Origin of the sequence: Streptomyces ficellus (assembly GCF_030406405.1) — a bacterium.
GTDB classification, from domain to species: Bacteria; Actinomycetota; Actinomycetes; order Streptomycetales; family Streptomycetaceae; genus Streptomyces; species Streptomyces ficellus_B.
Map to the genome: position 1 here is coordinate 1 of NZ_JAUEPL010000033.1, position 57,167 is coordinate 57,167.

Consider the following 57,167-nt stretch of genomic DNA (forward strand, 5'->3'; position numbering starts at 1 on the left):
TCAACACCCCGCTCGTCGGGTACCTGAACAACGCCATCAAGGCGAAGGAACTGTTCAAGAAGGACAAGGACTACGTCGTCATCGACGGCGAAGTCATGATCGTGGACGAGCACACCGGCCGTATCCTATGGCACAGGGCGCCGCCCAGGTGCGGAACATGTGGCCGGAAATCCTGGAAGCGGTCAAGAACCGCCGCCGCTTCACCTGGATCCTGCTCAGCCAGAACGCCCAGGTCGCCGGTTTCGACGGCACCACCCTCCAGCTCGGCTTCCTCAACGCCGGCGCCCGTGACAACTTCGCGAGCAGCGGCAGCGAGGACGTGCTGAAGCAGGCGCTCGCCGAGCAGTTCAACGTCCAGTGGAAGATCGAGGCGATCGTCGACCCGTCGGGCGGCTCCGGGCCCCCGCCGTCCTCCGGAGGCGGCGGTGGCTACGGCGGACGCCCGCCCCAGACGCCGGCGCCCGCGCCGCAGCCCGCCCCCCGCCCCGTACAGCAGGCGCCGCAGGCCCCGGCGCACCAGCCGGCCCAGGCCCCGGCCCAGGCCCCCGCGCCGGCTCCCGGGGGGCCCGCGCCCGCGCCGCCGCGCGCCGCCGCACCCCAGCAGGTCAGACCCGAGGACGACGTACCGGAGGAGGACGACCCCGATCTCGTCGACTCGGCGCTCTCCGGCCACGAGCTGATCGTGCGCGAGCTGGGGGCGACCGTGGTGGAGGAATATACGAACGAGTAGGAGAAGCCGGTTCGGCGGCCCGCACAAAGGGCGTCCGCCGCAGCGGGCTACCCTGGCTGGCGTGAAGGTCCTCGTCATCGGCGGCGGCGCCCGCGAACACGCCCTGTGCCGCTCTTTCTCCCTCGATCCCGACGTCACCGCTCTGCACTGCGCGCCCGGCAACGCCGGAATCGCGGAGGTCGCCGAGCTGCACCAGGTGGATGCCCTCGACGGCGCCGCCGTGGCCGCCCTGGCCGGTGAGCTGGCGGCCGACCTGGTCGTCGTCGGCCCGGAGGCACCGCTCGTCGTGGGCGTGGCCGACGCCGTACGGGCGGCCGGCATTCCCTGCTTCGGCCCCTCCAAGGAGGCCGCCCAGCTGGAGGGCTCCAAGGCGTTCGCCAAGGACGTGATGGCCGCCGCGGGCGTCCCCACGGCGCGTTCGTACGTCTGCACCACGCCTGAGGAGATCGACACGGCGCTCGACGCCTTCGGTGCTCCGTACGTCGTCAAGGACGACGGCCTCGCGGCCGGCAAGGGCGTCGTCGTCACCGGCGACCTGGAGGAGGCCCGCGCGCACGCGCTCTCCTGCGACCGCGTGGTCATCGAGGAGTACCTGGACGGCCCCGAGGTCTCGCTCTTCGCGATCACCGACGGTACGACCGTGCTGCCGCTGACGCCCGCCCAGGACTTCAAGCGCGCGCTGGACGGCGACGAGGGCCCCAACACCGGCGGCATGGGCGCGTACTCCCCGCTCCCCTGGGCGGACCCCAAGCTGGTCGACGAGGTCATGGCGACCGTCCTCCAGCCCACGGTCGACGAGCTGCGCCGCCGTGGCACGCCGTTCTCGGGACTGCTGTACGCGGGGCTGGCGATCACATCGCGCGGTGTACGGGTCATCGAGTTCAACGCCCGCTTCGGCGATCCGGAGACCCAGGTCGTACTGGCCCGCCTCAAGACCCCGCTCGCGCGGGTCCTGCTGCACGCCGCCAACGGCACCCTCGACAGCGAGCCGCCGCTGAACTGGCGGGACGACGCCGCCGTCACCGTGGTCGTCGCCGCCCACAACTACCCCGGCGCCCCCCGGACCGGCGACCCGATCGAGGGCCTGGACGAGGTCGCGGCGGAGGATGCCCCCCATGCGTACGTCCTGCACGCCGGCACCAGGCGGGACGGCGACGCGATCGTGAGCGCCGGCGGCCGTGTCCTGTCCGTCACCGCGACGGGCAAGGACCTCGCGGAGGCCCGGGAGCGGGCGTACGCGGCGGTGGCGCGGATCCGGCTGGACGGCTCACAGCACCGTACGGACATCGCCCTCAAGGCCGCCGGGGAGTGAACCCCGAACTCGGCTGAACCGTCCACACCTTTGCCCAAAGCCATTCCATCGAGTGACGGCTGCCCCATCCGGATGACGCCTGCCGGTGCCCCAACTAGGGTGCCGCGCAAGCGTTCCGGCACTTGGCCCACCGGCATTGCGATGTCAGTGGTGGGTGCCACAGTGGGGGAGTGAGCAACACCACCACGAGGCAGTCCGCCGCAGGGCAGAAGGGGGTGAGGTACGGCCGTGTCCGATTCCGGTGCTCGTTTCGGGCTGGGTGAGGAGCGGGGTGCGCGGTCCGCGCGCGCTCGGGCCCTGGCCGTGCTGCGGGTGCGCAGCAGGGCGCTTGCCGTGGCGCTGCTGCCCGCCGCCCTCGCCGTCGTGCTGCTGGCCGGTGGCGCCACGGGCCATCTGGTCGGCGCGGGCTGGGACGCCGCGCGCTGGGCGGTGTCGGGGCTCGCGGTGGTCGTGCTGCTGGCCGCGGCGGTGGTCGCGGCCGTGATCGCGCGGGCCAGGCCGGCGCTCTCCCCGACGGTGGAGATCCCCCCTGAGTCGGCCCCTGATCTGTACCGGATGGTGCAGGACCTGGCGGGGCGGCTGGATGTGCCGGTGCCCTCCGGGATAGCGCTGACGCCCGACTGCGACAGCTGGCTGGAGGACCGTACGCACCCGGCGCACGGGATACCCGGCATACCGGGCGTGCACCGCTCGGACACCCCGCCCGTCCTGGTGATCGGCTCACCGTTCCTGTGGTGGATGCGGGTCGGCGAGCTGCGGGCGGTGCTGGCGCCGGTCGTCGCCGGTACGGGACCGTCTGCGCACCCCGACATAGCGGCGGCCCGCCGCTTCCTCCGGGGGCTGGACGCGGCGGTCGCGGGGACGGCCCGGCCGGGGCTCGATCCGGTACGGCGCCTGGGGGCGCGTTTCGTCGGCGCGGTGGTACGGATCCTGTTGCGCGGCTGCCGGGTGCACGCCACCGAGATGGAGCGCGGCGTCGCGGCGGCCGCGTCGGAGCGTGCACAGGCTGTGGATTACGGGCTGCGGATCGTCGCCCAGGAACAGGTGGGGCTGGCGTACGCGGGCTGGGACCGGCTCCTGACGCGGGTGGCCCTGCCGGCCTGGCGCATGGGCCGCTGGCCGTCCCGGCTCGACGCGGGCGTCGTCTCGGCGCTGACGGAGCTGTCGCGCCGCGACCGGCTGGCGGAGGGTTTCGCTTCCCGGCTCGGTGAGCGGCCCGCCTGTGACCTGCTCGAAGAGCCCGGGCTCGTCGACGAGGCGGCCTCGCTGCTCGCCGCCCGCCTGTTCCACGGCGGGCCTGCGGAGGCGGGCCCCGACTGGGCGCCGGTGGACTGGCAGCAGTACCCGGAGGAGGTGGTCGACCGCAAGTGGCGTGCGGAGGCCGCGCGGCTCCACCGGGTCCTCGACCGGCTCGGCGTCCAGCGCGACGCGGAGGCGACGCTGGCCCGGGTGATGGACCACCTGACAAGCGAGCAGAGCGGCGAAACGCTCGCGGCGGCGATCACGGCGGAGCTCTCCCGCGAGGAGACGGCACCGCCCCCGCCCCCGCCCGCCGCGACGGTGACCGGCGAGATGGCCGGCGCCACCACGTACGGCACCGGGACGGCGACCACGGGCGGATCCCCCGGCCCGGTCCCGCCTCCGCCCACCTCCGCCGCCGGTACCTCGGCGCCGGCCGCGCCCGCCACTCCGGCGCCGAAGGCCGCCGTGGGGGACGCCCCTGCCCCGGAGCGCGCGGTAACGGACGCGCCCGCCCCGGAGCGCGTGGTTACGGACGCGCCCGCCCTGGAGCGCGCGGCGCCCACGCCTGCGCCCGCCTCGTCCGCGCCCGCCTCTCCTGCGGCGCCCGCGCCGGGGAGCCGCCCACCGGACACCCCGGCCGCGCCGGCGACCCACCAGGGTGCACCCGACCCGGCGGCGCCCGCGCCTGGGGAGCCCTGCCCGGCGGCGGCCAGCCCGGAAGCGTCCCACCCGGAAGCGCCCCACACGCCGGCCCCCAGCCCGGAAGCGCCCCGCCCGGAAGCGCCCCACACGGCGGCGCCCAGCCCGGAAGCGTCCCGCCCGGACGCGCCCCACACGGCGGCGGCCAGCCCGGAAGCGTTCGACTCGGAAGCGCCCTACACCGCGGCCCCCAGCCCGGAGGCGCCCGCGCCCGGCGCCGCCCCCGCCCCGGCCCCCAGCCCGGAGGCGTCCGCGCCTGGGGAGCCCTGCCCGGCGGCGCCCAGCCGGGACGCGCCCAGTCCCGGCGCGTCCAACCCGGGGGAACCGAACCCAGACGCGCCCAGCACCGGCGCGCCCAGCCCCGGCGCGCCCAACCCGGGGGCGCCCGTGGCGCCCGTCATATCCGTCCCCGGGGGCCCGGGGCAGCCGTGGGGGCCCGGGGGCGACGCGCTGCCGCTGTTCCCGTTGCAGCCGCCCCGTACCGGGCGGGAGCTGCTCGCCGATCACGTCACGGCCATGGTGTGCTGCGCCGCCGTGGACACCGCCGGGGCGGCGCCCGGGCTCGACTGGCTCGACGGGCCCACCCTCCTCGTCGGGGGGAAGCGTCACCCGGACCTGGCCGCGCGGGTCCTCACGCTCATCGAGGAGGCCGACCCGGAGCCGCTGCGCTCTTGGCTGGCCACCGTGGGCGTACGCCCCGAGAAACCCGTCCGCCTCGTCTGAACGACGCCGGGCCGGCGCGGGACGGGCGCGCCGAAACCGGAATGCCACGTTCCGTTCTCGCCAATTAACGACGAACGGTGACGGACTGCGTGCGTTATGTGATGTGCTGGGGACCGGCACTGACAGTCGCGGGGGAGTCGAGGGAGGGGTGCAGCATGGGGGCGGAACAGATTCGGCGGTGGGAATCGGGAGCCCTCGCCCATGCCGTCACGGACCCGTTCGGCCAGGGTCCGCTGCCCTGGCTGCGCGGCAGCGAGCAGTATTTCGGCGACACCGGCCAGGTCGTCCCCTGGTACGCCGACCCCACCCTGGCGCGCGGCGGCCACGGCGGACCCCGCTCCGCCGACGACGTACACCGCCAGATCAAAGGCTTCGCGTCCACCGGTGCCGTCGCGCCCGGTGAGGCGATCGACTTCCACATCACCGTGGACCCGCCGCAACAGTTCTCGGTCGACATCTATCGGATCGGTCACTACGCGGGCGACGGCGCGTCCAAGATCACCACCAGCCCGCGCCTCCCAGGTATCGTCCAGCCCGCCCCGCTCACCGCCGACCGCACCGTCTCCTGCCACCACTGGTGGCTCTCCTGGCGGCTCCAGGTGCCGTCCTACTGGTCGATCGGCGCGTACGTGGCCGTCCTCACCACCCTCGACGGCTACCGCTCCCACATCCCCTTCACGGTCCGCGACAGCCACCCCGCCGACCTGCTCCTGCTCCTCCCCGACATCACCTGGCAGGCCTACAACCTCTACCCGGAGGACGGCCGGACCGGCGCCAGCCTCTACCACGCCTGGGACGAGGACGGCCGCCTGCTCGGCGAGGAGGACGCCGCCACCACCGTCTCCTTCGACCGCCCGTACGCGGGCGCGGGGCTGCCCCTGCACGTGGGCCACGCCTATGACTTCATCCGCTGGGCGGAGCGGTACGGCTACGACCTCGCGTACGCCGACGCCCGCGACCTGCACGCCGGCCGCGTCGACCCCACCCGCTACCGGGGCCTGGTCTTCCCGGGCCACGACGAGTACTGGTCGGTGCCCATGCGCCGCACGGTGGAGCTGGCCCGCGACCAGGGCACCTCGCTCGTGTTCCTCTCGGCCAACACCATGTACTGGCAGGTCGAGCTCTCACCCTCCCCGTCCGGCGTCCCCGACCGCCTCCTCACCTGCCGAAAACGCCGGGGCCCGGGAAAGCCCGCCCTGTGGCGCGAGATCGACCGCCCCGAACAGCAACTGCTCGGCATCCAGTACGCGGGCCGCGTCCCCGAGCCGCACCCCATGGTCGTGCGGAACGCCGACCACTGGCTCTGGGACGCCACCGGAGCCGGCGAGGGCGATGAACTGCCCGGCCTCGTCGCCGGCGAGGCCGACCGGTACTTCCCGCGCACCGCCCTCCCCGAGCACCGGCGCCGCATCCTGCTCGCCCACTCCCCCTACCGGGACAGTGAGGACGTCACCCGTCACCAGGAAACCTCCCTCTACCGCGCCCCTTCCGGCGCCCTCGTCTTCGCCTCGGGCACGTTCGCCTGGTCACCCGCCCTGGACCGGCCGGGTCATGTCGACCTCCGTATCCAGCGCGCCACGGCCAACCTCCTGGACCGCATCTGCAAACGGGACTAGAACGCCCCTGAAGATCCACTCCCAGACGCACCCCCAAGACGCTCGCAGCCCCACCCCGAGCCTCCGCCCCGCGCCCCACCCCCGAACCTCAGCCTGAGCCTCACGCCAAGACGGCCCGAGCCCCAGCCCCAAGACGGCCCACACCCTGCCCCACGCCCCCCAACAGAACACCCGCCGAAGATCCGCCTGAAGACCCCGCGAGACCCCTGGCCAACGCCCGGTTTCCGCATGCGGGAGAATCGGAGCCGATTGGACAGAACCACGGGGAGGAACCGTGTCCGGATTCGTCGAAAAGCCCGAGCCGCTTGAGGTGCCGGGCCTGGTACACCTGCACACCGGCAAGGTGCGCGAGCTGTACCAGAACGAGGCGGGCGACCTCGTGATGGTCGCCAGTGACCGCATCTCCGCCTACGACTGGGTGCTGCCCACCGCAATCCCGGACAAGGGCCGCGTCCTGACGCAGCTCTCCCTCTGGTGGTTCGACCGGCTCTCCGACCTCATCCCCCACCACGTCATCTCCACCGAGCCGCCCGCCGGCGCCCCCGCCGACTGGGCCGGCCGCACCCTGGTCTGCAAGTCGCTGCGCATGATCCCCGTCGAGTGCGTGGCCCGGGGCTACCTCACCGGCTCCGGCCTCGCCGAGTACAACGAGTCCCGTACGGTGTGCGGCCTCGCCCTCCCCGAAGGCCTCACCGACGGGTCCGAGCTCCCGGCGCCGATCTTCACCCCCGCCACCAAGGCAGCCGTCGGTGATCACGACGAGAACGTGTCGTACGAGGAGGTCGCCCGCCAGGTCGGCGCGGAGACCGCCGCCCAGCTGCGCCAGTCGACGCTCGCGATCTACTCCCGGGCCCGCGACATCGCCCGCGCCCGGGGGATCATCCTCGCGGACACCAAGTTCGAGTTCGGTCACGACGGCGACGGCGGCCTGGTCCTCGCGGACGAGGTGCTGACCCCGGACTCCTCCCGCTTCTGGCCCGCCGACTCCTGGGAGCCGGGCCGCGCGCAGCCGTCGTTCGACAAGCAGTACGTACGCGACTGGCTGACGTCCGACGCCTCCGGCTGGGACCGCGCGAGCGAGCAGCCGCCGCCTCCCCTCCCTCAGGAGGTCGTGGACGCGACGCGCGGCAAGTACATCGAGGCGTACGAGCGCCTGACCGGCACCACCTGGTCATAGGAACCGCCGGACAGCGCGCGACAACGCGGAAGCCCCCCGGCGACCGGCCGGGGGGCTTCCATCTGAGCGGACGACGAGGCTCGAACTCGCGACCTCAACCTTGGCAAGGTTGCGCTCTACCAACTGAGCTACGTCCGCATGCGCCGTAGCGCGAAACCACTATACCCAACCTCGCTCGCGGGCGAGACGCACCGCCGTGTGACGGTTCTCGGCACCCAGCTTCGAGGCCGCCGACGACAGATAGTTCCGTACGGTCCCGGGGGACAGGGCCGCCCGCTCGGCGATCTCCGCGATCGGCGCACCGTCGGCCGCCAGCTCCAGCACCTCCGCCTCCCGCGCGGTCAGCGGCGAGTCCCCGGCGGCAATCGCGTCGGCGGCCAACTCGGGGTCGACGTAGCGGTTTCCGGCGTGGACGGTACGGATTATCTCGGCGAGCCGCTGGGCGCTGAGCGTCTTCGGTACGAAGCCCCGCACCCCCGCCGCGAGGGCCCGTTTCAGGTGGCCGGGGCGGCCGTGGCCGGTCACGATCATGGTGCGGCACGCGGGCAGCTCGGCCCGCAGCGATGTGGCGACCTTCACACCGTCGGCGCCCGGCATCTGGAGGTCCAGCACTGCCACGTCCGGCTGGTGGGCCCGCGCCATGGCGAGCGCCTCGGGCCCGGACGCCGCCTCCGCGACGACCACGAGATCGTCCTCCAGCCCGAGGAGGGCCGCGAGCGCTCCCCGGATCAGGTGCTCGTCATCGGCGAGCAGTACGCGTACGGGGGTCACCGCGCCCTCGCCGAATCCGCCGCCCTCGCCGTATCCGCCGCACCCACTGCCGCTCCCGCACCCGCACCCGCACCCGCACCCGCCGGCAGCATGTTCACGGGCACCCGCGCCGTCACCCGGAACCGCCCGCCGCTCATCCGGCCTGCCTGCAGGGTCCCGTCCAGCGCGGCGAGCCGCTCCCGCAGCCCGGCCAGCCCCGACCCCGACTCACCCAGCACCCCTGGATCGCCCCCCGCCCCGTCGTTCTCGACCACCAGCACCGCGCACCCCTCCTCCGCGCCCACCGACACCGAGCAGTGCCGCGCGTCCCCGTGCCGCAGCACGTTGGTCGCGGCCTCCCGTACCACCCATGCGAGCGCCGACTGCACGCGCGCCGGCAGGCCCGCCTCCGCCGACTCGACCGTGCAGGTGATCCCAGCAGCGGTCAACACGCCCTGCGCCCCCTCCAGTTCGATGTGCAGGTCCGCCTCCCTGTAGCCGCGCACCACCTCCCGTACCTCCCGCTGGGACTCCTGGGCGATCCGCTGCACCTCGGTCATCTGGTCCACGGCCTGCTCCGCCCGTCCCCGGCGGGCCAGCTGCACCGCGAGCTCGCTCTTCAGCGCGATCACCGACAGGTTGCGGCCCATCACATCGTGCAGGTCCCGTCCGAAGCGCAACCGCTCCTCCGCGACCGCGAGCCGCGCCTGGAGTTCACGGGCCGCGTCCAGCTCCCACACCGCCCGCAGCAGCCAGCCCGAGAACCCGCTGGTGAACGCCAGCGTCACCCCCGCGATCAGGAACCCCACCGAGAATCCGGCCGCCTCTTCCCGGGGCAGCCCGAGCAGCAGACAGACCAGTCCGGTGCCCGCCGCCGTGGCCATGACCAGGTACAGCATGTGCCGCACCTTCTTCTGGCACAGGACCAGCGAGGCGATACCGAAGCCGAGGAACCCGACGACCAGGGCCGCGGAGGTCGCCATGTCGCCCAGCGTGCCGAACCTGTGGAGCACCAGGACCGCGACGGCGGCCATGCCCGACAGCGCGGAGTGCGCGGTGATGAGCCGCGAGGGGTACCCGCGCCGCCCCAGGTTCCAGTCGAGCGCCCGCGACGCCAGCACCCCGCCCAGCGCGGTGTGCGCGCACACCAGCATCAGGAGCCAGCCGCTGACCGGCGGCGGCGCCTCCACCACGGAGCGGACCCCGATCGCGCCGATCTCGATCAACCCGAACGTGTAGTACGACCAACGGGTGTAGAGCTCGACCTTCTCCGGGTTGCTCCGCCCGCTCCACCACCCCCTCAGCTTCACGTCGACATCCCCCTCAGCGAACTCGGCGAACTCAGCGAACTCGGCGAACTCGGCGAACTCGGCGACTTGGCTAACTCGGCTAACTCGGCGGGCTCAGTGAACTCGCCAGCTCGGCGCCCTCAGCGCTCTCAGCGCTCTCAGCGCACTGAGCGCCCTGCGCGCCCTCAGCGCCGCGGCTCCCAGCGGAACCACCGCTGCACAGCAAACACCGAGATCACCGTCCAGGCCAGCGCCGTCAGCGCAGCACCTATCAGCTCCTTCGCGTCCCCGCCGCCGAGCCACCCGGCCCGTATGAGCGTCATCACGCCCGTCAGCGGCAGCAGCTCGCACACGGACGCGACACTCTCCGGAAGCGTCTCCAGGGGAATGAACAGCCCGGAGCCCACCGCCGAGATGAGGAACACGGGCATGGTGGTGATCTGGGCGCTCTCCACGGTCCGCGTGACGGCCGCCGTCGCTCCGGCGAGCGCGATCAGCAGCAGCATCCCGATCAGCACGCCGCCGACGAAAAGTTCGGGCCGCTGAGGCGCGCGCACGTCCAGGAAGGCCACGCCCGCCGCCACCATCAGCGCGCTCTGGGCCACCGCGAGGACGACTGCCGGCAGCGCGGTGCCGGCGAGTATCTCCGGGTCCGAGGCCTCGCCCGTACGCAGCCGCTTCAGCACCAGTTCCTCGCGCCGGGCCACGTACGCCGAGACGAGGTTGAGGTAGACGACGAGGATCAGCATCATCACGACCCCGCCGCTCAACGCCGCCTCGACGGCGCTCATCCCCGCCCCGTCGAGATCGACCCGGTCGAGCGAGGACCGCAGCACGCCCACCATCAGCACGGGCATGAGCAGCGCTGTGAACAGCGCATACCGGTTCCGTACGAGGAGGGTCAGCTCGGCCCGCCCCAGCGCGCCCATGCGCCTCGCCGTCGTCGTCATGTCACACACCCACCGTTTCCGTACCCGACGCGATGTCGAGGAAGGCCTCTTCGAGGGAGGCGGACCGGGCGTCGAGCCCTTCCAGCCGTACGCCCGTCTCCCGTGCCCACAGCAGCAGTTCGCCGAGCGCCTCTTGCAGCTCCCGCGTGCGGATCTCGACGCGGCGCCCGTCGTACTCGGCGGCCCGCAGCGACAGCGGCAGCTGCCCGGCGGTCACCCCGTGCGGCAGGGCGAAGCGGATACGGGCGGGCCGTGCGGCCGTCACCTCGGCCGGTGTCCCGGCCGTCACGATCCGCCCCTGGTACATGATCGCCAGCCGGTCGGCGAGCGTCTCGGCCTCCTCCAGATAGTGCGTGGTGAGCAGCACTGTCGTACCGCCGTCCCGCAGCTGCCGCACCAACTCCCAGGTGTCGCGCCGCCCTTCCGCGTCCAGGCCGGTGGACGGCTCGTCCAGGAACAGCACTTCGGGCCGCCCGAGCAGGGCGAGCGCCAGATCGAGGCGCCGCTTCTCGCCGCCGGAGAGCTGCTTGACGCGCACGCCTGCCCGGGCGCCGAGGCCCACCAGCTCCAGCGCCTCGCCGACCGGGCGTGCCCCGGTGGTGCAGCCGGCCCACATGCGTACGGTCTCGGTGACCGTCAGGTCGGAGGGGAAGCCGCCCTCCTGGAGCATCACGCCGATCCGGGGCCGGACGGCGGCGCGTTCGCGGTGCGGGTCGTGGCCGAGGACCCGTACGGTGCCGTCACTGGGGCGGGCGAGGCCCTCCAGTAGCTCCACGGTGGAGGTCTTGCCCGCGCCGTTCGTGCCGAGCAGGGCGAAGATCTCGCCGCGCGCCACGGAGAAGGTGACACCCGTCACAGCCTCGAAGCCGCCCGCGTAACACCGCCGGGCCCCGTCGGCTTCGATCACGTACTCATCGCTGGTCATGCGTCCAGGCTTCCGCCGGACCGTGGCGGGCGGCAGTGCGTGCTGTCACCGCCCCCGATGACAAATGTCATCCGGGGCCGTTCACGCACCTTGTGCATGCGCCTCGTTCACGCACCTCGTGGACATACGAAGAAGCCCCCGGTCGTCTCGACCGGGGGCTTTCTCTCTGAGCGGACGACGAGATTCGAACTCGCGACCCTCACCTTGGCAAGGTGATGCTCTACCAACTGAGCCACGTCCGCATTGCTGCCGCTCAGCTCTCACTGGGCGGTGCGAACACCACTGTACCTGATCCATCGCAATGGTCGGTACGTGATGTAGAGCGGGTGACAGGAATTGCACACTGCGCCTTCCCCCTGGAAGGGGGATGTTCTACTACTGAACTACACCCGCACGATCCGTGAGGTGGGGCCTTGTCGGCCTCGCCCCTCGGCGTGATCCAGACTCTAGCGGATCACCTGGGGTGCCGCGCAACTCGGCGGCTCGTCGCCCCGGTTCGCCGTCCCGGTTCGCCCCGGCCGCCCGCCTGGGATGAGGCGGGCGCCTTCCGGGGTCGTCCGGGGCTGTGTCCGGGGTCGTCCCGGGCTGTCCCGGTCGTCCGGGGCCCGGCTCTCAGCACGCCTCGCGGAACGCCTCGTAGACGTGCTTCGGGATGCGGCCGCGGGCCGGCACCGCCAGCTTGTGGGACTGCGCCCAGGCGCGGACCGCCGCCGGGTCGGGTTCGAGCGCGGTGCGCGTGTACGAGGCCCGCGGCCTGCCGTTGGCCGAGCCGCCGCCGCCACTACTGCTACCGGCGCCGTTGCCGGCGCCGGACTGCTTGCGGCCGGCGGCCAGGTAGGGGGCGAGGGCCTTGCGCAGCTTCTTTGCATTGGCAGGGTTGAGGTCGATCTCGTACGACTTACCGTCCAAGCCGAAGGTGACCGTTTCCGCCGCTTCCCCTCCGTCGATGTCGTCGAAGAGCGTGACTACTACGCGCTGTGCCACGGATATTGGTCCTTTCCTGCGGTGTGCCACGCTGACGTGCGGCGATACCGGATTTGCGGCTGCTGAGGGGCAATGCCGCTTTCCGCTGCATTCCTTTGTACAGCGGAACGCGCCGCATCGTGTAGCCCAGCCAATTGCATCAGCGTGTCCGACGGCAATGGGTGGGGGCATTATTTTCCGGGATTTTCCCTGTCTCTTCTCGCCTCGTTCGCGGGTGCTTTTGTAGGGTCCTCCAGATGTCTACTCGCGTAGATTTTGGAGACAGGTACGCTGAGGGAACCGCCCACGCAACACACCACCGGGAGTGCCAGTGGCACGCGTCGTAGTCGACGTCATGCTCAAGCCGGAGATCCTCGACCCGCAGGGACAGGCGGTGCAGCGTGCACTGCCCCGCCTCGGTTTCGACGGGATCGCCGACGTCCGTCAGGGGAAGCGCTTCGAGCTGGATGTGGAGGGGCCGGTCGACGACGCCGCCCTCGCCCGCATCCACGAGATGGCCGAAACCTTCCTCGCCAACACCGTCATCGAAGACTTTGTCGTAAAGGTGGAGTCGTGACCGCTCGTATCGGAGTCGTCACTTTTCCCGGGACCCTGGACGACCGCGACGCGCTGCGCGCGGCGCGGCTCGCGGGCGCCGAGCCGGTTTCCCTCTGGCACCGCGACAAGGACCTCAAGCAGGTCGACGCGGTCGTCCTGCCGGGCGGCTTCTCCTACGGTGACTACCTGCGCGCGGGGGCCATTTCCCGGTTCTCGCCGGTAATGGAGACGATCATCGAGCAGGCCAGGGCCGGTATGCCGGTCCTCGGTATCTGCAACGGTTTCCAGGTCCTCACCGAGACGCACCTGCTGCCGGGCGCAATGCTCCGCAACAACCACCTGCACTTCATCTGCCGTGACCAGAAGCTGCGGGTGGAGAACGCGGAGACCGCCTGGACCGCCGACTACGAAGCCGGCCAGGAGATCTCCGTACCGCTCAAGAACATCGACGGCCAGTTCGTCGCCGATGAGCGCACGCTTGACGAGCTGGAGGCCGAGGGCCGCGTCGCCTTCCGGTACCTGGACGGGAACCCGAACGGCTCACTGCGGGACATCGCCGGCATCACCAACGCCGCGGGGAACGTCGTCGGCCTCATGCCGCACCCCGAGCACGCCGTCGAGCCGCTCGTCGGTACGGGCCGTACGGACGGCCTCGGATTCTTCACCTCGATCCTCAAGAAGTTGGTCAGCGCCTCATGACCCTCGACACCGTCAAGCACGCCGCCGAGACGCCCGACGTCGAGCAGCCGTGGGCAGAGCTCGGCCTGAAGCAGGACGAGTACGAGCGCATCCGGGAGATCCTCGGACGGCGCCCGACCGGTGCCGAGCTCGCGATGTACTCCGTCATGTGGTCCGAGCACTGCTCGTACAAGAGCAGCAAGGTCCACCTGAAGCAGTTCGGCGAGAAGGCCCCCGAGAACGACGCGATGCTCGTCGGAATCGGGGAGAACGCGGGCGTCGTGGACGTCGGCCAGGGGTACGCGGTGACCTTCAAGGTCGAGTCGCACAACCACCCCTCGTACATCGAGCCCTACCAGGGCGCGGCCACCGGCGTCGGCGGCATCGTGCGCGACATCCTCGCCATGGGCGCCCGCCCGGTCGCGGTGGTCGACCCGCTGCGGTTCGGCGCGGCCGACCACCCCGACACCAAGCGCGTCCTGCCGGGCGTCGTCGCGGGGATCGGCGGGTACGGCAACTGCCTGGGGCTGCCGAACATCGGCGGCGAGGTCGTCTTCGACTCCTGCTACCAGGGAAACCCGCTGGTCAACGCCGGGTGCATCGGTGTGATGAAGCACGAGGACATCCACCTCGCCAAGGCGTCCGGTCCCGGCAACAAGGTCATCCTGTACGGCGCCCGCACCGGCGGCGACGGCATCGGCGGCGTCTCCGTTCTCGCGTCCGAGACGTTCGACGACACCAAGCCGACCAAGCGGCCCGCCGTCCAGGTCGGTGACCCGTTCCAGGAGAAGCTCCTCATCGAGTGCACCCTTGAGATCTTCAAGGAGAAGCTGGTCGCGGGCATCCAGGACCTCGGTGGCGCCGGCCTGTCCTGCGCGACGAGCGAGCTGGCGTCCGCCGGTACCGGCGGCATGCGCGTCGAGCTGGACACCGTGCCGCTGCGTGACGCGTCGCTCTCGCCCGAGGAGATCCTCATGAGCGAGTCGCAGGAGCGTATGTGCGCGATCGTGGAGCCCCAGCACGTCGAGCGCTTCATGGAGATCTGCGACAAGTGGGACGTCACCGCCACCGTCATCGGTGAGGTCACCGACGGCGACCGCCTGGAGATCTTCTGGCACGGCGAGCAGATCGTGGACGTGCCGCCCGGCACCGTCGCCCACGAGGGCCCGACGTACCACCGCCCCTACGAGCGCCCCGAGTGGCAGGACGCGCTCCAGGCGGACGACGCGAACAAGCTGCCCCGGCCGTCGTCGGGGGGGGAGCTGCGCGAGCAGGTCCTCGCCCTCGTCTCGTCGCCGAACCAGGCCTCCAAGGCGTGGATCACCGACCAGTACGACCGTTTCGTGCAGGGCAACACCGTCCTCGCCCAGCCCGAGGACGCGGGCATGATCCGCATCGACGAGGAGACCAACCTCGGCGTGGCCATGGCGACGGACGGCAACGGCCGGTACGCCAAGCTCGACCCGTACGCGGGTGCGCAGCTCGCGCTGGCGGAGGCGTACCGCAATGTCGCCGCCTCGGGTGCCAAGCCGCTGGCCATCTCCGACTGCCTGAACTTCGGCTCGCCGGAGGACCCGGCGGTCATGTGGCAGTTCGCCGAGGCCACGCGCGGTCTGGCGGACGGCTGCCAGCAGCTGGGTACGCCGGTCACGGGCGGCAATGTGTCGCTGTACAACCAGACCGGTGAGGTCGCCATCCATCCGACGCCGGTCGTGGCCGTGCTCGGCGTGATCGATGATGTGAACCGCCGTACGCCGATCGCGTTCGCCGAAGAGGGCCAGCTGCTCTACCTGCTGGGCGACACCCGCGAGGAGTTCGGCGGCTCGGCGTGGTCCGAGGTCGTGCACGGGCACCTGGGCGGCCTGCCGCCGGCCGTGGACCTGGACCGGGAGAAGCTGCTCGGCGAGATCCTGATCGCCGCCTCCCGCGACGGCATGATCGACGCTGCGCACGACCTGTCCGACGGCGGGCTCATCCAGGCGGTGGTCGAGTCCTGCCTGCGCGGCGGGAAGGGCGCGCGGCTGATCGTCCCGGACGGTCTGGACGCGTTCACGTTCCTGTTCAGTGAGTCGGCCGGCCGCGCGGTCGTGTCCGTCCCGCGCAGCGAGGAGCTCCGCTTCACCGACATGTGCGGTGCGCGCGGGCTGCCCGCGACGCGGATCGGTGTCGTGGACGGCGACGAGGTCGACGTACAGGGCGAGTTCAGCATCGCGCTGAGCGAGCTGCGTACGGCGCACGAGGGCACGATCCCCGCGCTGCTCGCCTGACGCACCCGGCTGCTGGAGCCCCTGTCCGACCCCCGCGGTCCGGGCGGGGGCTCCGCCGTCCTCACCGCCGCCCGCGCCGACCGACCGGCGCGGGACGGCTCCCCGCCCATAAGCTCAGCCGCATGCCCACTGCCCGCAAGCGCACCCGCAGTTACGACTCCGCCAAGACCCGGGCCGCCGTGCTCACGCAGTTCGGCCATGTGCGGGCGGGGGTGCTCGCCCTCACGCCCGAGCAGCTCGTGCGGCCCACCCGGCTCGGGGGGTGGACCGTGCGCGAGCTGGCGGCGCACATCGCCATGGCGGTCGGGAGCGTCATCCGGTATCTCGGCGAGCCCGAGCCGGCCACGCAGGAACTGCGCCTGCTCGACTGGCCGCTGGCCACGGCGTCCGCCGCCGGACAGGTCGACGAGGACACCCGGGCGCTCGCCGCGAGCTCGGACCTCGCCGAGCTGTACGCGCGCACCGAGGCGGGTATCGCCGCCGCCCTGCCCGGCGCAGCGGACGAGCGGCTGGTGCCGACCCGGTTCGGCGCCATGCGGCTGGGTGACTTCCTGGTGACCCGTACCGTCGAGCTGGTCGTCCACACCGACGACCTGAACGACGCCACCGGGCTCGCCGTCCCGTACGACCGCCAGGCGCTGGCCGCCTGCACCCGGCTGCTCGCCGACGCCCTGGCGGTGAAGGCCCCGGGCGGGTCGGTCGAAATGCGCGTGCCGCCGTACGCGGTGGTGCAGTGCGTCGAGGGCCCGAGGCACACCCGCGGTACGCCGCCGAACGTCATCGAGACGGACCCGCTGACCTGGATCCGGCTCGCCACGGGCCGTACGGCGTGGGCGGAGGCCCTGGACACGGCCCAGGTCCACGCGAGCGGCGAACGGGCGGACCTGTCGGCGCTGCTGCCGGTCCTGGGCTGAGTGCCCCCGCCGCCGCCCCCGCCGGAATCAGCCGCGCCCCCAGCCCCCCGGCACCCGCCGCCCCCCCCCGCCCCCTCCGGCCGAACGCGCGGAACCAGCGGGCCGGGCGGCTCGTCCCATGGGCATGCCGACCACGTACAAGCACCACCTCACCGCGTCCGCCGCCCTCGTCGCGCTCGTCGCCCTCGCCGCCTGTGGCACCGAACCGGGGTCCGGGGCGGGCGACGGCAGCACCTCCGTACGGCCTGACGTGCCGCTCACCGGGGTGCACTGGAGCGTCGACAGCGTCACCGCCGACGGCAGGAAGACCGCCGCTCCGGCCGGGGCCCATGTCATGATCGACGCCAAGGGCCGGGCCACGGGCAGCTACGGCTGCAACCACTTCACCGCCAAGGCGTCCATCGAGGGCGACACGGTCACCCTGGGCGATGCCACGGCGACCGAGATGGCCTGCGGGGAACCGGCCCAGTCGTTCGAGAACACCCTGAAGTCCGCCCTCACCGGCAAGCTGAAGGCCACGCTCGCGGACGACAGGCTCACCCTCACCACCCCCGGCGGCGACACGGTCCAGCTCAGCGAGCAGCCCCCGGCCCAGCTGACCGGCACCAAGTGGACCGTCCAGTCGCGCACCTCCGGGGAGACGGTGTCGTCCCTGCCCGCCGGCACCGAAGGCAAGGCGCACTTCGTCTTCGGCGAGGACGGCTCCGTACGCGGCAACCTCGGCTGCAACAGCTTCTCCGCCTCCGCCACCACCGAGGGCTCGACGATCACTTTCGGCCGCGTCTCCGCGACCCGGAAGCTGTGCCCCGGCCCCGAGATGGAGGTGGAGCGGGCCCTGCTGAAGGTGATGAGCGGCAAGGCCACGTACACGATCGAGCACCGCACCCTGACCCTCACGGCCCCGGACGGCACGGGCGTCGCGGCCAACGCGAGCGGCGGCGCGACCGGCGCGACCGGCGGCGCGACCCCTCGCAGCAGCACCGGCACCGCCTCATAGCACGTCTCCCACTGCGAGGTCCGTCACACCCCGTACGCCCCGTCACCCGGCAAAGCCCCCTGGTCAGCGGGGCGCCGGGGGGAGGGCGGGGCGTGGGGCGGGTCCGCGGGCCCGTCCCCAATTCGGACCAGTGGTCGATCTCGCCTACACTCGGTGGCGTGCCACGTGGTGACGGTCGACTCAATCACGATCTGCTTCCCGGCGAAAAAGGCCCCCAGGACGCTTGTGGCGTCTTCGGTGTCTGGGCTCCGGGTGAAGAGGTCGCAAAGCTCACGTACTTCGGGCTCTACGCCCTCCAGCATCGGGGCCAGGAATCCGCGGGAATCGCGGTCAGCAATGGCTCCCAGATCCTCGTCTTCAAGGACATGGGCCTCGTTTCCCAGGTTTTCGACGAGACTTCCCTCGGTTCCCTCCAGGGTCATATCGCGGTCGGTCACGCCCGCTACTCGACCACCGGCGCCTCCGTCTGGGAGAACGCGCAGCCGACCTTCCGGGCCACGGCCCACGGCTCCATCGCGCTCGGCCACAACGGCAACCTGGTCAACACGGCGCAGCTCGCCGAGATGGTCGCCGACCTGCCCAAGGAGAACGGCCGGGCCACCCAGGTGGCGGCCACCAATGACACCGACCTCGTCACCGCGCTCCTCGCGGGCCAGGTCGATGGCGACGGCAAGCCCCTGACCATCGAAGAGGCGGCCGCCAAGGTCCTCCCCGAGGTGCTGGGCGCCTTCTCCCTCGTCTTCATGGACGAGCACACCCTCTACGCCGCCCGTGACCCGCAGGGCATCCGCCCGCTGGTCCTCGGCCGCCTGGAGCGAGGCTGGGTCGTCGCCTCCGAGTCCGCCGCCCTCGACATCTGCGGCGCCGCGTACGTCCGCGAGGTCGAGCCCGGCGAGCTGATCGCGATCGACGAGAACGGCATCCGCACCTCGCGATTCGCGGAAGCGAAGCCCAAGGGCTGTGTCTTCGAGTACGTGTACCTGGCGCGCCCCGACACCGACATCGCCGGCCGGAACGTGTACCTGTCCCGGGTCGAGATGGGCCGGAAACTGGCCAAGGAAGCCCCCGTCGACGCCGACCTGGTCATAGCGACCCCGGAATCCGGCACGCCCGCCGCGATCGGTTACGCGGAGGCCAGCGGCATCCCGTTCGGTGCGGGCCTGGTGAAGAACGCGTACGTCGGCCGGACCTTCATCCAGCCGTCGCAGACCATCCGCCAGCTGGGCATCCGCCTCAAGCTGAACCCGCTGAAGGAAGTCATCAAGGGCAAGCGCCTGGTGGTCGTGGACGACTCGATCGTCCGCGGCAACACCCAGCGCGCGCTGGTCCGGATGCTCCGCGAGGCCGGGGCCGCCGAGGTCCACATCCGGATCTCCTCCCCGCCCGTGAAGTGGCCGTGCTTCTTCGGTATCGACTTCGCCACCCGCGCCGAGCTGATCGCCAACGGCATGACGGTCGAGGAGATCGGCAAGTCGCTCGGCGCCGACTCCCTCTCGTACATCTCCCTCGACGGCATGATCGAGGCCACCACCATCGAGAAGTCGAAGCTGTGCCGTGCCTGCTTCGACGGCGAGTATCCGATGGAGCTGCCCGACCCCGAGCTGCTCGGCAAGCAGCTGCTGGAGACCGAGCTGGCCGCGGGCCCGGCCGCCACGGCCGCGAGCGACGCGCTGCGCCGCCCGTAGCCCCCGTAGACCCCCGTACTCCCGTAGACCCCCGTACCCCGTGGACCGCCGCATCTCCGGCACCCCCCATTTCTCCGCATCCCCGCACTCCCCCGCAGTACGACACGAAAGTTCTTCAGCCATGTCTGAGACCACTGGTGCCTCCTATGCCGCCGCGGGCGTCGACATCGAAGCGGGTGACCGCGCCGTCGAGCTGATGAAGGAGTGGGTGAAGAAGACGCAGCGCCCCGAAGTCGCGGGCCTTGGCGGTCTCGGCGGCTTCGCCGGCCTCTTCGACGCCTCCGCCCTCAAGCGCTACGAGCGCCCCCTGCTCGCCTCCGCCACCGACGGCGTCGGTACGAAGGTCGACATCGCCCGCCAGATGGGCGTGTACGACACGATCGGCCACGACCTGGTCGCCATGGTCATGGACGACATCGTCGTCTGCGGCGCCGAGCCGCTGTTCATGACCGACTACATCTGCGTCGGCAAGGTGCACCCCGAGCGGGTCGCCGCCATCGTCAAGGGCATCGCCGAGGGCTGCGTCCTGGCCGGCTGCGCGCTGGTCGGCGGCGAGACCGCCGAGCACCCGGGCCTGCTCGGCCCGGACGACTTCGACGTCGCGGGCGCCGGTACGGGAGTGGTCGAGGCCGACCGGCTGCTGGGCGCCGATCGCATCCGTACGGGGGACACGGTGATCGCCATGGCGTCCTCCGGTCTTCACTCCAACGGGTACTCGCTGGTCCGCCATGTGCTGTTCGACCGGGCCGGCATGCGCCTGGACCAGCAGGTCGAGGAGTTCGGCCGGACGCTCGGCGAGGAGCTGCTGGAGCCCACCAAGATCTACTCCCTGGACTGCCTCGCCCTCACCCGGACCACCGAGGTGCACGCGTTCAGCCACATCACCGGCGGTGGCCTGGCCGCGAACCTCGCCCGGGTGATCCCGGACGGCCTGCACGCCACGGTCGACCGTTCGAGCTGGGCCCCGGGCGCGGTGTTCGACCTGGTCGGCGAGGCCGGTCGGGTGGAGCGGCTGGAGCTGGAGAAGACCCTGAACATGGGCGTCGGCATGGTGGCCGTCGTGCCCGCCGAGTCGGTCGACGTGGCCCTGACCACACTGGCGGACCGGGGCGTCGACGCCTGGGTCGCGGGTGAGATCACCGAGCGCGGCGACCGCGCCACGGGCGCCGAGCTGGTCTCCGACTACGGGAACTGAGACCTACGGGAACTGAAACCGCGATCCGGACAGCACAGAACCCGGTCCGGGGCGGGGCCCCGGACCGGGTGGAAAACTGCAGGCGTCAAGCGCCGCGACGCTGTGCCGACGGGCCGGACTCTTCGTCCTCGTCCTCGTCGTCGTTGTACAACTCCGCGTAGCGGGCGTACGGGTCGTCTTCCTCGTCGTCATCCTCGAACGGCTCGCCGTTCGGTGGCTGACTCGAAGTCGATGCGCCCAGCTCGCTGGCCAGGCGTGAGAGGTCCGTCCCACCGCTGTTGTACTTCAGCTGGCGGGCGACCTTCGTCTGCTTGGCCTTGGCCCGGCCGCGCCCCATGGCTCGACCCCCTCGGTGACGGGGCTCGACGGCCCCAGAGTCTTGACACGCGTTCATGATTCGGAACGGACTCTCCGCGGAGAGACCGGCCCGTAGGGCTTCAACGGTACCTGCTTCCGTGGCCATACGGTACGCCGCCCGCATGACGCGCCCCGGAGCAAGACCGACGAGGCGCCCCGTCCTCGCTGGTCAGCTGCGATTTTAACCTCATCTGGCGGCCGACCCGCCGACCGGCGTGAGTCTTCTCTCCCGGTTACCGCGAACACACGGACGGCGTTCGGCGGGCGGCCTTCCACCCCAGCTCCCGCGCGGCTACCCGCGACGGGCCTCCGCCATGCGCTGTTCGGCGATCCGGTCGGCCGCCGCGGCCGGCGGGATGCCGTCCTCCTTCGCACGTGCGAATATTGCCAGCGTGGTGTCGAAGATCTTCGCGGCCTTCGCCTTGCACCGGTCGAAGTCGAACCCGCGCAGCTCGTCGGCCACCTGGATGACCCCGCCGGCGTTGACGACGTAGTCGGGCGCGTAGAGGATGCCGCGGTCCGCGATGTCCTTCTCGACGCCCGGGTGCGCGAGCTGGTTGTTGGCCGCGCCGCACACCACCTTCGCCGTCAGTACGGGCACGGTGTCGTCGTTCAGAGCCCCGCCGAGCGCGCACGGGGCGTAGATGTCCAGGCCCTCGGTGCGGATCAGCGCGTCGGTGTCCGGGACCACGGTGACCTGCCGGAACTTGTCGGTGACACGGCGCACCGACTCTTCCCGTACGTCCGTGATGACGACCTCGGCGCCGTCCTCCAGCAGGTGCTCGACCAGGTAGTGGCCGACCTTGCCGACGCCCGCGACGCCGACCTTGCGGCCGCGCAGCGTGGGGTCGCCCCAGGCGTGCTGGGCGGAGGCCCGCATGCCCTGGAAGACACCGAAGGCGGTGAGGACCGAGGAGTCGCCGGCGCCGCCGTTCTCGGGGGAGCGGCCGGTGGTCCAGCGGTTCACGCGGGCGATGACGTCCATGTCCGCCACGTACGTGCCGACGTCGCAGGCCGTGACGTAACGGCCGCCGAGGGAGGCCACGAACCGGCCGTACGCCAGCAGCAGCTCCTCCGTCTTGATCAGCTCCGGGTCACCGATGATCACGGCCTTGCCGCCGCCGTGCTCCAGGCCGGCCATGGCGTTCTTGTACGACATGCCCCGGGACAGGTTCAGCGCGTCGGCGACGGCGTCTTCCTCGGAGGCGTACGGGTAGAAGCGGGTACCACCGAGGGCGGGGCCCAGGGCGGTCGAGTGGATGGCGATGACGGCCTTGAGGCCGGAGGCGCGGTCCTGGCACAGCACGACTTGTTCGTGGCCTCCCTGCTCCGAGCGGAACAGGGTGTGCAGGACGCCGTCGGTCACATCGGTCACGGTGGTGACTCCCAAGTACGAAGCGGCGATTGAGGGCCCCCCTGCGGGTGGGGGAGGGACCTGTTGGGCAAGAGAGTAAGTCCTACCTGGGCGTAGATCCGGCGCAGTGCCGAGGATCACCCCCTGGCGGAGTACGGGCGTGGAAGGATTCGTGACATGCCAGCCGTCTCCTCGGTCATCGTCCCGTACGCGTCCTACCTGCGGGTGTACGAGCCCCTGGCGGCCTTCCCGGAACCCGAGCGCGGTCACTGGGCCCGCTACGCGCGGCGTGGCACCGCCCCGACCGCCCAGGACGAGCTGCGCCGCTCGCTGGCCGACCTGCTGCCGACCCCACCAGTACCGGTACCCGTCCACGAGAGCGCGGACGCGTTCGTGGCGGAGGTGGACGGCGTGGTGTGCGTGTGCCCCTGGCGGACCCGGCTGCGCGGCTGGCTGGCCCTGGAGGAGCTGCCCGGGCTGCTGCCGGCGTCCGTGCTGGACGTGGTGCTGCCGCCGGTGGTGCGGGGCCAGGCGGCGGCGGACTACGAGCGGTGGCGGGAGCGGAACCCGGACGCGCGGCCGTGGATCCGCACGGCGGTGTGGCAGGTGCCGGTGCGGTGGTTCGCGCTGTTCGCGGACGAGGAGCGGGAGTACGTGGCGGGCGGTGGCTCCGGCAAGGCGCCGGTGCTGCGGTACCGGACGCCGATGGTGCAGGCCAGGCGGCGGGTGGCGCGGGCGCTGAAGACGCTGCGGGACGCGCGGGAGGAGGGGCCGCTGATCGAGGGCCTGGTGGACGTGGGGCGGTGGCTGGAGGAGTTCCATCCGCGCTCGCTGGTCGAGCTGGACTACGGCGGCCTGGTCCACGTCCTGCCGGAGGACGCCTTGGCCGAGGACCGGTCGGCGGCGGACGTGGCGGCGGGCATCGCGGCGCTGCGGGCCGGTGACGGCGCGGGGGCGGGCGAGGCGTACGAGCGGCTGACGGAGCGGTGGAGCGCGGTGCGCAACCGGCAGCACGCCAACTGAGATGATGATCTTGGGCTGATCGGGCTCGGACTTGTGTGCGGGTTTCTCGCGTTCCTCGGGTGCGTCCGTCGCGTCCGTCCGGGTATCTTCCGGGGACCTTTCAGGCGAGCTTTTCCCGGCGGCCCTCCGGGTGCCTTCCGATGCCCTCCGGCCGCCTCCGGGGGTCCTTCGGGGGTCCTTCGGGGTCCTTCGGAGGTCCCGCCTCCGGGGTCCTTCGGAGGTCGCCGGGCCCCCTGGTCCCGATCCGGGCGTTTGTGTCAAGGGTGACGGATAGCACTAACGCGGCTCTTGCGCCCATCGCCCGACCTCATGCCAAAATAGGACAAGGAGTCCGGGGAGGGCTCCTTCCGTCCAACTATGGGCGGAAGGCTCAGCATTGCACGCTATGGGGGGTCTGGTGGCTCCTGATCGCTCTGTGACTGATCGTCACTGTGACGTGACTGTCCGCTATGGCATGGTCCATCGGCTTCCGCCGCTGATGAACACCTGAGAGGGCAATTCCATCGGTTTGGCCGAACGTGGCTGGACAGATGGTGTAGTTGTAGTGCCGAGGACAAGCCGTTCGTCCTATAACCGACTCGGCTCGCGTCCGCCATTTCGGGCAACGCGGGTCAAGGTGCAGAATTTAGAGGAAAGAACCGAGAAGGTTCGGTTCTCCCGAGGAGGCCGCTCATGACCGCTCGCACCCCTGATGCCGAGCCGCTGCTGACCCCCGCTGAGGTTGCCACGATGTTCCGCGTGGACCCGAAGACGGTGACCCGTTGGGCGAAGGCGGGCAAGCTCACGTCCATCCGTACGCTGGGTGGACACCGCCGGTACCGCGAGGCAGAGGTCCGCGCACTGCTTGCGGGTATCCCGCAGCAGCGCAGCGAGGCCTGAACACCCCGATGAACCGGGCGATTCCGGGTCCCCCAACCCGGCACGCCCGCCCATAGCTCCACCGACGGGAGCCCGCCCCAACGGGTATTCGTCATCGATCGCGCTGGACTCCGCCGGGTCCAGCGCGATCTTTTTGTGTGCCGGCGGGTGTTCGCCGGAAGGTCCACGGTGAGGGCCGGGGCGACGTCAGCGCAGGCCCGCGAGGGGGGTGCAATTGCACATATTAAATTGGTCGGTTGTAGGGCGGGCATAAGCTGTGAGGTCTGTGAAACTCATTTCGTGACTCGCGTCACACCGGACGGGCGTCGTCGCGGGCGTCGTCATCGGTGGCCGCCGGCTCGTCCGCCGTCGCGCACTCGGTGCCCTCCGGCTCCTCCGGGGACTCCATGGCGAGCCTCAGGAGGCGGTGGCAGACGGGGCAGTGCCGGGTGAGGTGGCGGTAGCCGGACGCGGCCGCCAGATGGGCGCGCAGCAGTGCGCGCGTCTCGTGCCTGACTGTGGATGCCGCCGCCATGTGCGTCACCTCCGCTGAAGGGCCCCCGCTTCCCTGTTGCTTGGGTACCGGTGGCAGATGACCGAGTCAAGACGGGTGCCCACATGCGTCAGGGCCCGTATCCCTGGGGGATACGGGCCCTGACGTTACTGCGATCCTGACGGGACTTGAACCCGCGACCTCCACCTTGACAGGGTGGCGAGCTGACCAACTGCTCCACAGGACCTTGGTTTCGCGACCGGCGACGCGGCCGCGAGGTAACTGTACCGCAGCTCAGGGGGTGCGTCGAACTCACCCAAGGCGACAGGACCGTCACCGCCTCGCTACGGCGCGGCCGCGTCGATCGCCTTCACGATGCGCTTGTCGGAGACCGGGTAGGCGGTGCCCAGGGCGTGGGCGAAGTAGCTGACGCGCAGTTCCTCGATCATCCAGCGGATGTCCAGGACCTCCTGCGGCACCGGCCGGCCCTTGGGCAGCTGCTCCAGCAGCCACGCGTACTCGTCCAGCATCTCGTGGACCTTCTCCATGCGCGTGGTGTCGCGCTGGACGGCCGTCGGCATCTGCTGGAGGCGCCGGTCCACGGCCACCAGATACCGCATCAGGTCCGGCAGCCGGCGCAGGCCGGTCCTGGTGACGAAGCCGGGCGGCATCAGCCACGCGAGCTGCTCGCGGACGTCCTGGACGTTCTTCACCAGGACCAGGCTGTTCGTGGCCTTCAGGCGGCGCTCACAGGCCTGCCAGGCGGCCAGGATCTGCTGCACCTGGTCCACCGTACGGACCGTCAGGTCGACGAGGTCGGCGCGGACCTTGTCGTACAGCTTCCGGAAGGACTCCTCGTCCCACGCGGGGCCGCCGTGGTCGGCGATCAGCTTGTCGGCGGCGGCGGTCGCGCAGTCGTCGAAGAGCGCCTGGACCGAGCCGTGCGGGTTGCGCGACAGGGCGAGCTTCTGCTGGTTCGTCAGCTTGTCCGAGGCGAACTTCGCCGGGTTGACCGGGATGTTCAGCATGATCAGCCTGCGGGTGCCCAGCCACATCGCCTGCGCCTGCTCCGCCTCGGTGTCGAAGAGGCGTACGGAGACGGTCTCGCCGGCGTCCACGAGGGCCGGGTACGCCTTGACCGGCTGGCCCGCGCGGCGCGTCTCGAAGACCTTCGTCAGGGTGCCGATCGTCCAGTCCGTCAGGCCCGTGCGCTCCAGCGACTGGCCGGACGGCCCTGAGGAGGCCGCTGCGGCCTTGGAGAGCGCCTGGCGGGCCTTCGGCCTCAGCTGGAGCTTCAGCGCCTCCAGGTCCTTGTCCTCGGCCAGCTTGCGGCGCCGCTCGTCGACGATCCGGAACGTGACCTTCAGGTGGTCGGGTACCCGGGAGAGGTCGAAGTCCTCGGGGCTCACCGGTACGCCGACCATGCGGTGCAGCTCACGGGCGAGCGTGACGGTCAGCGGCTCCCGGAGGGGTTCGGCGGTCTCCAGGAACCTCTTCGCGAAGTTCGGCGCCGGTACGTAGTGGCGGCGGACCGGCTTCGGCAGGGAGCGGATCAGCTCGGTGACGACCTCTTCGCGCAGGCCCGGGATCTGCCAGTCGAAGCCCTCGTCCGTGACCTGGTTGAGCACCTGGAGCGGGATGTGGACGGTCACGCCGTCCGCGTCCGCACCCGGCTCGAACTGGTACGTCACCCGGAACTTGAGCGCACCCTGCCGCCACGAGTCCGGATAGTCGGCCTTGGTGACCGCGCCCGCCCGCTCGTTGATCAGCATCTCCCGCTCGAAATCGAGCAGTTCGGGCTCGTCGCGCCGCTTGTGCTTCCACCAGGAGTCGAAGTGCGCGCCCGACACGACGTGTTCGGGCACCCGCTGGTCGTAGAAGTCGAACAGCGTCTCGTCGTCCACGAGGATGTCGCGGCGGCGGGCCCGGTGCTCCAGCTCCTCGACCTCGGTGAGCAGCTTGCGGTTGTCCGCGAAGAACTTGTGGTGCGTGCGCCAGTCGCCCTCCACCAGGGCGTGGCGGATGAACAGCTCGCGGCTGGTCTCCGGGTCGATACGGCCGTAGTTCACCTTGCGCTGGGCGACGATCGGCACGCCGTACAGCGTGACCTTCTCGTACGCCATGACCGCCGCCTGGTCCTTCTCCCAGTGCGGCTCGGAGTACGTGCGCTTCAGCAGGTGCTGGGCCAGCGGCTCGATCCACTCCGGCTCGATCTTCGCGTTGACCCGCGCCCACAGGCGTGACGTTTCGACAAGCTCGGCGGACATGATGAAGCGCGGCGGCTTCTTGAAGAGCGCGGAGCCGGGGAAGATCGCGAACTTGGCGCTGCGGGCGCCCAGGTACTCGTTCTTCGTGCCGTCCTTCACGTCCTTCATCCCGATGTGGGACAGGAGCCCGGCGAGCAGCGAGATGTGGATACGGTCCTCCGGCGCGTCCTCGTCGTTGAGGTGGATGTCCATCTGCTTGGCGACCGTACGCAACTGCGTGTAGATGTCCTGCCATTCGCGAATGCGCAGGTAGTTGAGGTACTCCGACTTGCACATCCGGCGGAACGCCGACGACGACAGCGCCTTCTGCTGCTCGCGGATGTAGCGCCAGAGGTTGAGGAGGGCGAGGAAGTCGGAGGTCTCGTCCTTGAAACGGGCGTGCTGCTGGTCGGCCTGCGCCTGCTTCTCGGCCGGCCGCTCGCGCGGGTCCTGGATCGACAGCGCGGCCGCGATGACCATGACCTCGCGTACGCAGCCGTTCTTGTCGGCCTCCAGCACCATCCGGGCCAGGCGCGGGTCCACGGGCAGCTGGGCCAGCTTGCGGCCCGCTTGCGTCAGGCGCTTCTTCGGGTCCTTCTGCGCGGGGTCGATGGCGCCCAGCTCCTGGAGGAGCTGCACACCGTCGCGGATGTTGCGGTGGTCCGGCGGGTCGATGAAGGGGAACTTCTCGATGTCGCCGAGCCCGGCCGCCGTCATCTGCAGGATGACCGACGCCAGGTTCGTACGGAGGATCTCGGCGTCCGTGAACTCGGGGCGGGCGAGGAAGTCGTCCTCGGAGTACAGCCGGATGCAGATGCCGTCCGACGTACGGCCGCAGCGGCCCTTGCGCTGGTTGGCGCTGGCCTGGCTGACGGGCTCGATCGGCAGGCGCTGCACCTTGGTGCGGTGGCTGTAGCGGGAGATGCGGGCGGTGCCGGGGTCGATGACGTACTTGATGCCGGGGACCGTCAGGGACGTCTCGGCGACGTTCGTCGCGAGGACGATACGGCGGCCGGAGTGTGCCTGGAAGACGCGGTGCTGCTCGGCGTGCGAGAGGCGGGCGTAGAGGGGGAGGACCTCGGTGTCGCGCAGCTTCTTCTTGTTGAGCGCGTCGGCGGTGTCGCGGATCTCGCGCTCGCCGGAGAGGAAGACCAGGATGTCGCCGGGGCCCTCCGCCTGGAGTTCGTCCACCGCGTCGCAGATGGCGGTGATCTGGTCGCGGTCGGAGTCCTCGCTGTCCTCTTCGAGGAGCGGGCGGTAGCGGACCTCGACCGGATACGTACGGCCGGAGACCTCGACGATGGGCGCGTCGCCGAAGTGGCGGGAGAAGCGCTCGGGGTCGATGGTCGCGGAGGTGATCACGACCTTGAGATCGGGGCGCTTGGGGAGCAGCTGGGCGAGGTAGCCGAGCAGGAAGTCGATATTGAGGCTGCGCTCGTGGGCCTCGTCGATGATGATCGTGTCGTAGGCGCGCAGCTCGCGGTCCGTCTGGATCTCGGCGAGCAGGATGCCGTCCGTCATCAGCTTGATGAAGGTCGCGTCGGGGTTCACCTGGTCGGTGAAGCGGACCTTCCAGCCGACCGCTTCCCCGAGGGGCGTCTTCAGCTCGTCCGCCACGCGCTCGGCGACCGTGCGGGCGGCGATGCGCCGGGGCTGCGTATGGCCGATCATGCCGCGCACGCCGCGCCCCAGCTCCAGGCAGATCTTCGGGATCTGGGTCGTCTTGCCGGAGCCCGTCTCACCGGCGACGATCACGACCTGGTGGTCGCGTATCGCCTCCAGGATGTCGTTCTTCTTCTGGCTGACGGGCAGCGCTTGCGGGTACGTGACCTCCGGCACGCGGGCCGTCCGCTCGGCCGTGCGGGCGGCGGCCTTGCCGGCCTCGGCGGCGATCTCGTCCAGCACGGCCTGCCGGGCTTCGGGGTTGCGGATGCGGCGGGCGCCTTCGAGACGGCGGCCGAGCCGGTGTGCGTCGCGGAGCGAGACCTCGGCCAGCAGGGTCTGGAGGTCGGCGAAGGAAGTAGACATACCTGACCCAGGATCTCACTCGCGGCTCCGGAGTGGCGAACCGATTTCCCCGTACCATTTCCGGCGAGTCGATGACCATGAAAGGCCCGAACCATGTCCTGTGCCGGCAGCCGGTGGTGCCGCGTGGCTGCCGCCGTCCTGGTGCTGGTGGGGGCGCTGCTGGTGTGCGGGTCGGGGGCCGGGGCCGAGTCCGGGGCCGGTTGGTCCGGTGCCGCGGCCGCCGCCGCGCCCGATGGGGCGGGGCAGGGTCCGGGGTGCGGGGCGCCGGAGGACCCTGGCGGGCTGGGGCCTGCCGTCCCGCCGCGCTCGGGTTCCTTCTGCGAACCGCTGCCCGCGCCGCACGCCGGGCGCGCGGCGGCCGGGGCCTGGGCCGTGGACGCGGCGATCCCGGACGTCCGGCCGGAGCAGGGCCCGCCGCCGCTCGCCGCGCCGTCCCCGGTGGACCTGTCGATCCTGCGCGTATAGGCGGCGCGGTACCTCCGCCGGTCACTTCCCCACGCGTACAGGAGCTTCACCATGCCCAAGTCCAAGCCCTACCTCATCGGCGCGGGCGTCCTCGCCGCGGCCGCGCTGCTCGGCGTCGTCTCGTACACCGCCACCAAGCCCGCCGAGTCCCAGGCCGGGCCCGCGCCCTCCGTCGTCGCCGAGACGTCCGCCGAGCCGCAGGCCGGTGTCTACCCCGAGCTGGAGAAGTACGCCCGGCGCGACGCCAAGGACGCGCTCGCCGCGGGGCGCGCCGACGCGCCCGTCGTACTGATCGAATACGCCGACTTCAGGTGCGGCTACTGTGGGAAGTTCGCCCGCGAGACCGAGCCGGAACTGATGAGGAAGTACGTCGCCGACGGCACCCTGCGCATCGAGTGGCGCAACTTCCCGATCTTCGGCGAGGAGTCCGAGCGCGCGGCCCGCGCCTCCTGGGCGGCGGGGCAGCAGGGCCGGTTCTGGCAGTTCCACCGGGCCGCGTACGCCGAGGGCGCCAAGGAGAAGGGGTTCTCGCGGGAGCGGCTGACCGCGCTGGCCGAGGAGGCGGGCGTGCGGGACCTGGACCGCTTCGGCCGCGACCTCGACAGCGAGGCGGCGCGCAAGGCCGTGGGCGAGGACCAGGAGCAGGCGTACGCGCTGGGCGCCACGTCGACGCCGTCCTTCCTGGTCAACGGCCGGCCCATCGCGGGCGCGCAGCCGATGGAGGCGTTCACCTCCGCGATCGACGCGGCGAAGCGGGCGGCCGCGAAGTGACGGACATCGGGTACCTGGCCGCCTTCCTGGGCGGGCTGCTCGCCCTGCTCAGTCCGTGCAGCGCCCTGCTGCTGCCCGCGTTCTTCGCGTACTCCATCGACGGCCGCGCCCGTCTCCTGGCCCGTACCGGCATCTTCTACGCGGGCCTGGCGACCACGCTGGTCCCGCTCGGCGCCGCCGGGTCCTTCGCGGGGCGGCTCTTCTACGGCCACCGTGACCTGCTGGTCGCCGCCGGCGGCTGGCTGATCATCGCGCTGGGCGTGGCGCAGATCCTGGGCCTGGGCTTCGCCTCCCGCCGGATCGCCGAGGTCAGCGGCCGCATCCGCCCGACGACGGCGCTGTCGGTCTACGCGCTCGGGCTGGTGTACGGCCTGGCGGGATTCTGCGCGGGGCCGATCCTGGGCAGCGTCCTGACGGTGGCGGCGCTCAGCGGCAGCCCGGCGTACGGGGGGCTGCTGCTGGCGGTGTACGCGCTGGGCATGGCGGTACCGCTCTTCCTGCTGGCGCTGCTGTGGGAGCGCTACGACCTGGGGCGGCGCGGGTGGCTGCGGGGGCGGGTGGTGCGTGCGGGCCGGTTCGAGCTGCACAGCACGTCACTGCTGTCGGGCCTGTTCTTCATCGCCCTGGGCGCGCTCTTCCTCGCCTTCGACGGCACGACGGCGCTGCCCGGCCTGCTGTCGGTGGACGCCTCGTACGCGGCGGAGGAGTGGGCCACCGGCCTGGGCCGCGCGGTCCCGGACTGGGCCCTGCTGCCGACCGCCGTCGCGGTGGTGGCCGTGACCCTCGGCGTCCGGGGCTGGCGCGGTCGCGAGCGGACGTAGCCACCGGGGAGGCCGGCGCGCGGGGGCGGGCCGGCCTCCCCCGGGCCGGCCGTGGCCTTGATGTACGACAAAGGCCCCGATCCGGGGATCGGGGCCTTTGGGTGGTGGCTGGGGCCGGGGTCGAACCGGCGACCTTCCGCTTTTCAGGCGGCGTTCCGGCCCCCAGGTGCATGATCGGGTTATTTAGTGTGGGTTCTCATTGGACGTCGGCGGACGTCGTCGTGTGCTGCTGTTGGCGTACGGGTTGGCGTACGCCAAGCGCCAGGCCATAGGCCGCGACGCAAGCTCAGGTGCGGGCGATGGCGCCGGAGGCGAACCACTGCACCAACGTTGCGGCAATGTGAATGGCGGCCCGCGAGGCTTCCAGTGTCTCGGGGACGGTGGCCGTCTGCTTGCCGTGTCGCGAAGTTTGTCCATCCCACAGTGCGCGCATCATGGCCTCAACCGGGAGAATCGGATCCTTGCCGGCCGGGGTTGCCAGCGCCGTGGTGAACTTGACCCGCGCGCCGCCGCTCAGCTCACCGAGCATGGTCCCCAGTGTGGCCTTGGCATGGTTCGGTTGAACGACGGCGTGAGCGGCGCATTCAACTGCCTTAATGGCCTCGCTGTACGCCCGTACTGGATCGGGGTGCATGCCATAGGCGGCCTGCCACGCAAGCGCCAGGTGATCGGACGCTGACCCGGTGGCTGATCTCCCTGCCGCATCTGCCACCGTTCGGCTTACGGCATCGCGAACAGGTCGACTGATACGCACCTCAAGGCCGTTGCCAGCATCGTTGACGCGGTAGGCGGATCCCGCGTAGTCGAGCAACCGGGCCAGATCGCCCCCTTCATCGCCGCCGATCTCGTCGATCTCGTCGTCCCAGCCGAGGATGGCGTCGACTGCATCGAGTAGATCCATGCCGTCCAAGCCCATGAGCATGCTTCTTGCCGTGTCATTGGGGACCCCGGGAGTCAGCCGGAGCCGCACGCATACCGCTGTAGCCGTCTCGTCATACCCCTGGTGGAAGTGGCGACCAACCCAGGTCCGGAGAGGGTCGACAAGATGGCGTGGAACGCCGTCGTACGGGGCCTCGTCGAACGGCTCAGCGAGTCCGATACGGACTGAGAATGGTTGGCGCCAGACATGGGTCATGCTCTGCGATCGTACCGACGCCAGGCTCAACTGGCTGCTACTTAGGAGATGACGAGCGCGGGCTGCAGAGCCGACGATCAGCAGCAATCTAACTGCGGGCAGTAGGCAACCAGGCAGGAAGCTTGCTGGGGATCGGCGTTTCATCCGTGAAGCCAGAATTGGCTGCCGCCGTCCGACGTTGGGCGAGCCATCCTGAAACTCGGGGGCCGCCATTGACAGCATCCCCCTCCGTTACGGTCCGCACATGTTCGAAACCGTGCCGGAGGTAGTACTCCTGGAGGGCTCGGTTCGTAGTCCAGGCGTCGAGCCGCAGCCATGTTGCTGCGGCTCGGTAGGCACGATCGCCTGCCCAATCGAGAAGCCTGCCGCCCAGGTCCTGGCCAGCATGCGTCCGGGCTACCGTCAGCTTGCTGACGAACATGGAGGGCTCGGACAGCTCCGCCTCAGTCCACAGCCCCTCTTCCGCCTCTGGTGTGAGGGTGATCGTGGCCGCCGTGGCGTCTCCATCTCGGACCATGAAAACGGTGCCGGCCTCGATGCTGGCCAAGAGGCGATCGGCCGGGTAGGGGCGGCGCCACTGGTCGCTGCCGAGCTTGCTCAGCCAAGCCGCCGCCTCCTCGCGGAAGGCGAGCAACTTCGGCAGGTCGCTGGGCTCAGCGGGCACGATCCTCACTGGGGCTCCTCGCCACGGGCGGACAGGTTGCCGATCTCATAGTTCATGCGGTTCAGGTCCCCCCTGAACGTGGTCACCGTGCATCGGATGGGCCGATCCTTCGAGTAGCCCGTACGCGTCCATAGGAGCACCGGCACGCCCGCACCGACCTCCAGGAGCCGGGCCTCCTCCGGGGTGGGCATGCGGGTGGCGATCTCGTCGAAGTAGCCGATCTGTTCCACCCCGAGGCTGGCCAGGTACCTGGTGGTGCCCTCTGCGATGTCCCCCGGTTCGGCCAGCCGTGGCCCCTGCTGCAAGAGCCACTCGGGGTAGTGGGTCGCCTGTGTAGACCAGGGGACATCGTCCACGAAGCGATGGCAGAACCGGAGCACGGTGGTGGAGCCAGCGTCGACGCGTAGACGCTCAGCCTGGTACGCCGGGGCGGGCTGCAACTCCACCCTGAACGTCTGGCTGGGCCGACGACCCGCGTTCGTGACGTCGGTGCTGTACGCGTCGCCGTTCTGGGGGAACGTGAGGTTCTCGAACCGGGAGGCGTTCAGCTCGAACACCTCGTGCTTGGCAACCTCGTACCCGAGCCCCTGGCTGGACGAGATGAGCCCCTGGCTGACCAGCAGTCCGAGCCCAGACCGGACGGTGTTCCGCGAAGCGTCGAAGCGGGCAGACAGCTCGCTCTCCGAAGGCAACCGCGACCCCGGCGGGTAGGTGCCGTTGTCGATCTCGCGGCGGAGCGCGTCAGCCACCTGCCGGTACTTCGGTTGCTTGCTCATGCCCTCATCATGACGCACTCGCGCAACTTGTTGGTACATGTGGGCCCCAATCCCTTGACGACTCACTGTCCGTGGGTGCAGCATCACTGCATCAGCTTGTACCAACAAGTTGAGCAAGCGGTGCAACACCGTTAAGTGTGCCCGCGTGCGCAGAAATTCCCGGTTCGGGATAGCTCGCGCTCATTGCGGGCCCCTTGCTGGTCGTTCCTTGAGAACTCAACAGAGTGCCGATTGAACTAACCGCCTCTCCGACGAGGCGGCCGGCGCGGCGACGCCCGCGCCACAACCTCTCCGCAGCCTCAGCGGCTGCGGCCGGTTGCCTCCTCCGCCCGTCCGGCCTAGCGGCTGTACGGGCGGGGCTGAGGGGAGCCGGAGATTCCGACTTCAACGGCGCGCGACCCCGGTGTCCTACCACCGGGGCCGCTGTCGAGCCGTAGGACCTGCTAGGGAGACCACGACTCATGAAGCACATCGGTGCACTTCAGGCGGTTGTTACCGCCCTCGCATCGGACGGTGAGCCGTCGGATGTGGAGCTGGACGCGATCGAGCACGAGATGCCGCTGATCCTGGCGGAGGTCGAGCTGCTGGACGCGCAGATCATGACGCTGGACCGACCGGTGAGCGAGCTGGACGAGCGGCGCATCCGGCGGGCGCGGAACCGGGTTCTGGCCGCCCGCCGGGACCTGACGAACAAGGCCACCACCGTGCTCGTGCCGGAGGTGGGGGCATGAACCAGACCGATGCCGCTCTCAGCTCGGCTCACGCGGAGGTCAAGGCGGAGCTTGCCCGTACGGACACCAAGGCGTCGCTGCTGTTGGCGTTCACCGGTGCCGCGCTCGCTGGCGTCTGGACGATCGCCACCAACACCCGCCTGCCCATGGCCGCCCTTGCGGTTGGTGGTCTGGGCGTCGCCGTCCTGCTGGTCGTGGTGGGCGTTCTGCTGCGGGCGGTCCGGCCCAACCTTGGGGGTGGGGCCGGCTTCCCGCTGTGGGCTACGCTCACCCCGGACGAGATCGAAGCCCACCTGAGCGAGAACGGGAAGGCCGCCGATATCGCGGGGCTGTCCCGGATCGCGGTGGCCAAGTTCACCCGCCTCCAGCGCGCCGTCGATCTCACCTACGCCGCCGGCGCCCTGCTGGTCATCGCCGCCTTGCTCGCAGTGGGCGGTGCTGCGTGAACCGGGGCGGTAAGACGCTGCTCGTCCTTGCCCTGGTCGCCGTGGTCGGCATGGCGTTCCGGGTGTCGTGGAACGCGCTGCGGGACGTGGCACGGGCGGTCGGTGCCGACAGCACCGCCGCCACGCTCTACCCGTTCGTGGTCGACGGCCTGATGGCTCTCGCCCTGGTCGCCACCCTGGTCCTGACCGACCGGGCGGATAAGCGGTTCGCGCTGCGGGTGCTGGCTGCCTACACGGTCGCCTCCCTGGTCCTGAACTACGTTCATGGCCTGGTGCCCGAGCTGCACGGTCGGTCGGTCGACTGGGGTCGACTGGCCGACTGGGATCCGGCGAACTGGATGCTCGTGCTGCTGGCGACGTCGCTTCCGGTCGGGTCGATCTACTTCGGCTCGGACCTGGTGGCCAAGGTCCTCCACCACCGACCGACTCCCCCCGCAGATGCGGAGAAATCGGACCAGATCGATGTGAATCGGTCGATGCCTGACCTGGTGGAGTCGACCCCGGAGCCGCCCGTCCCGTTGGTGGAGCTGCCGGTCATCGAGCCGGTAGCGGTCGACCTGCAGCACCCGATCGGCGAGCCTGCCGAGTCGACCCCGGTCGGGGCGGTGGCTGCCGAGTCGGTCCGTCCGGTCCGGGCGACCGGTCGGGTGCCGGACGCGGCCCGCAACGCCCGACCGACGCGGACCGCTGAGGAGCTGTTGAACGAGGCTCGGTCGGTCACGGCCGACTGGCCCGACACCGACCTGACGGCCGAGCGCATCCGTAAGGCAGTGCGCACGTCGGCGGAGAAAGCCCGGACGCTGCGGGACACGCTGCGAGCGGAGCGGGCCGCCGACCGTGAGGCCGTGGACTCAGCGGCATGACGCCCGCCGACTGCTACGACCCGACCGGCGAACGGTTCGGCATCCCCACGTTTCCCTGGCGCATGGCCCCGGACGGCTATGCCACGCGTCGTCAGCTCCGCGCCCGGGGCCTTCGGCCCGGTGGTCAGGAGGTGGCGGCTCAGGTGCTGCGTCCTCGCCGCCGGCGCGAGCCGCTGGCCGGGTACCTGTACCGGATCGACCAGGCCAAGGCCGTGCGGCCGATGACGGCCCGCAAGTGGGGCGCGCTCGCTCTGGCGATGCTGGCCCGCCGCACCTGCCCGGAATGCCGGCGCGACGCCGGGTACGTCATCCCGCCCTCGCTCGGCATGTGCGCCACCTGCGCCTACCCCGACGCACAAGCAGCCGCTTGACCTTCCCCTTCCCGCACGCCCACTGACCGAGGAGTCACCTGTGTTCGGTGTGCCCAAGCACCAGAAGTTCGGCTTCCGCCACTCCTTCAAGATCTCCCGCCGCATGAACGACCGGCTCTTCCACTGGTCGTGCACCTGCGGCGCCAAGGGCTCCCACAAGCGGTACGAGGACGCCTACCAGGCCGGTGGCAGCCACGTCCGCAACGCCCGCCGCTGACCGAAGGAGCCAGCCATGTCCAACCTGCCCGAACCGGCGCGGGTGGTGCAGCTTCCGGACGGCACCTACGTCTACGCCGACCACCTGCCCGCCATCCACCAGCCCGTACAGCCGCAGATCGTCCATCAGCACATTCACCAGGCCCCGCCGGACCGCACCGTGCAGCGCGTCGCGCTCGGCTCCGGTGTCGGCGCCGGCGCGGTGGCGGCCGGGGTTTACTTCGGCCCGCTGCTGGTCGGCGCTCTGACCGCCATTGCCGCCAACCTCGCCCTGCTCGCGTTTCTCGCCGTGGCTATGGCCTGGGGCGTCGTCACCGTCGTCAAGAGCGTCGGCGGCGCGGAGGGCAAGACCGCCGCGAGGACCCTCAGCCGTTCCCGCCGGAAGGGGAAGTGACATGTTCTGTGCCGGAGACAAGGTGCTGATCATCGCGTGCGAGGACGATCCCCGTGCGGTCGGCAAGACCGGCCGGGTGCTGGATGAGGTCCCGCCCGGCCCGCTCACCGATGGCCGCTGGACCGTCGACCGGATCAGCTTCTGGATCGCCCCGGTTCTGGTCCACACCCACGAGATCCGCAAGATCGGCGGCTGACGCCTGCCTGTCCGCCCCGGCTCGTTCCGGGGCGGGTGGGGAGCCGGACAGACCGGCCCCAGGAAGGCACCTGCCATGGGCAAGCAGCAGCCGGAACCCAAGCTCACCACCGCCGAAAAGGCCAAGGTCACCTACTACGTGGCCCGTATGTGCAAGCGCGGTCTTGCCGGTGAGGACGTCCACCAGGCCGACCTGGAACGCAAGGTCGACCGGATCATCGACGGCGCCCGCAAGCGCGAAGAGCGCGACGCGAAGAACAAGTAGCCACGCCCCGGGGGCGGCCATCCCGGCCAAGGAATCCGGCCGCCCCCGGGCCCACCCCGTCCAGCACCAGGCCAGACAGGAGACCTCCAGCATGACCGACAACGTCGTCCCCCTGTTCAAAGCCCCGCCCACAGCAATCGAATCCACCGAAGAGACGATCCCCGCCCCGACGCCCGAGGGTGCGGCCCCGGTGCGGGTGTGGAAGCGCACCGGCCGCGCGATGGCTGACGCGGTGACCCACGAGCGCACGAAGGCCGCCGGGCGTTTCGCGTTCCGTCACACGTCTTACGTGGTCGGCGGCACGCGGATCGTGGCCCGGCGGGCGTGGGACGGCCGTACCGGGGCCCGCTACGAACGCATGCTCCGGGCGGCCGAAGCGGCCGGGAACTACGAGGCGGCCGGTGACTGGGAGGAGCGGCTGCACCGCTTCCGCGCGGATAGGCACAAGCGCCGCATGGACCTGCTCACCGCCCCCGAACGAATCGTGAAAGGGGCCGCTGTCGGAACCGCGGGCGGGGTAGGGCTGCTGATTGCTATCGGCATCGCCCTGGCGGTGGCGAACGAGGACGTCACCGACGTCGTCACCCCACTCATGGCCCTGGTCGAGCTGATCCGGCTCCTGGTCGTGATCGTGCAAGTGGTGTGGGGGCCGCTGGTCGCCCTCGGCCCCTGGCTCGCCCTCGCTGGTCTGTGGGCGGTCGGCCGGCACCGCAACGCTGCCCCGAACTGGGCGCTCCCCGCCAGCAAGCGCGGCGACGACGCCGGGGCCCCGATCACCCCGTCCATCGTGGTCACCGCGCTGCGGGATCTGGGAATCGCGCCGCTGCGCGCCGCCATCAAGGAAATGGGCGACGCCGGCGCCGCGATGCTCGGCCCGATCCGGATCGCCGGATGCGGTGTGGAAGTAGACGTCACCTTGCCCTCCGGTGTCTCCACCGACCAGGTCCAGGGCCGCCGCCGGAAGCTTGCGGAGAACCTCAACCGGCACGAACACGAAGTGTTCATCACCATCCCCCAGGCAGCCCGCACCGTCCGACTGTGGATCGCCGACTCCGGAGCCCTGGACGAGCCGATCGGCCCCTCCCCGCTCGTCACCGACCCCGACCTGCGGGCCAACTACAAGACCGGCCGCGCCCCGTGGGGTCAGGACCTGCGCGGAGATGCCGCCGCGCTGAGCCTGTATCAGCGGCACATGCTCGTCACTGGCCTGTCCAACCAGGGCAAGACCGCCGCCGTGCGGGCACTGGCTCTGTGGCTCGCGCTCGACCCCACGGTCGAATTCCGCGTAGCGGACCTCAAAGGCGCCGGCGACTGGGCCATGTTCGACGGACTGGCCACCGTGCTGATCCAGGGCCCGACCGACGAGCACGTCATCCAGGCGACCGAGATGGTGGAGTCCGGGGTGAGCGAGATGGAGCGGCGCCTGACCGCCCCGCCGGGTACCACCTTCCCGCCGCTGATCATCCTGGTTGATGAGGCTCAGGTGGCGTTCATGTGCCCGGCCGTCGATGAGGAGAAGCGGCCTTATGGCGGGTCGAAGGCCACGTCCCGGTACTTCATGGCCGCCCGGAAAATCCACAACCAGGGCCGGGCGGTGAACGTCCTGCTGTGGCAGGGCACCCAGGACCCCACCGACCAGAACCTTCCCAAGCTCGTCCGCGAGGGCGCCCACACGCGCGCCTCGCTCGCGCTGGGCACCGACTCCCAGGCGCGCATGGCGCTGGGGGACAAGGCCGTCGACGGCGGCGCCGCCCCGCACCTGCTGCGCCCCGGGCTGGACAAGGGAACCCTGGTCGTCGCCTCCGACGGTATCGAGATCCCCGCTGGACAGGCGTCCATCACGGTGCGGACGCACTACATCGACACCGACCAGGCCACCGAGATCGCCGACCGGGCCAAAGCCCTGCGCGACGGGGTCACCACGGTCCACGTGATCGACACAGGCGAGCCGGTTGATTCTCTGGCCGACATCGCTTCGGTCATCGGTGACGCGCCGCGCCTGCTGACTCAGGACGTGCTGAGGCGGCTGGCCGCGCTGAACGCCGATGCTTACGGCGGCTGGTCGTTCGTCGACCTCAAGCGCGTCCTGGACGGCACCGGAGCGGAGCCGTACAAGTCCGACGGCCGCATGGTCGTCGGCCGCGACCGCATCGCCCGAGCCCTCGCCAACCGGGGCAATGAGGATTCCGCTTCGGCCGCCCAGTAGCAGGGAGGCGCACCCCTCCCGGGTCAGGGAGGCAGGGAGAACTCCCTCACCCCCTCCCTGACCCCCTTCCCTGGGCCTGACCAGCACCAACACCCCTCCAGGGAGGCAGGGAGACGCCTCGAAAGCAGGCCCGAAACGGCCCTGGAACGCCCCTTCGGAAAGCTTCTTGCTGCCTCCCTCCGAACGAACGAGGAGAGCCGTGATCCGCCTCCGCATCCAATACACCCACTGGCCCCGACGAGCCCTCATCCTCACGGACACCCCCCCGCCCCGACTGCCGCGCATGCGACGGCGACGGCGGAATCGCGCGTCACTACGGCCACCCCGGCACCGGCGAGTACGACGGCACCGACTGGGAGCCCTGCCCCTGCTGGCAGGAAGACCGCCGGTGGGTCCTGCTTTCGCTCCCGCGCCTGCCCCGCCTCCGCTGCCGCAGCATCCCCGACCCGTGGGCGCCCGGCGGCTACAGCGACGAACCCCCGTTCTGATAACGCCGAAGGCGGCCCCCCACTCGCCAAAGTCCGGGGCCGCCCTCGAATCCAGCATCCGTTCACAGAACTGGAGACATCCAGCATGACTCATCCCATCCCGATCCGGCGAGACGACCAGAGGCCGCGCCTGCTGGATCTGTTCTCGTGCGCCGGCGGCGCGGCCATGGGCTACCACCGCGCCGGATTCGACGTCACCGGCGTCGACATCGCACCCCGCCCCAACTACCCCTTCCCCATGCAGCAGGCAGACGCCCTGGAGCACCTGGCCGCGCTCATCATCTCCGGGGAGATCGAGCGGTACGCGTTCGTCCACGCCTCCCCGCCCTGCCAGCACGGTTGTGCCCTGACCGTGGGCACCAACCGGTCGCAGGGCTGGGGCCGCACCCACGTCGATCTCGTTGCCCCGACCCGCACCCTGCTGGACGCCACGGGGCTGCCGTACGTCATCGAGCAGCCGAACGGCCGGGCGGAGATCCGCAAAGACCTGACCCTGTGCGGAGAGATGTTCGGGCTCGGAGTCATCCGCCACCGGAACTTCGAACTGGGTCGCTGGACCACCGTCCAGCCGGCGCACGTCGCCCACCGAGGGCGAGTGCGTGGCTACCGGCATGGCCGGTTCTACGACGGCCCGTACGTCGCCGCCTACGGCAACGGCGGCGGCAAGCCCAGCGTCCGGGAGCTCCAGGACGCCATGGACATCACGTGGACTGACATCCGCGAGGAACTGACCGAAGCCATCCCGCCCGCCTACAGCCAGTGGATCGGCTCCGCGTTCCTCGCGTCCGTCCACAGCCTGGGGGCGGCCGCATGAGCACAGACCTGCTGAACGCTGCCCTGGACGCTGCCGAACGCGGCTGGCACGTCTTCCCCCTCCGCCCAGGCACCAAGCGCCCCGCCTTGCATGGGGAGGACCACTGCCCGCGCACCGGCGAGTGCGCCGACGGCCACCGCAAGTGGGAGCAGCGCGCCACCACCGACCCCGACCGCATCCACCAGGCCTGGGGTGCCCGGCCGTTCAACCTCGGGATCGCCACCGGCCCCAGCGGGTTGTTGGTCGTCGACCTCGACATGCCCAAGACGAAGGACAAGAGCAGTACGGACACGCCTAACGGCGTGGCGACCTTCGAGGCGCTCTGCGAGCGCACCGGGCAGGCCGTCCCCACCACCCGCACCGTGCGGACTGCAAGCGGCGGCAGGCACCTGTACTTCACCGTCCCGCCCGAGGTTCGGCTGACGAACACGGCTGGCACGCTCGCGCCGCTCGTCGACACTCGGGCATGGGGCGGGTACGTCGTCGCACCGGGCAGCGCCACCCCCACGGGCGCGTACGAGGTGACTCGCCACGAGCCGGTAGCACAAGCCCCCGAATGGCTGCTGGACGCTCTCAAGCCCGTACAGCGCCCCGCACGGCCCCTCTCCCTGCCCCACCCTGGATGCGCCACACGCCGCGCCCAAGTCGCCCTTGAGCGGGAAGCGGCGGCCGTCGCGGCGGCCCAAGAGGGCCGCCGTGAGGCTGAGTTGTTCCGAGCCGCACGCGCCATGGGGCGGTTCGTCGCATGGGGCGACATCCCCCGCCACGAGGTTGAGCAGGCTTTTCAGGGAGCGGGCGAGGCGGCCGGACTCAAGCCGTACGAGTGCCGCTCCACCCTCCGCAGCGCCCTCAACTGGTCCATCCGCAACTGCCGGCCCCGGGAGGCAGCGTGACTATCCCGGGCCGCCCCCACCTGAAAAGCCTCACCAGGGCTGGCGACCAGCCGCACCCCGCCACCCCGTCCGCATCGCAGACGGCCGTAGGCGGCCGAAAGGACGTCGCCGAAGGCGTCCCTTCAGCTCTTCGCCCTGACCCGCACCAGACCACCGTCAGCGGCATCCGCCCCGGTCTGCACATCAGCACCCACGGCTTGCCGGTCGCCGACTGGCTGTGCGACTGCGGGCACCACGAACGCGCCCGGGGCCGCAGCGCCGTGACCGGGCTGGCCGGACGGGTCCGCGTCGGCCAATGCCCGCATGTCACCGCCACGGAAAGGAGGAACGCCGCATGAGCCATGACCAGCACATCGACGGAGCCGCGCTGCTCGATGAGGTAGAGCGCTTCCACCGCCGGTTCAACGTCTTCCCCACCGAAGCCGCTTACGTGGCGGTGGCCTTGTGGGACGCTCACGCGCACCTGCTGGATTGCTTCGACTCCACCCCCCGCCTGGCGTTCCTGTCACCCGAACCGGGGTCGGGAAAGTCTCGGGCACTGGAGATCGTTGAGACGCTCGTGCCGCATCCGATGGTGGCGGTGAACGCGTCCGCCGCCGCCCTGTTTCGGGCCGTGTCAGGGGCGGACGGACGTCCCACGATCCTGTTCGACGAGATCGACACGATCTTTGGCCCCAAGGCCGGAGACAACGAGGAGCTTCGCGGATTCCTGAACGCCGGCCACCGCCGCTCCGGGGTCACCTACCGGTGCATCGGCGACGGCGGCAACCAGACCGTGCAAGCCTTCCCGTCGTACTGCGCCGTGGCCGTCGCCGGGCTCGGCTCCCTGCCCGACACGATCCTGACCCGCTCCATCGTCATCCGGATGCGCCGCCGGGCCCGCAACGAGCGGGTGGAAGCCTTCCGCGCCCGGATCCACGAGGCCGAGGGGCACAAGCTGCGCGAACGGCTCGCCCAGTGGGCCGAACAGGCCCGTGGGTGGGTGATGGGCGCCTGGCCCGAGATGCCCGAAGGCATCACCGACCGGCCGGCGGACGTGTGGGAGCCACTCCTCGCCATCGCCGACGCGGTAGGCGGTGACTGGCCCCGTCGGGCACGCGAGGCGTGCGTGACCCTCGTACGGGCCGCCCAGTACACCGACAAGCACAGCCTGGGCATTCGGCTGCTCACCGACCTACGTGATCACGTGCTGATCGGTGTCGACCGCCTGCCCACCATCGCGATCCTCGACCGGCTCAACGCCCTGGACGACGCGCCATGGGCCGATCTGGACGGCAAGCCCCTCGACAACCGGCGCCTGTCCCGGATGGTCGGCGAGTACATGACGGCCGACAACGAGCCCATCCGGTCCCGGAACATCCGCACCGCCGGCGGGGTCCTCAAGGGCTTCCACGCCAAGGACCTGGAAGACGCGTGGGCGCGCTACTGCCCCCCTCCCCAGGGCTCCGCTACATCCGCTACGCCGCTACAGCCCAGCTCAGAGGCCCTGGATCTGTAGCGGCACCACGACATGTAGCGGCTACGCCCCAACACCCCGCGAACGGGCGTAGCCGCTACACGCGACCTATCCGCTACACAAAACTCCCCGCTGACCTGCGATGTAGCGGTGTAGCGGATGTAGCGGACTTCCCAGAGGGGGCCGGAGACCCGGCCAAGCCGACGAGGAGGCACCCCGATGAGCGCCCCGCTCCCGACGAGCCACACGGCCGTGACCGTGCCCGAGGTCATGGCGGCTCTCAAGCTCAGCCGGTTCAAGGTCTACGACCTGATCCGTACCAGGCAGCTCCCCAGTTTCACGGTCGGCCGTGCCCGGCGAGTGCCGGCGGACGCCCTCCACACCTTCATGCAGAACCAGCTCAAGGAGGCCGCGTAGTGGCCAAGCGCGCCAATGGCGAGGGAAGCATCACGATCCGGAAGGACGGCACGTATCACGGTCGCGTGTACGTCACGACGACCAGCGGCATCCGTAAGCGGGTGTCCGTCTACGGCAAGACCCGCGACGAGGTACGCGGGAAGATCACGGAACTCCAGGCTCAGGAGAACCAGGGCATCCCCGTCCCGGACACGAACATGAACCTGGAGGACTACCTCACCTACTGGTTGGTCAAGGTGGTCAAGGTCCACCGGCGGCCCAAGACGTACCAGGGGTACGAGAGCGTGGCGCGCGTCCACCTCGTCCCGGGACTGGGCCGGAAGAAGATCCGGACGCTCCGGGCAGCCGAGGTCCGTACGTGGCTCGCGCGCGTCGCCTCCGAGTGCCAGTGCTGCAAGCACGGATGGGACAAGGAGCGGCGGGAACCGGAGTGCTGCGCGGCGGGGGAGTGCTGCAAGACGCTGCTGTCCCGCCGGATGGTGCAGTCGATCCACGCGGTGCTGCGGAACGCGCTGCAGAACGCCGTACGCGAGGAGCTGATCGTGCGGAACGTCGCCCAGCTCGTCCAGGTCCCCACACCCACGTACGGCACCGGGAAGGGGCTCAGCGTCGCAGAAGCCCGTCTCCTTCTCCACGAATCCGAGGAGGACCGGCTCCACGCGCTGTACGTCCTGGCCCTGGTCATGGGGATGCGGCGGGGCGAGCTGCTGGGGCTGCGGTGGGCCGCCGTGGACCTGGACAGGGAGACCTTGATCGTGGAGCGGGCGCTCCAGCGGGTCGACGGGGAGCTGATGCTCGTCCAGCCCAAGACGCTTTCCTCCATCCGGACGGTCCCCCTTCCGCCATTCGTGACCAAGGCACTGGTCGACCACAAGGAGCGGCAGGCTCAGGAGCGAGCCGCCGCCGGCATCGAGTGGAAGGAACATGGGCTGGTGTTCACGTCCCGCATCGGGACGCCACTGGAGCCGGACAATCTCCGGCGGAGCTGGCACCCCCTCCGGAAGCGACTGGGGCTGGATATCCGCTTCCATGATCTCCGGCACTCGGCCGTGTCCCTGCTGCTGGACCTGGGGGCGCCGCCGCACATCGTCCGGCAGATCGTCGGCCATAGCGACATCGGGGTCACGATGAAGGTGTACGCCCACGCGTCGCTGGACGAGCAGCGCAAGGCACTGCGGAAGCTCGGAGACGCCCTCTCCTGACCCCGTTGGGGTACCGGTTGGCGTAACCGACACGAGAACACCCCCACCGAAGATCTTCGATGGGGGTGTTTGCCCTGGTAGGGCGGCGGTGGCTGGGGCCGGGGTCGAACCGGCGACCTTCCGCTTTTCAGGCGGACGCTCGTACCAACTGAGCTACCCAGCCACGCGGCTCTTTCGAGTCGCAGCGGTCCTGACGGGATTTGAACCCGCGGCCTCCACCTTGACAGGGTGGCGAGCACTCCAAACTGCTCCACAGGACCAAGCATTGTGCGAGCACTAGTCTCGCACACGGTGATGCGTGCCCCCAACGGGATTCGAACCCGTGCTACCGCCTTGAAAGGGCGGCGTCCTGGGCCACTAGACGATGAGGGCTGATGGCCCGCCTGGGCGCTTCTCAGCGCGTCGGGGACGTGAGAAGCATATGGGATGGCGGGACCGATCGCCAAAACGGTTTACGGGGAGCGGGCTGCGGAGGGTGTCGGGGGCGGGCTCGGGGAAGGGGCGCCGGGCTGGTTGTCGTCCGGCAGGTGACGGCTGACCTCGGCCGTCGTGAGCCCCAGGCCGCCCAGGGTGATCTCGTCCCAGGCCTGGAGGTGGCGCGTGTCGCGGTCCAGGTAGAGCACCGACGCGCGGACCTTCTCCGGTTTGTCGTTCTGGACCGCGCGAAGGCCACCGCCGCCCGTGGAGCCCTCGATCTTGATGCGGGTCCCGCCGGGGAGCACCTCCGTCTCGCGGCGGTGCACGTGGCCCGCCAGGACCAGCGGGACCTCGCCGTCCGTCTGGCGCGCGGCGACCGGGTTGTGGGCCACCGCGATGTCCACGGGCGTGCCCGCCCGCCGCTGCTCGCGCAGGGAGGCGGCGAGTTCCGCGCCCGCCGCGAGCTCGGCGTCGTCACCGGCCGCCACCACCGAGCGGTCCGGCGTGAACTGCGGGTCACCGGTGCCGGCCACCCGGAGGCCGGCGACCGTGACGGCGCGGCCCTTGTCGAGGACGTGGACGTTCTTGAGCCGCTGGAGGTACCGCTGGGTGACCTGCGAGTCGTGGTTGCCGCGGACCCACACGTACGGCGCGCCGAGGTCGCTGATCGGGTCGAGGAAGCCGTTCTCGGCGGCGGAGCCGTGGTCCATGGTGTCGCCCGAGTCGATGATCACGTCGATCCGGTACTGCTCGACGAGCGAGCGGATGATCTCCCAGGCCGCGGGGTTGAGGTGGATGTCGGAGACGTGCAGCACCCGCATCGTCCCCGGGTCGGGCTGGTAGGTGGGGAGCGTCGAGGTCGCGTCGTACAGCTTGGTCACATTGGTGACCAGGAGGGCGAGTTCCTTCTGGTAGACGTCGAACTCACTGACGATCGAGCGGGCGTTGCCCACGACGGACGGAGCCGAGGTGAGCAGTCCGGAGAACCTCGGCTCCAGGACGGACTTGGGGTTCCACGTGGCGAACGCGGACGCCCCCGACGCGGCCAGCAGCGCGAGGGCCAGGCCGCCGGCGGCCAGGGCGCGGCGCGGGCGGCGGTAGACGGCGAGACCGAGGGCGGTGGCGCCGGCCACGACGGCGACGCAGGAGCGCAGGGCCAGCTCGCGGGTGCCGTCGGCGACGTCCTGGGTGATCTCCTCCTGGAGGCCCGTGATGCGTTCCGGGTGTTCGACCAGGGCATGGGCGCGGACGGGGTCGAGCTGGTCGACGTCCACGTCGAGGCGGATGGGGGCGGTGTGCGAGTCGAGTTCCAGCGCCCCCAGCGGCGACACGTTGATCTTCGTGCCGCCGGAGAGGGAAGGGCGCAGGGTCATGCTGGTGTCCATCGGCCCCACGGGCGCGCGGACGCTGCCGACGATCAGCAGGCCCAGCCAGGCCCCGAGCAGGACGACGGCGACCAGGCCCAGGGCGCGGACGTAGGGGTGCGGGTCATGGACGAGGGTGCTGGTGGGGCCGGTGCGGTGGGAGCGGTAGTGACGCAGTACGCGGTGGTACGCGGCGCGGACGACGGCTCGGGGCATGGCCGCCGTATGCCCATGCGGGTGGGCCGCTATGCCCGGCGATCCGGGAGAATGGCCGCGTGCTGGAGATGACATGCGAGGAGTTCGAGGAACTGGTCGCCGAGGCGCTGGACAGGATCCCGCCGGAGCTGACGCGGCTGATGGACAACGTCGCGGTGTTCGTGGAGGACGAGCCGTCGGCCGACGATCCGGATCTGCTGGGTCTGTACGAGGGGACTCCGCTGACCGACCGGGGTGAGTGGTACGCGGGCGTGCTGCCCGACCGGATCACCATCTACCGGGGGCCGACGCTGCGGATGTGCGAGTCGCGGGAGGACGTGGTCGCCGAGACGGAGGTGACCGTGGTGCACGAGATCGCCCACCACTTCGGCATCGACGACGAGCGGCTGCACGAGCTGGGATACGGCTGACAGGCGCCGGGCGGGCGGGCGTGTCCTTGTGGGGCGTGGGGAGTTGGGCAGGGAAACCCCGTCCCGCACCCATGGAGGTGCCCTCGTGCGCCATTTGCCCGCTCCCGTCCGATGGGCCGTCACCGCACTGGCGGTCGCGGCCTCCGCAGGTTCCGTCAGCGGCTGCATGAGCGTGTCCGACGAGAGCGAGAAGCCCGCACCCGCCAGGTCCGCCGGCCCCACGGGCGCCGCGGCGGCCGAGCGGGACGGCGTCGTCCAGGTGCCGGGCGGCGGGCGGCACGACGTACGCACCGGACAGGACCCGGGGGACGAGGCGGACGCGGCGGACGAGGACGGCGGTGCGTCGCCCGAGCCCAGCGGTTCCTCCGCGAAGCCGTCCGCGAGGCCCTCGGCGGACGGCAAGCCGGGGGCGCGGCCCGCGCGCCCGCCCGCTCCGTCGCCGACCGGTGGGGGCGGCGGCGACGGCGGGGCCTCGCCCAGCCACCAGCCGACGCCTCCGGAGCCCACCCCGCCGCCGGAGCCGACGCCCACGCCGACGCCGCCGGCCGAACCGAGCCCGGACCCCTCGGAGCCGCCGACCGCCTCGCCGGCCGCCGACACCCGTACGCAGGCCATGGGAGCCCCGGACCGGCGGGAGGTCGACGGCCGGGACGGTGAACCGTCGGGCGGGGAGTCGCAACCGGTGGCATCACCGCAGGTCGCGCCGGCATGAGGGTGGGTGTGACGGGGTCGGTTTGCGTTGGGTGGGGGGGAGTGCGTATGGTGGTAGATCGTTTGATCCCATGTTCCCCTTTGCCCGGCGCCATTACCGAGAGCGCCGCGTGTGGCGCGTACTCTCCCTTGCCGTGGCTGACCGCATAGAGGCGGTCGAATTGCGAAACACGGAGTTGACGGGCGCGTGCCGAGACTCCGGAAGGTTTCGCATTTCGCATGTCCATTTTCAGTCCTGACCACGCCGTCATGCCCGAGAACAACGACCTCGACGAGAGCGTTGTCGACCTCGACGAGAGCGTTGTCGCCGACGAGGCTCCCGAGCAGGAGACGGCGGACGAGCCGCAGGTCACCTTCGGCGACCTGGGCCTGCCCGAGGGCGTCGTCCGCAAGCTCGCCCAGAACGGCGTGACCAGCCCCTTCCCGATCCAGGCCGCGACCATCCCGGACGCCCTGGCCGGCAAGGACATCCTCGGCCGCGGCCGCACCGGCTCCGGCAAGACCCTCTCCTTCGGTCTGCCGCTGCTGGCCACCCTGGCCGGCGGCCACACCGACAAGAAGAAGCCCCGCGGCGTCATCCTCACCCCGACCCGTGAGCTCGCGATGCAGGTCGCGGACGCCCTCCAGCCGTACGGCGATGTGCTCGGCCTCAAGATGAAGGTCGTCTGCGGCGGTACGTCGATGAGCAACCAGATCTACGCCCTGGAGCGCGGCGTCGACATCCTCGTCGCCACCCCGGGCCGCCTGCGCGACGTCATCAACCGTGGCGCCTGCTCCCTGGAGGCCGTCCAGGTCGCGGTCCTCGACGAGGCCGACCAGATGGCCGACCTGGGCTTCCTGCCCGAGGTCACCGAGCTGCTCGACCAGGTTCCGGCCGGCGGCCAGCGCCTGCTGTTCTCCGCGACGATGGAGAACGAGATCGCGACGCTGGTCAAGCGCTACCTGACCGACCCGGTCGTCCACGAGGTCGACAGCGCCCAGGGCAACGTCACCACCATGACCCACCACGTCCTGGTCGTGAAGCCGAAGGACAAGGCCCCGGTCACCGCCGCGATCGCCGCCCGCAAGGGCCGCACGATCATCTTCGTCCGCACCCAGCTGGGCGCCGACCGTATCGCCGAGCAGCTCCAGGACACCGGCGTCAAGGCCGACGCGCTGCACGGCGGCATGACGCAGGGCGCCCGTACGCGCGTCCTCGAAGACTTCAAGAAGGGTTACGTCAACGCGCTCGTCGCGACCGACGTCGCCGCCCGCGGTATCCACGTCGACGGCATCGACCTGGTCCTGAACGTGGACCCGGCCGGTGACCACAAGGACTACCTGCACCGTTCGGGCCGTACCGCCCGCGCCGGCAAGTCCGGTGTGGTCGTCTCGCTGGCCCTGCCGCACCAGCGCCGCCAGATCTTCCGCCTCATGGAGGACGCGGGCGTCGACGCCTCGCGTCACATCGTGGGCGGCGCCGGGGCCTTCGACCCGGAGGTCGCCGAGATCACCGGCGCCCGGTCGCTGACCGAGGTCCAGGCCGACTCGGCGAACAACGCCGCCAAGCAGGCCGAGCGCGAGGTCGCCGACCTCACCAAGGAGCTGGAGCGGCTCCAGCGCCGGGCCGTGGAGCTGCGCGAGGAGGCCGACCGCCTGGTCGCCCGTGCCGCCCGTGAGCGGGGCGAGGACCCGCAGGCCGCCGTCGCCGAGGTGACGGAGGCCGCGGTGGCCGAGGTCGAGGCCGCGGTGTCCGTGCCGGCGCAGCCGGTGCGCGAGCGCGAGTCCCGCGAGGACCGCCCGCCGTACGAGCGCAAGGACCGCCGGGACGACCGGGGCAGCTTCGAGCGCCGCGACCGTGACGACCGTGGCGGCTTCCGCCGTGACGACCGTCGTGACAACGACCGTGGCGGGTTCCGCCGGGACAACGACCGTCCCTCGGGTGGTTTCCGCCGCGACAACGACCGCGGTGGGTTCAACCGTGACCGTGACGACCGTGGCGGCTTCCGCCGTGACGACCGCCGGGACAACGACCGCCGGGACAACGACCGTCCCTCCGGTGGCTTCCGTCGGGACAACGACCGTCCGGCCGGCGGTTTCCGCCGGGACAACGACCGTCCGGCCGGTGGCTTCCGCCGCGATGACCGTCCCTCCGGCGGCGGTTTCCGTCGGGACAACGACCGTCCCTCCGGCGGTTTCCGCCGCGATGACCGTCCCTCCGGCGGTGGCTTCCGCCGGGACAACGACCGTCCGGCCGGTGGCTTCCGCCGCGACGAGCGCCGTGACGACCGCCCCACCGGCGGCCACCGTGGCAGCGACCGTCCGTTCAACCGTGACCGTCGCGACGACCGTCCCTCGGGCGGTGGCTTCCGCTCCGGCGGCCACGAGCGCCCCTACGGCCGCCGTGACGACCACCGCGGTGGCTCCAGCTCCGGCTCCGGCTCGTTCGGCGCCGGCCGCCGCGACGACAAGCCGCGCTGGAAGCGCAACGGCTGACGCGTAACCCACTGAGCAGGGCCCGTATCTCGTACAGAGGTACGGGCCCTGTCCTTTTGCTCATGCGGCGACTGTTACGATCCGCCCACTTGCGGTGGGGGCACGGCAAGGGGGGCGTCCCGGGCCGCAGGTCTCAGCGGTGGGCTGCCGACGCCGCTTCCCCCGCGCCTTTCAGGGGGAGGGAACCCATCAACCGTCACGTGTTGACGCGCGCCGCCGCGTCCGCCGCTCTGACCATGTCGCTGACCGCCGGACTGGTCTCCACGCACGCCACCGCCGCGCCGGCCGCGCCCCTCGGGTCCGCCGCGTCTGCCGCGTCCGCCGCGTCCGCCGCGTCCCTGCCGGTCGCGGAGTGGCGCGACTTCTCCGGCCTGCCCGACGGCGCGGGCGACCTGGTGGTCATCAACGAGGACGGCAGCCTGTCGTTCTTCTGGGGCAGCGGTACGGGAAGCCTGCGGGCGCACCCGTCGTACTGGGGCAGTGGCTTCACCCACGTGGTGCCGTTCGGCGATCTGACGGGTGACGGCTGCAACGACCTGCTCACCCGCCGCGCCAACGGCGACCTCTACAAGGAGGAGGTTCACTGCGACCCCGGCAGGGGCGGCCAGCTCGACATGAGTACCCGGCTCGGCACGGGCTGGCACCAATTCAACGTGCTCACCTCACCCGGGGACCTCACCGGGGACGGCCACGCCGACCTCGTCGCGCGGCAGGCGGCGACGGGGGACATGTATCTGTACGCCAACGACGGCGCCGGCAAGCTCAAGGCGCGCGGCCGGATCGGCACCAACTGGAAGCTGTACCGGGCGGTCTTCGGCGCCGGGGACATCAACGGTGACGGCGTGGGCGACGTGCTGGCCGTCGACCGGGCCAACTCGCTGTGGCGGTACGACGGCACCGCGGCCGGCACGCTCAAGCCCCGGGCGCTGGTCTTCGGCGGCAACTGGGCCATGGGCCGCAACGCCTTCGTCGGCGTCGGCGACATCACCAACGACGGCGTACCGGACCTCATCTCCCGCAACGCCGCCGGGCATCTGCTGCGCAACGCCGGTAAGGGCGCCGGTTCCTTCCGGTCGACCGTGAAGATCGCGATCGGCTGGCAGCGCTTCAAGGCGCTCTACTAGCCCGCTCCTGCCCGCTCCTGCCCGCTCCACCAGCCAGCCGGCCAGCCAGCCAGCCAGCCGGCCGGCCGGAGCCGGCGACCACCCGGACCGGCCCGCATTCTTTCCGAGGAAACCTCAGTGACCCACCGATCCGCCATGAGACGCGCGGCCGTCATCGCCGTCGTCGTCTCCGCCTGCGCCGGTGCCGGGCTCGGCCCGCTCACCGCCTCCGCCTCCGCCTCCGCCTCCGCCTCCGCCTCCGCCTCCGCTGTCTATGGCGACGGTGACACCGCGGGGGAAGCCGTCCTGCCGGCGCCCGTCCGTTATCTGCCGAGGCGCGAGACGGTGCTGGAGGCCGGGGCGACCGGGTTCCTGCACCAGCAGGAGGGCAGCACGGGCACGCTGTGGACCGACTACGCCACCGGCGACACGCGCGGCGTCACGCCCGCCGCCGCGTCCGGGCACTCCGGGCTGCGGGCGGTGCTCGGGGAGGCGGCCGCGGACGGCTCCCGGCCGGTGCGCATCACCAGTCCGGCCACCGGCGCGATCACCACCGTGACGCTGCCCGCCGGGCACGTCTGGACCGGCGCGTACACCGCCGACTCCATCACCGCGTACCAGCTGGTGGACGGCTCGGTGAGCGCGATGAGCGTGCTGCGCACCGTCGACGGCGCCACCGAGGCCCGGCCCGTCACCGGGGTGCCGCAGGGAGTGAAGGGCGCCCGGGTGCACAACCGCCAGCAGGACGGCGGGGGAGCCGTGCTGGCTCTCGAGGGACCCGACCGCGCCTCCTCCCTGTACCTGCTCGACCACGAGTCCGGGCACCTGACCGTGCTCCCCAAGCCCTTCGTCGTCGGGGCCCCCATCGTGCTCGGTGAGCGTCACCTGCTCACCCACCCGTACGAGAACGCCACCGTCACCAGCCTGGACCGCCGCCACCCCGAGGCCGCGCCCGTCACCCTCACCATGCCGGAACCGGCCAGCCCCGAGCGGACCTTCGCGCGGTTCGCGGTGGTCGGCGACTGGATCCTCTTCAGCCGGCTCGTCGAGCCGTACGCCCAGCGGTACACGCCGGGTGGGCGGCTGGAGGCCATCCCGGTCGGCGGCGGTGAGCCGCGCGAGCTGCTGCGCCACTCCCAGGAGCACTTCGCGATCGCGCCGGACGGCAGCGTGCTCGTCACCGGCGGCAGCGGCGCGAAGGACTGGGCGGTGCGGCGCGTCACGGCCGCGCCCGGCGGGGAGCCCGTCGTGTCCACGGTCCGCGAGGTGCCGCCCGTGGCGGCGAGGATCGACGCGCTGGCACTGGGCGGCGGCAAGCTGAGTTACGTCGCCGACGCCGACGGCGCCGCCCTCACCGCCCTGTACGACCACGACCTGGCCGTCACCGGCACCCCGGCCATCGGTGAGCGGACGCTGCGCTTCCGGATGACCCACGCCGCGCCCCTGGCGCTGCACGCCCTCGGCACCGGACGTACCGCGTACGCCGCATCCGGCGGCGCCGTGCACGTGCCGATCGACGACACGAGCCTGGAGACGATCGACGTACCGGCCGGCAGCACCATCCTCGACACCACCGGCCGCTACGCGGTCATTAACGGCTCGGACGGCAAGCAGTACGTCGGTGACCTGGAGAAGCACCGCGACGGCAATGTGCTGTTCGCCCGCCCGGTGACCGCCGCCACCGTCTGGGGCACGACCCTGTGGACGCCCGGCAGGACCATGGGCAGCGTCAGCTGGTACGACCTCAAGTCGAGGAAGCGGTCGGCCGATCTGGCCCTCGGCTCGGGCTGTGTGCCCAACCAGCTCCAGGCGGTCGGCCGTTGGCTCCACTGGAGCTGCGGCACCGGCAAGGCGGGCGTCTGGGACCAGAAGACCCGCAAGAACACGCCCGTACCGGCCGTCCCGCCCGGAGACTCGCGCCTCGGCGACGGCTTCCTCGTGCACAAGGACGGCGGCAGCCTGAGGCTCACCGACTTCCACACCGGCAGCGGTACGGCGACGACGTCGCCCTTCGCCGAAGTGCCCGTGGACGCGCGGTGGGCCGTGGACGAGTTCGGCGGGCACGTCGCGTACACGGACGCCGAGCAGCGCGTCCACATCAAGCCGGTGAGCGTGCCGCGCACGCCGGTCGGGCTGGTCGAGTCCGAGCCGGAGACCTGGATACGGATCAACGCGGGCGCGGACCAGGACCACACCTGGGACGCCGCCTGGCAGCTGTCTCGGCCGCCGGTGCGCTGGAGCGTGGCGATCAAGGACAGGGCGGGCCGTACCGTACGGACCGTCGCCTCCCCCGTCGCCTCCACGGAGCGCACGGGCGCGCGGATCTCCGCGTCCTGGGACGGCAAGGGTGACGACGGCCGGGTCGTGCTCGGCGGAACGTACACCTGGACGCTGAGCGCCGACGCGGGTGAGGGTTCGCGCGTGGTGCAGGGCGGGAAGATCGCCGTCTCGGGCGGGGCCACGCCCTTCCGGGACTACGACGGCGACGGCGTCGCCGAGCTGTTCAGCAAGCGCATGACCGTCCTCACGGCACACGAGGGCCTTTCCGCCGCTTCCGACTCCGGCTCGTCGTCGGCCCAGTCCGGCGGCTGGACGGAGACCGGCCACGTTTTGCCTTTCGGGGACATGGACGGCGACCGGTGCAACGACATGGTCGTCCGGACGACCGCCGGTGAGCTGCACCGCTACAGCGGCCGCTGCCACGGCATCCCGGCCACCACCGCGCCCAAGGCGAAGATCGGCGCCGGTTTCAACGCCTTCAACGCGCTCCTGACGCCCGGTGACCTGACGGGCGACGGCCGCGCCGACCTGCTGGCCCGCCAGCGCTCCACGGGCGCCCTGTACCTGTACGCGGACAACGGCGCCGGGGGCCTGAAGGGCGGGGTGAAGCTCGCGGGCTCCTTCGGCGGGCTCACCCTCATCGGCGCCGGGGACCTGAACGGCGACGGACGCGGCGACCTGCTGGCCCGCGACGCGGGCGGCGAACTGTGGCGGTACGACGGCACGGGGACCGGCACGCTGAAGGCCCGGGCGCTCGTCTTCAAGGACTGGGGCGCCGGGCGCAACGCCTTCGTGGGCGCCGGTGACATCGACGGGGACGGGAAGAACGACCTCGTCTCGCGAGACGCCGCCGGCAAACTGCTGCGCAACAGCGGCGACGGCAAGGGCTCGTTCCGCGGCACGGTCCACATCGGAACGGGCTGGCAGCGCTACTCGGCGCTCTACTGAGCTCTACTGACGCGTACGGCCGGCCACGTTTTCGCTCCCCCACGGCGCCCGTTCACCCGATACCCGATCGGATGCCGGGCGCCGTGGGGCTATGCTCAGGGGTGACTCGCCGAGGGCCGTTAGCTCAATTGGCAGAGCAGCGGACTTTTAATCCGTTGGTTGTGGGTTCGAGTCCCACACGGCCTACCAGCGAAAACTGATTAGGGATCGTGCGCCGGATGGCGTAAGGTGGTGTTCACCGACGCGGGGTGGAGCAGCTCGGTAGCTCGCTGGGCTCATAACCCAGAGGTCGCAGGTTCAAATCCTGTCCCCGCTACTGAAGACGAAGGCCCGGTGCATTGCGCACCGGGCCTTCGCCATGTGCGCTGGGCGCATGTGCTGTCGGGTCGGATTCCGTTGGGCCGGCTGGGGTCGGGTCGCCCGGTCGGCGGATGGCGGGTCGCCGCGCGGCGCGGCTCCGGCCAGCCTGGACGGGGCGCGGTACCGTCCGCAGCCGTGGGTGGACCGGGCAGGAGACCAGTGGTGGGGCAGCGAGCACGGGACGGCTACGGCGGCGACCGCGGCAACGGCGGCCGGGGCAACCGCGGCCGGGGCAACGGCGGTCGCGGGAACGGTGGTGGCGGTCGCGGGAACCGTGGCGGCCGGGAGGGGCTCCGGCGGTTCATCCGCGCGGTGCCCGCCCTGATGATCGCCGGGGGAGTGGCGTACGACCTGGCGACCCCGCCCCGCTTCACCGCCATCCCGCTGTTCGCCGCCGCCCCGCTCGTGGCGGCGCCCTTCTTCGCCCCCGGTGCGACCGCGCTGGCGGGTGCCGTCGCCGTGCTGGCCGTGCTGGCCCTGCACCTGGTCAACGGCACGCTCGGCGAGGCCCCCGCCCTGACCGAGGTCCTCACCGTGGTGACGGTCTCGGCGCTCGCGCTGCTCATCAACCGCGTCGTGCGGCGCAGCGGCGAACGGCTCGCCTCCGCCCGGGTGATCGCCGAGACCGCGCAGCGGGCCGTGCTGCCGACGCCCGCCGAACGGATCGGCGGGTTGCAGGTGGCGGCGCGGTACGAGGCGGCGCAGGCGGACGCGTTCATCGGGGGCGACCTGTTCGCCGTACAGGACACGCCGCACGGGGTGCGGCTCGTGGTCGGGGACGTACGGGGGAAGGGGATGGGCGCGGTCGAGGCGGTGGCGGTGGTGATCGGCGCGTTCCGGGAGGCGGCCGAGCACGAGAGCTCGCTGGAGGGGGTGGCGCAGCGGCTGGAGCGGGCGCTGGCGCGGGAGGGGACGCGGCGCGACGGGCTCGACGCGGTCGAGGGGTTCACCACGGCCGTGCTGGCGGAGATCCCGCGCGGGGAGGCCGTGGTGCGGGTGGTCGACCGGGGGCACCCCGAGCCTCTGATGCTGTACGCGGACGGGCGCGTCGAGCTGCTTGAGGCGGCCGAGCCCGCGCTGCCGCTGGGGATGTCCGACCTGGGGACGTGGCCGGACCGGGCGTACCAGGTGCCCTACCCGGCGGGGGCGACGCTGCTGCTCTACACGGACGGGCTGTCCGAGGCGCGCGACGCGAACGGTGTCTTCTACGACCCGGTCGAGCGGCTCGCGGGGCGGATCTTCCCGGGGCCCGACGCGTTGCTGGACGCGTTGGTGGACGACGTACGGCGGCATACGGGCGGTGGGGCGACCGACGACCTGGCGCTGCTGGCGGTCAGCAGGCCCGCGGAGGGGCAGCCGGCGCGGCGGCGCACGATGCCGGTGGTGCCCGGGCACGGAGCGTAGTGGCCAGGTGTCACTGCGCATAACAATTGACGTACCGTCAGAAATCTGATGTTCGGTGAATGTTTCTGACGACTGGTCAATTCGCCCGGATGTGCCTGGATGTGGCCCGGTACGTCCCGGGGCCGTGTGATTAATGATCAGTAGGAACGGCTTGGAATCCGGAGCCCCCGTCTATTAACGTTCGATAACGCAGCGCGGTCGTCCCAGCCGTCGCAAGAGACGGCACCGCGCGCGTGCGCCGAATTCCGCAAGGGAACCGGGGAACCACCACCTTGGGGTGAATCGGGCCGAACCAGGCCCGTAGGAGACCTTCCTGCTCCGAACCCGTCAGCTAACCCGGTAGGCGAGAAGGAAGGAAAGGAGTGCGCCCCCGTGGCGTCCAACAGGCCTGCCCCCGAAGCCCCTTATGCTCCCACCGGTGCAACCGGCTCGTTCAGCTCTTCGGGTATCCCGGACGCCGCGCCCCTAAACGGGCAGTGGGAGGAATGGAACCCCACCGAGGAGACCGTCCGCCCCGTGCGCGGACGGCACCGCGTCGTCAAGCAGCGCGGCGGCCTCGCCCGTAGCTCCACCGTCCTCGGCGTCGGTGTCATCGCGGCGGTCGGCGCGGGCGGCATGGCCACCGCGCAGAACAAGCCGCCGGTCTCGATCTCCCTCCCCGACGCGGACTCCCTGCCCGGCATCGGCGCCCTCATATCCGACGACGCCGACGGCTCCCAGTCCGGCTCCGGCTCCGACTCCGGCTCCGATGGCTCGGGTGACGCCGGCGTCGCGCCGCTGACCGCCGCCGCCCTCACCGGCTCCGACACCGCCGCCGGGCAGCAGAGCGGCAGCGCGGACGCGGGCGAGGCCCTGCGCGCC

At 71.2% G+C, this 57,167-nt stretch carries 50 protein-coding genes, 9 tRNA genes, 2 pseudogenes and 1 riboswitch (1 of these 62 running past the window's edge); of the genes and pseudogenes, 41 read left to right on the top strand and 20 right to left on the bottom strand.

The annotated features are described in order from the left end of the window. The 6 genes and pseudogenes from QWM81_RS29290 to QWM81_RS20630 form a co-directional block, all read left to right on the top strand. Positions 1 to 128: pseudogene (locus QWM81_RS29290) on the top strand (preprotein translocase subunit SecA); the annotation flags it as partial. After that, positions 128 to 730: pseudogene (locus QWM81_RS20610) on the top strand (DNA polymerase III subunit gamma and tau); the annotation flags it as partial. The pseudogenes QWM81_RS29290 and QWM81_RS20610, both read left to right, overlap by 1 nt. A 61-nt stretch (positions 731 to 791) precedes the next feature. Further along, complete coding sequence (gene purD / locus QWM81_RS20615; RefSeq protein WP_290113651.1) at positions 792 to 2,042, top strand: phosphoribosylamine--glycine ligase; 1,251 nt, start codon at positions 792 to 794, stop codon at positions 2,040 to 2,042. A 228-nt stretch (positions 2,043 to 2,270) separates the two neighbouring features. Next, positions 2,271 to 4,706 (top strand): hypothetical protein, encoded by a 2,436-nt coding sequence (locus QWM81_RS20620; protein ID WP_290113652.1) that lies wholly within the window; start codon positions 2,271 to 2,273, stop codon positions 4,704 to 4,706. A gap of 155 nt (positions 4,707 to 4,861) precedes the next feature. Next, entirely contained in the window at positions 4,862 to 6,322 is a 1,461-nt protein-coding gene (locus QWM81_RS20625) for a N,N-dimethylformamidase beta subunit family domain-containing protein (RefSeq protein WP_290113654.1), read from the top strand. A gap of 274 nt (positions 6,323 to 6,596) precedes the next feature. Continuing rightward, the gene (locus QWM81_RS20630; RefSeq protein ID WP_290113656.1) at positions 6,597 to 7,499 is read left to right on the top strand and encodes a phosphoribosylaminoimidazolesuccinocarboxamide synthase; all 903 of its coding nucleotides are present in this window, start codon (positions 6,597 to 6,599) and stop codon (positions 7,497 to 7,499) included. 65 nt (positions 7,500 to 7,564) lie between these two features. Here QWM81_RS20630 and QWM81_RS20635 read toward each other — a convergent pair. The 8 genes from QWM81_RS20635 to QWM81_RS20670 all read right to left on the bottom strand — a co-directional run bounded on the left by QWM81_RS20635 (position 7,565) and on the right by QWM81_RS20670 (position 12,397). After that, positions 7,565 to 7,637 (bottom strand) — tRNA-Gly (locus tag QWM81_RS20635). Positions 7,638 to 7,658: 21 nt separating this feature from the next. Beyond that, positions 7,659 to 8,270, bottom strand: coding sequence for a response regulator transcription factor (locus QWM81_RS20640; RefSeq protein WP_290113657.1), 612 nt, complete (start codon positions 8,268 to 8,270; stop codon positions 7,659 to 7,661). Beyond that, a complete protein-coding gene (locus tag QWM81_RS20645) occupies positions 8,267 to 9,559 on the bottom strand; it encodes a sensor histidine kinase (RefSeq protein ID WP_290113658.1) in 1,293 nt (430 codons plus the stop codon). Before QWM81_RS20645 ends, QWM81_RS20640 begins: the two co-directional genes overlap by 4 nt. 164 nt (positions 9,560 to 9,723) lie before the next feature. After that, positions 9,724 to 10,488 (bottom strand): ABC transporter permease, encoded by a 765-nt coding sequence (locus QWM81_RS20650; protein WP_290113659.1) that lies wholly within the window; start codon positions 10,486 to 10,488, stop codon positions 9,724 to 9,726. Position 10,489: 1 nt separating this feature from the next. Next, complete coding sequence (locus tag QWM81_RS20655; protein ID WP_290113660.1) at positions 10,490 to 11,413, bottom strand: ABC transporter ATP-binding protein; 924 nt, start codon at positions 11,411 to 11,413, stop codon at positions 10,490 to 10,492. A 169-nt stretch (positions 11,414 to 11,582) separates the two neighbouring features. Further along, positions 11,583 to 11,655: transfer RNA gene (locus QWM81_RS20660), tRNA-Gly, on the bottom strand. Positions 11,656 to 11,734: 79 nt separating this feature from the next. Then, positions 11,735 to 11,806: transfer RNA gene (locus QWM81_RS20665), tRNA-Gly, on the bottom strand. 219 nt (positions 11,807 to 12,025) lie between these two features. Continuing rightward, complete coding sequence (locus QWM81_RS20670; protein WP_290113661.1) at positions 12,026 to 12,397, bottom strand: histone-like nucleoid-structuring protein Lsr2; 372 nt, start codon at positions 12,395 to 12,397, stop codon at positions 12,026 to 12,028. Positions 12,398 to 12,707: 310 nt separating this feature from the next. Between QWM81_RS20670 and purS the strand changes: the two genes are divergently transcribed. The 7 genes from purS to purM all read left to right on the top strand — a co-directional run bounded on the left by purS (position 12,708) and on the right by purM (position 20,670). Beyond that, positions 12,708 to 12,953, top strand: a complete 246-nt coding sequence (gene purS, locus QWM81_RS20675) for a phosphoribosylformylglycinamidine synthase subunit PurS (RefSeq protein WP_290113662.1) — start codon at positions 12,708 to 12,710, stop codon at positions 12,951 to 12,953. Continuing rightward, positions 12,950 to 13,633 carry a phosphoribosylformylglycinamidine synthase subunit PurQ gene (gene purQ / locus QWM81_RS20680; protein ID WP_290113663.1) on the top strand — a complete coding sequence of 228 codons (684 nt, stop codon included), beginning with the start codon at positions 12,950 to 12,952 and terminating at the stop codon, positions 13,631 to 13,633. Before purS ends, purQ begins: the two co-directional genes overlap by 4 nt. Continuing rightward, positions 13,630 to 15,879, top strand: coding sequence for a phosphoribosylformylglycinamidine synthase subunit PurL (purL, locus tag QWM81_RS20685; RefSeq protein WP_290113665.1), 2,250 nt, complete (start codon positions 13,630 to 13,632; stop codon positions 15,877 to 15,879). Before purQ ends, purL begins: the two co-directional genes overlap by 4 nt. A gap of 122 nt (positions 15,880 to 16,001) precedes the next feature. After that, positions 16,002 to 16,793 carry a maleylpyruvate isomerase family mycothiol-dependent enzyme gene (locus tag QWM81_RS20690; protein ID WP_290113666.1) on the top strand — a complete coding sequence of 264 codons (792 nt, stop codon included), beginning with the start codon at positions 16,002 to 16,004 and terminating at the stop codon, positions 16,791 to 16,793. Between the two features lie 124 nt (positions 16,794 to 16,917). Next, on the top strand, positions 16,918 to 17,790 hold the full coding sequence (locus tag QWM81_RS20695; RefSeq protein WP_435372406.1) for an META domain-containing protein: 873 nt from the start codon (positions 16,918 to 16,920) through the stop codon (positions 17,788 to 17,790). 158 nt (positions 17,791 to 17,948) lie between these two features. After that, positions 17,949 to 19,475 (top strand): amidophosphoribosyltransferase, encoded by a 1,527-nt coding sequence (gene purF, locus QWM81_RS20700; RefSeq protein ID WP_290113668.1) that lies wholly within the window; start codon positions 17,949 to 17,951, stop codon positions 19,473 to 19,475. 121 nt (positions 19,476 to 19,596) lie between these two features. After that, positions 19,597 to 20,670, top strand: coding sequence for a phosphoribosylformylglycinamidine cyclo-ligase (gene purM / locus QWM81_RS20705; protein ID WP_290113669.1), 1,074 nt, complete (start codon positions 19,597 to 19,599; stop codon positions 20,668 to 20,670). Positions 20,671 to 20,755: 85 nt separating this feature from the next. On the opposite strand, the gene QWM81_RS20710 is transcribed toward purM, so the two are convergent. Continuing rightward, a complete protein-coding gene (locus tag QWM81_RS20710; RefSeq protein WP_290113670.1) occupies positions 20,756 to 21,007 on the bottom strand; it encodes a DUF3073 domain-containing protein in 252 nt (83 codons plus the stop codon). Between the two features lie 312 nt (positions 21,008 to 21,319). Beyond that, positions 21,320 to 22,402: a Leu/Phe/Val dehydrogenase gene (locus tag QWM81_RS20715; protein ID WP_290113671.1), complete on the bottom strand. Its 1,083-nt coding sequence runs from the start codon at positions 22,400 to 22,402 to the stop codon at positions 21,320 to 21,322. Between the two features lie 156 nt (positions 22,403 to 22,558). Here QWM81_RS20715 and QWM81_RS20720 point away from each other — a divergent pair, with 156 nt between their 5' ends. Together QWM81_RS20720 and bldC are read left to right on the top strand one after the other, a co-directional pair. Next, complete coding sequence (locus QWM81_RS20720) at positions 22,559 to 23,404, top strand: DUF8083 family protein (protein ID WP_290113672.1); 846 nt, start codon at positions 22,559 to 22,561, stop codon at positions 23,402 to 23,404. Positions 23,405 to 24,076: 672 nt separating this feature from the next. Further along, entirely contained in the window at positions 24,077 to 24,283 is a 207-nt protein-coding gene (gene bldC / locus QWM81_RS20725; protein ID WP_003949541.1) for a developmental transcriptional regulator BldC, read from the top strand. Between the two features lie 289 nt (positions 24,284 to 24,572). Here the strand turns inward: bldC and QWM81_RS20730 are convergent, their stop codons facing one another. From QWM81_RS20730 to hrpA, 3 genes are all read right to left on the bottom strand, one after another. Next, a complete protein-coding gene (locus tag QWM81_RS20730) occupies positions 24,573 to 24,797 on the bottom strand; it encodes a DUF6274 family protein (RefSeq protein ID WP_290113673.1) in 225 nt (74 codons plus the stop codon). Between the two features lie 131 nt (positions 24,798 to 24,928). Continuing rightward, positions 24,929 to 25,002 (bottom strand) — tRNA-Asp (locus QWM81_RS20735). A gap of 97 nt (positions 25,003 to 25,099) precedes the next feature. Continuing rightward, a complete protein-coding gene (gene hrpA / locus QWM81_RS20740; RefSeq protein WP_290113674.1) occupies positions 25,100 to 29,029 on the bottom strand; it encodes an ATP-dependent RNA helicase HrpA in 3,930 nt (1,309 codons plus the stop codon). Between the two features lie 123 nt (positions 29,030 to 29,152). Here hrpA and QWM81_RS20745 point away from each other — a divergent pair, with 123 nt between their 5' ends. The 3 genes from QWM81_RS20745 to QWM81_RS20755 are packed head-to-tail and all read left to right on the top strand — an operon-like array spanning position 29,153 to position 31,086. Then, a complete protein-coding gene (locus QWM81_RS20745) occupies positions 29,153 to 29,494 on the top strand; it encodes a hypothetical protein (protein WP_290113675.1) in 342 nt (113 codons plus the stop codon). Positions 29,495 to 29,545: 51 nt separating this feature from the next. Then, the gene (locus tag QWM81_RS20750) at positions 29,546 to 30,265 is read left to right on the top strand and encodes a DsbA family protein (RefSeq protein ID WP_290113677.1); all 720 of its coding nucleotides are present in this window, start codon (positions 29,546 to 29,548) and stop codon (positions 30,263 to 30,265) included. Beyond that, positions 30,262 to 31,086, top strand: coding sequence for a cytochrome c biogenesis CcdA family protein (locus QWM81_RS20755; protein ID WP_290113679.1), 825 nt, complete (start codon positions 30,262 to 30,264; stop codon positions 31,084 to 31,086). The genes QWM81_RS20750 and QWM81_RS20755 overlap by 4 nt, the downstream gene beginning before the upstream one ends. Before the next feature lie 286 nt (positions 31,087 to 31,372). On the opposite strand, the gene QWM81_RS20760 is transcribed toward QWM81_RS20755, so the two are convergent. The 3 genes from QWM81_RS20760 to QWM81_RS20770 form a co-directional block, all read right to left on the bottom strand. Next, the gene (locus tag QWM81_RS20760) at positions 31,373 to 31,996 is read right to left on the bottom strand and encodes a hypothetical protein (RefSeq protein WP_290113680.1); all 624 of its coding nucleotides are present in this window, start codon (positions 31,994 to 31,996) and stop codon (positions 31,373 to 31,375) included. A gap of 313 nt (positions 31,997 to 32,309) precedes the next feature. After that, positions 32,310 to 32,894, bottom strand: a complete 585-nt coding sequence (locus QWM81_RS20765) for a GNAT family N-acetyltransferase (protein ID WP_290113681.1) — start codon at positions 32,892 to 32,894, stop codon at positions 32,310 to 32,312. Then, a complete protein-coding gene (locus QWM81_RS20770; protein ID WP_290113682.1) occupies positions 32,891 to 33,661 on the bottom strand; it encodes a GntR family transcriptional regulator in 771 nt (256 codons plus the stop codon). The genes QWM81_RS20765 and QWM81_RS20770 overlap by 4 nt, the downstream gene beginning before the upstream one ends. A 461-nt stretch (positions 33,662 to 34,122) precedes the next feature. Here QWM81_RS20770 and QWM81_RS20775 point away from each other — a divergent pair, with 461 nt between their 5' ends. From QWM81_RS20775 to QWM81_RS20845, 14 genes are all read left to right on the top strand, one after another. Continuing rightward, entirely contained in the window at positions 34,123 to 34,392 is a 270-nt protein-coding gene (locus QWM81_RS20775; RefSeq protein WP_290113683.1) for a DUF6284 family protein, read from the top strand. Beyond that, complete coding sequence (locus tag QWM81_RS20780; RefSeq protein WP_290113684.1) at positions 34,389 to 34,838, top strand: Pycsar system effector family protein; 450 nt, start codon at positions 34,389 to 34,391, stop codon at positions 34,836 to 34,838. The genes QWM81_RS20775 and QWM81_RS20780 overlap by 4 nt, the downstream gene beginning before the upstream one ends. Continuing rightward, positions 34,835 to 35,701 carry a DUF2637 domain-containing protein gene (locus tag QWM81_RS20785; protein ID WP_290113685.1) on the top strand — a complete coding sequence of 289 codons (867 nt, stop codon included), beginning with the start codon at positions 34,835 to 34,837 and terminating at the stop codon, positions 35,699 to 35,701. The genes QWM81_RS20780 and QWM81_RS20785 overlap by 4 nt, the downstream gene beginning before the upstream one ends. Continuing rightward, positions 35,698 to 36,072, top strand: coding sequence for an RRQRL motif-containing zinc-binding protein (locus QWM81_RS20790; RefSeq protein WP_290113686.1), 375 nt, complete (start codon positions 35,698 to 35,700; stop codon positions 36,070 to 36,072). The genes QWM81_RS20785 and QWM81_RS20790 overlap by 4 nt, the downstream gene beginning before the upstream one ends. A 40-nt stretch (positions 36,073 to 36,112) precedes the next feature. After that, positions 36,113 to 36,289 (top strand): hypothetical protein, encoded by a 177-nt coding sequence (locus QWM81_RS20795; protein WP_290113687.1) that lies wholly within the window; start codon positions 36,113 to 36,115, stop codon positions 36,287 to 36,289. Positions 36,290 to 36,304: 15 nt separating this feature from the next. Further along, positions 36,305 to 36,682 carry a DUF6251 family protein gene (locus QWM81_RS20800; RefSeq protein WP_290113688.1) on the top strand — a complete coding sequence of 126 codons (378 nt, stop codon included), beginning with the start codon at positions 36,305 to 36,307 and terminating at the stop codon, positions 36,680 to 36,682. 1 nt (position 36,683) lies between these two features. Continuing rightward, positions 36,684 to 36,878, top strand: a complete 195-nt coding sequence (locus tag QWM81_RS20805) for a hypothetical protein (RefSeq protein WP_290113689.1) — start codon at positions 36,684 to 36,686, stop codon at positions 36,876 to 36,878. Positions 36,879 to 36,953: 75 nt separating this feature from the next. Next, positions 36,954 to 37,142 carry a DUF6257 family protein gene (locus QWM81_RS20810; RefSeq protein WP_290113690.1) on the top strand — a complete coding sequence of 63 codons (189 nt, stop codon included), beginning with the start codon at positions 36,954 to 36,956 and terminating at the stop codon, positions 37,140 to 37,142. 91 nt (positions 37,143 to 37,233) lie between these two features. After that, positions 37,234 to 39,348, top strand: coding sequence for an ATP-binding protein (locus QWM81_RS20815; RefSeq protein WP_290113691.1), 2,115 nt, complete (start codon positions 37,234 to 37,236; stop codon positions 39,346 to 39,348). 573 nt (positions 39,349 to 39,921) lie between these two features. Beyond that, entirely contained in the window at positions 39,922 to 40,650 is a 729-nt protein-coding gene (locus QWM81_RS20825; RefSeq protein ID WP_290113692.1) for a DNA cytosine methyltransferase, read from the top strand. After that, on the top strand, positions 40,647 to 41,543 hold the full coding sequence (locus tag QWM81_RS20830; protein WP_290113693.1) for a bifunctional DNA primase/polymerase: 897 nt from the start codon (positions 40,647 to 40,649) through the stop codon (positions 41,541 to 41,543). The genes QWM81_RS20825 and QWM81_RS20830 overlap by 4 nt, the downstream gene beginning before the upstream one ends. 334 nt (positions 41,544 to 41,877) lie before the next feature. Further along, complete coding sequence (locus QWM81_RS20835) at positions 41,878 to 43,041, top strand: DUF3631 domain-containing protein (RefSeq protein WP_290113694.1); 1,164 nt, start codon at positions 41,878 to 41,880, stop codon at positions 43,039 to 43,041. Positions 43,042 to 43,218: 177 nt separating this feature from the next. Further along, the gene (locus QWM81_RS20840) at positions 43,219 to 43,416 is read left to right on the top strand and encodes a helix-turn-helix domain-containing protein (protein ID WP_290113695.1); all 198 of its coding nucleotides are present in this window, start codon (positions 43,219 to 43,221) and stop codon (positions 43,414 to 43,416) included. Continuing rightward, positions 43,416 to 44,618: a site-specific integrase gene (locus QWM81_RS20845; protein WP_290113696.1), complete on the top strand. Its 1,203-nt coding sequence runs from the start codon at positions 43,416 to 43,418 to the stop codon at positions 44,616 to 44,618. The genes QWM81_RS20840 and QWM81_RS20845 overlap by 1 nt, the downstream gene beginning before the upstream one ends. A gap of 89 nt (positions 44,619 to 44,707) precedes the next feature. Here the strand turns inward: QWM81_RS20845 and QWM81_RS20850 are convergent. From QWM81_RS20850 to QWM81_RS20865, 4 genes are all read right to left on the bottom strand, one after another. Next, positions 44,708 to 44,781: transfer RNA gene (locus tag QWM81_RS20850), tRNA-Phe, on the bottom strand. Between the two features lie 22 nt (positions 44,782 to 44,803). After that, positions 44,804 to 44,878, bottom strand: a tRNA-Asp gene (locus tag QWM81_RS20855). Positions 44,879 to 44,917: 39 nt separating this feature from the next. Further along, positions 44,918 to 44,990 (bottom strand) — tRNA-Glu (locus QWM81_RS20860). A gap of 80 nt (positions 44,991 to 45,070) precedes the next feature. Next, positions 45,071 to 46,615 carry a metallophosphoesterase family protein gene (locus tag QWM81_RS20865; RefSeq protein WP_290113697.1) on the bottom strand — a complete coding sequence of 515 codons (1,545 nt, stop codon included), beginning with the start codon at positions 46,613 to 46,615 and terminating at the stop codon, positions 45,071 to 45,073. Between the two features lie 59 nt (positions 46,616 to 46,674). Here QWM81_RS20865 and QWM81_RS20870 point away from each other — a divergent pair, with 59 nt between their 5' ends. From QWM81_RS20870 to QWM81_RS20910, 9 genes are all read left to right on the top strand, one after another. Further along, entirely contained in the window at positions 46,675 to 47,025 is a 351-nt protein-coding gene (locus QWM81_RS20870; protein ID WP_290113698.1) for a metallopeptidase family protein, read from the top strand. Between the two features lie 85 nt (positions 47,026 to 47,110). After that, positions 47,111 to 47,737: a hypothetical protein gene (locus tag QWM81_RS20875; protein ID WP_290113699.1), complete on the top strand. Its 627-nt coding sequence runs from the start codon at positions 47,111 to 47,113 to the stop codon at positions 47,735 to 47,737. Between the two features lie 218 nt (positions 47,738 to 47,955). Then, positions 47,956 to 50,211 carry a DEAD/DEAH box helicase gene (locus tag QWM81_RS20880; protein WP_290113700.1) on the top strand — a complete coding sequence of 752 codons (2,256 nt, stop codon included), beginning with the start codon at positions 47,956 to 47,958 and terminating at the stop codon, positions 50,209 to 50,211. Between the two features lie 203 nt (positions 50,212 to 50,414). Then, a complete protein-coding gene (locus QWM81_RS20885; RefSeq protein WP_290113701.1) occupies positions 50,415 to 51,335 on the top strand; it encodes an FG-GAP repeat domain-containing protein in 921 nt (306 codons plus the stop codon). Between the two features lie 135 nt (positions 51,336 to 51,470). Further along, positions 51,471 to 54,542 (top strand): FG-GAP-like repeat-containing protein, encoded by a 3,072-nt coding sequence (locus QWM81_RS20890; RefSeq protein ID WP_290113703.1) that lies wholly within the window; start codon positions 51,471 to 51,473, stop codon positions 54,540 to 54,542. Between the two features lie 113 nt (positions 54,543 to 54,655). Then, a tRNA-Lys gene (locus tag QWM81_RS20895) sits at positions 54,656 to 54,731 on the top strand. Positions 54,732 to 54,784: 53 nt separating this feature from the next. Then, a tRNA-Met gene (locus QWM81_RS20900) sits at positions 54,785 to 54,858 on the top strand. 206 nt (positions 54,859 to 55,064) lie between these two features. Beyond that, a complete protein-coding gene (locus tag QWM81_RS20905; RefSeq protein WP_290113705.1) occupies positions 55,065 to 56,306 on the top strand; it encodes a PP2C family protein-serine/threonine phosphatase in 1,242 nt (413 codons plus the stop codon). Between the two features lie 226 nt (positions 56,307 to 56,532). Continuing rightward, positions 56,533 to 56,667: riboswitch (cyclic di-AMP (ydaO/yuaA leader) on the top strand. Between the two features lie 11 nt (positions 56,668 to 56,678). Next, positions 56,679 to 57,167: the 5' end (the start) of a M23 family metallopeptidase gene (locus QWM81_RS20910; protein ID WP_435372407.1), read on the top strand. The gene runs 627 nt beyond the window's last position; 489 of the gene's 1,116 nt are visible here — the first part of the coding sequence; the start codon lies at positions 56,679 to 56,681; its stop codon lies off the right edge, out of view.

Coding starts and splice junctions, on each gene's coding strand:
- QWM81_RS20625 (WP_290113654.1), top strand. CDS start 4,862: ATGGGGGCGGAACAGATTCGGCGGTGGGAATCGGGAGCCCTCGCCCAT.
- QWM81_RS20650 (WP_290113659.1), bottom strand. CDS start 10,488: ATGACGACGACGGCGAGGCGCATGGGCGCGCTGGGGCGGGCCGAGCTG.
- QWM81_RS20655 (WP_290113660.1), bottom strand. CDS start 11,413: ATGACCAGCGATGAGTACGTGATCGAAGCCGACGGGGCCCGGCGGTGT.
- purL (WP_290113665.1), top strand. CDS start 13,630: ATGACCCTCGACACCGTCAAGCACGCCGCCGAGACGCCCGACGTCGAG.
- QWM81_RS20690 (WP_290113666.1), top strand. CDS start 16,002: ATGCCCACTGCCCGCAAGCGCACCCGCAGTTACGACTCCGCCAAGACC.
- QWM81_RS20695 (WP_435372406.1), top strand. CDS start 16,918: ATGCCGACCACGTACAAGCACCACCTCACCGCGTCCGCCGCCCTCGTC.
- purM (WP_290113669.1), top strand. CDS start 19,597: ATGTCTGAGACCACTGGTGCCTCCTATGCCGCCGCGGGCGTCGACATC.
- QWM81_RS20710 (WP_290113670.1), bottom strand. CDS start 21,007: ATGGGGCGCGGCCGGGCCAAGGCCAAGCAGACGAAGGTCGCCCGCCAG.
- QWM81_RS20720 (WP_290113672.1), top strand. CDS start 22,559: ATGCCAGCCGTCTCCTCGGTCATCGTCCCGTACGCGTCCTACCTGCGG.
- bldC (WP_003949541.1), top strand. CDS start 24,077: ATGACCGCTCGCACCCCTGATGCCGAGCCGCTGCTGACCCCCGCTGAG.
- QWM81_RS20730 (WP_290113673.1), bottom strand. CDS start 24,797: ATGGCGGCGGCATCCACAGTCAGGCACGAGACGCGCGCACTGCTGCGC.
- hrpA (WP_290113674.1), bottom strand. CDS start 29,029: ATGTCTACTTCCTTCGCCGACCTCCAGACCCTGCTGGCCGAGGTCTCG.
- QWM81_RS20750 (WP_290113677.1), top strand. CDS start 29,546: ATGCCCAAGTCCAAGCCCTACCTCATCGGCGCGGGCGTCCTCGCCGCG.
- QWM81_RS20770 (WP_290113682.1), bottom strand. CDS start 33,661: ATGAGCAAGCAACCGAAGTACCGGCAGGTGGCTGACGCGCTCCGCCGC.
- QWM81_RS20775 (WP_290113683.1), top strand. CDS start 34,123: ATGAAGCACATCGGTGCACTTCAGGCGGTTGTTACCGCCCTCGCATCG.
- QWM81_RS20780 (WP_290113684.1), top strand. CDS start 34,389: ATGAACCAGACCGATGCCGCTCTCAGCTCGGCTCACGCGGAGGTCAAG.
- QWM81_RS20790 (WP_290113686.1), top strand. CDS start 35,698: ATGACGCCCGCCGACTGCTACGACCCGACCGGCGAACGGTTCGGCATC.
- QWM81_RS20800 (WP_290113688.1), top strand. CDS start 36,305: ATGTCCAACCTGCCCGAACCGGCGCGGGTGGTGCAGCTTCCGGACGGC.
- QWM81_RS20805 (WP_290113689.1), top strand. CDS start 36,684: ATGTTCTGTGCCGGAGACAAGGTGCTGATCATCGCGTGCGAGGACGAT.
- QWM81_RS20810 (WP_290113690.1), top strand. CDS start 36,954: ATGGGCAAGCAGCAGCCGGAACCCAAGCTCACCACCGCCGAAAAGGCC.
- QWM81_RS20815 (WP_290113691.1), top strand. CDS start 37,234: ATGACCGACAACGTCGTCCCCCTGTTCAAAGCCCCGCCCACAGCAATC.
- QWM81_RS20825 (WP_290113692.1), top strand. CDS start 39,922: ATGACTCATCCCATCCCGATCCGGCGAGACGACCAGAGGCCGCGCCTG.
- QWM81_RS20830 (WP_290113693.1), top strand. CDS start 40,647: ATGAGCACAGACCTGCTGAACGCTGCCCTGGACGCTGCCGAACGCGGC.
- QWM81_RS20835 (WP_290113694.1), top strand. CDS start 41,878: ATGAGCCATGACCAGCACATCGACGGAGCCGCGCTGCTCGATGAGGTA.
- QWM81_RS20840 (WP_290113695.1), top strand. CDS start 43,219: ATGAGCGCCCCGCTCCCGACGAGCCACACGGCCGTGACCGTGCCCGAG.
- QWM81_RS20865 (WP_290113697.1), bottom strand. CDS start 46,615: ATGCCCCGAGCCGTCGTCCGCGCCGCGTACCACCGCGTACTGCGTCAC.
- QWM81_RS20880 (WP_290113700.1), top strand. CDS start 47,956: ATGTCCATTTTCAGTCCTGACCACGCCGTCATGCCCGAGAACAACGAC.
- QWM81_RS20890 (WP_290113703.1), top strand. CDS start 51,471: ATGAGACGCGCGGCCGTCATCGCCGTCGTCGTCTCCGCCTGCGCCGGT.